The 45,715-nt window shown below is 58.2% G+C and carries 45 protein-coding genes and 1 pseudogene (1 of these 46 running past the window's edge); 22 read left to right on the forward strand and 24 right to left on the reverse strand.

Annotated elements, in window-relative coordinates:
• On the reverse strand, positions 1 to 1,959 hold the 5' portion of the coding sequence (locus tag AC07W5_RS27980) for a DNA cytosine methyltransferase (protein ID WP_495024715.1). It extends 459 nt beyond the left edge of the window; only the first 1,959 of its 2,418 coding nucleotides appear in the window; its start codon is at positions 1,957 to 1,959; its stop codon lies beyond the left edge, outside the window.
• A 368-nt stretch (positions 1,960 to 2,327) separates the two neighbouring features.
• Between AC07W5_RS27980 and AC07W5_RS27985 the strand changes: the two genes are divergently transcribed.
• On the forward strand, positions 2,328 to 2,564 hold the full coding sequence (locus AC07W5_RS27985; protein WP_495024716.1) for a helix-turn-helix domain-containing protein: 237 nt from the start codon (positions 2,328 to 2,330) through the stop codon (positions 2,562 to 2,564).
• Between the two features lie 531 nt (positions 2,565 to 3,095).
• Entirely contained in the window at positions 3,096 to 3,605 is a 510-nt protein-coding gene (locus tag AC07W5_RS27990) for a BRO-N domain-containing protein (RefSeq protein WP_495024717.1), read from the forward strand.
• Between the two features lie 198 nt (positions 3,606 to 3,803).
• Here AC07W5_RS27990 and AC07W5_RS27995 read toward each other — a convergent pair whose 3' ends face one another.
• Positions 3,804 to 7,322: an alkaline phosphatase family protein gene (locus AC07W5_RS27995; protein WP_495024718.1), complete on the reverse strand. Its 3,519-nt coding sequence runs from the start codon at positions 7,320 to 7,322 to the stop codon at positions 3,804 to 3,806.
• A gap of 445 nt (positions 7,323 to 7,767) precedes the next feature.
• Between AC07W5_RS27995 and AC07W5_RS28000 the strand changes: the two genes are divergently transcribed.
• Positions 7,768 to 8,730: a hypothetical protein gene (locus AC07W5_RS28000; RefSeq protein WP_495024719.1), complete on the forward strand. Its 963-nt coding sequence runs from the start codon at positions 7,768 to 7,770 to the stop codon at positions 8,728 to 8,730.
• 177 nt (positions 8,731 to 8,907) lie between these two features.
• Here the strand turns inward: AC07W5_RS28000 and bglX are convergent, their stop codons facing one another.
• Positions 8,908 to 11,172 (reverse strand): beta-glucosidase BglX, encoded by a 2,265-nt coding sequence (gene bglX, locus AC07W5_RS28005; protein WP_495024738.1) that lies wholly within the window; start codon positions 11,170 to 11,172, stop codon positions 8,908 to 8,910.
• Positions 11,173 to 11,587: 415 nt separating this feature from the next.
• On the opposite strand from bglX, the gene AC07W5_RS28010 reads away from it, so the two are divergent.
• On the forward strand, positions 11,588 to 11,905 hold the full coding sequence (locus tag AC07W5_RS28010; protein WP_494992715.1) for a helix-turn-helix domain-containing protein: 318 nt from the start codon (positions 11,588 to 11,590) through the stop codon (positions 11,903 to 11,905).
• A gap of 56 nt (positions 11,906 to 11,961) precedes the next feature.
• On the opposite strand, the gene AC07W5_RS28015 is transcribed toward AC07W5_RS28010, so the two are convergent.
• Together AC07W5_RS28015 and AC07W5_RS28020 are read right to left on the reverse strand one after the other, a co-directional pair.
• The gene (locus AC07W5_RS28015; RefSeq protein ID WP_495024720.1) at positions 11,962 to 12,192 is read right to left on the reverse strand and encodes a hypothetical protein; all 231 of its coding nucleotides are present in this window, start codon (positions 12,190 to 12,192) and stop codon (positions 11,962 to 11,964) included.
• Positions 12,193 to 12,382: 190 nt separating this feature from the next.
• Positions 12,383 to 13,441, reverse strand: coding sequence for an MBL fold metallo-hydrolase (locus AC07W5_RS28020; protein ID WP_495013521.1), 1,059 nt, complete (start codon positions 13,439 to 13,441; stop codon positions 12,383 to 12,385).
• A 202-nt stretch (positions 13,442 to 13,643) separates the two neighbouring features.
• On the opposite strand from AC07W5_RS28020, the gene AC07W5_RS28025 reads away from it, so the two are divergent.
• The 3 genes from AC07W5_RS28025 to AC07W5_RS28035 all read left to right on the forward strand — a co-directional run bounded on the left by AC07W5_RS28025 (position 13,644) and on the right by AC07W5_RS28035 (position 15,475).
• On the forward strand, positions 13,644 to 14,252 hold the full coding sequence (locus tag AC07W5_RS28025; protein ID WP_494992713.1) for a TetR/AcrR family transcriptional regulator: 609 nt from the start codon (positions 13,644 to 13,646) through the stop codon (positions 14,250 to 14,252).
• Between the two features lie 337 nt (positions 14,253 to 14,589).
• Positions 14,590 to 14,901, forward strand: coding sequence for a diguanylate cyclase domain-containing protein (locus AC07W5_RS28030; protein ID WP_495024721.1), 312 nt, complete (start codon positions 14,590 to 14,592; stop codon positions 14,899 to 14,901).
• 34 nt (positions 14,902 to 14,935) lie between these two features.
• Positions 14,936 to 15,475, forward strand: coding sequence for a DUF1003 domain-containing protein (locus AC07W5_RS28035; RefSeq protein ID WP_494992712.1), 540 nt, complete (start codon positions 14,936 to 14,938; stop codon positions 15,473 to 15,475).
• Positions 15,476 to 15,499: 24 nt separating this feature from the next.
• Here the strand turns inward: AC07W5_RS28035 and AC07W5_RS28040 are convergent, their stop codons facing one another.
• Positions 15,500 to 16,444 (reverse strand): LysR family transcriptional regulator, encoded by a 945-nt coding sequence (locus tag AC07W5_RS28040; RefSeq protein WP_495024739.1) that lies wholly within the window; start codon positions 16,442 to 16,444, stop codon positions 15,500 to 15,502.
• Positions 16,445 to 16,469: 25 nt separating this feature from the next.
• Between AC07W5_RS28040 and AC07W5_RS28045 the strand changes: the two genes are divergently transcribed.
• The 4 genes from AC07W5_RS28045 (at position 16,470) to AC07W5_RS28060 (ending at position 19,273) form a co-directional block, all read left to right on the forward strand.
• Positions 16,470 to 17,189 (forward strand): CTP synthase C-terminal region-related (seleno)protein, encoded by a 720-nt coding sequence (locus AC07W5_RS28045; protein WP_495024722.1) that lies wholly within the window; start codon positions 16,470 to 16,472, stop codon positions 17,187 to 17,189.
• Positions 17,186 to 17,509 carry an antibiotic biosynthesis monooxygenase family protein gene (locus AC07W5_RS28050; RefSeq protein WP_494992710.1) on the forward strand — a complete coding sequence of 108 codons (324 nt, stop codon included), beginning with the start codon at positions 17,186 to 17,188 and terminating at the stop codon, positions 17,507 to 17,509. Before AC07W5_RS28045 ends, AC07W5_RS28050 begins: the two co-directional genes overlap by 4 nt.
• A gap of 172 nt (positions 17,510 to 17,681) precedes the next feature.
• Positions 17,682 to 18,809, forward strand: coding sequence for a glycerophosphodiester phosphodiesterase (locus tag AC07W5_RS28055; RefSeq protein WP_495024723.1), 1,128 nt, complete (start codon positions 17,682 to 17,684; stop codon positions 18,807 to 18,809).
• 149 nt (positions 18,810 to 18,958) lie between these two features.
• Positions 18,959 to 19,273, forward strand: coding sequence for a PepSY domain-containing protein (locus AC07W5_RS28060; protein WP_495024724.1), 315 nt, complete (start codon positions 18,959 to 18,961; stop codon positions 19,271 to 19,273).
• Between the two features lie 108 nt (positions 19,274 to 19,381).
• On the opposite strand, the gene AC07W5_RS28065 is transcribed toward AC07W5_RS28060, so the two are convergent.
• Both AC07W5_RS28065 and AC07W5_RS28070 read right to left on the reverse strand, forming a co-directional pair.
• On the reverse strand, positions 19,382 to 19,609 hold the full coding sequence (locus AC07W5_RS28065) for a hypothetical protein (protein ID WP_495024725.1): 228 nt from the start codon (positions 19,607 to 19,609) through the stop codon (positions 19,382 to 19,384).
• Positions 19,610 to 19,733: 124 nt separating this feature from the next.
• Positions 19,734 to 21,359 (reverse strand): methyl-accepting chemotaxis protein, encoded by a 1,626-nt coding sequence (locus AC07W5_RS28070; RefSeq protein ID WP_495024726.1) that lies wholly within the window; start codon positions 21,357 to 21,359, stop codon positions 19,734 to 19,736.
• 279 nt (positions 21,360 to 21,638) lie between these two features.
• Here AC07W5_RS28070 and AC07W5_RS28075 point away from each other — a divergent pair, with 279 nt between their 5' ends.
• From AC07W5_RS28075 to AC07W5_RS28085, 3 genes are all read left to right on the forward strand, one after another.
• The gene (locus AC07W5_RS28075) at positions 21,639 to 22,661 is read left to right on the forward strand and encodes a transporter (RefSeq protein WP_494992707.1); all 1,023 of its coding nucleotides are present in this window, start codon (positions 21,639 to 21,641) and stop codon (positions 22,659 to 22,661) included.
• Between the two features lie 310 nt (positions 22,662 to 22,971).
• Positions 22,972 to 23,835, forward strand: coding sequence for a 2OG-Fe(II) oxygenase family protein (locus AC07W5_RS28080; RefSeq protein ID WP_495024727.1), 864 nt, complete (start codon positions 22,972 to 22,974; stop codon positions 23,833 to 23,835).
• On the forward strand, positions 23,835 to 24,557 hold the full coding sequence (locus AC07W5_RS28085; RefSeq protein WP_494992705.1) for a TylF/MycF/NovP-related O-methyltransferase: 723 nt from the start codon (positions 23,835 to 23,837) through the stop codon (positions 24,555 to 24,557). Before AC07W5_RS28080 ends, AC07W5_RS28085 begins: the two co-directional genes overlap by 1 nt.
• 198 nt (positions 24,558 to 24,755) lie before the next feature.
• On the opposite strand, the gene AC07W5_RS28090 is transcribed toward AC07W5_RS28085, so the two are convergent.
• On the reverse strand, positions 24,756 to 25,196 hold the full coding sequence (locus tag AC07W5_RS28090) for a multidrug/biocide efflux PACE transporter (protein ID WP_495024728.1): 441 nt from the start codon (positions 25,194 to 25,196) through the stop codon (positions 24,756 to 24,758).
• 89 nt (positions 25,197 to 25,285) lie between these two features.
• Here AC07W5_RS28090 and AC07W5_RS28095 point away from each other — a divergent pair, with 89 nt between their 5' ends.
• On the forward strand, positions 25,286 to 26,140 hold the full coding sequence (locus AC07W5_RS28095; RefSeq protein ID WP_495024729.1) for a LysR family transcriptional regulator: 855 nt from the start codon (positions 25,286 to 25,288) through the stop codon (positions 26,138 to 26,140).
• A gap of 160 nt (positions 26,141 to 26,300) precedes the next feature.
• Here AC07W5_RS28095 and AC07W5_RS28100 read toward each other — a convergent pair whose 3' ends face one another.
• From AC07W5_RS28100 to AC07W5_RS28115, 4 genes are all read right to left on the reverse strand, one after another.
• Positions 26,301 to 27,557, reverse strand: coding sequence for an RNA polymerase sigma factor (locus AC07W5_RS28100; protein WP_495024730.1), 1,257 nt, complete (start codon positions 27,555 to 27,557; stop codon positions 26,301 to 26,303).
• Positions 27,557 to 28,048: an SRPBCC family protein gene (locus AC07W5_RS28105; protein WP_495013531.1), complete on the reverse strand. Its 492-nt coding sequence runs from the start codon at positions 28,046 to 28,048 to the stop codon at positions 27,557 to 27,559. Before AC07W5_RS28105 ends, AC07W5_RS28100 begins: the two co-directional genes overlap by 1 nt.
• Before the next feature lie 22 nt (positions 28,049 to 28,070).
• Complete coding sequence (locus AC07W5_RS28110; protein WP_494992700.1) at positions 28,071 to 28,418, reverse strand: YciI family protein; 348 nt, start codon at positions 28,416 to 28,418, stop codon at positions 28,071 to 28,073.
• 67 nt (positions 28,419 to 28,485) lie between these two features.
• On the reverse strand, positions 28,486 to 28,920 hold the full coding sequence (locus AC07W5_RS28115; protein ID WP_494992699.1) for a YybH family protein: 435 nt from the start codon (positions 28,918 to 28,920) through the stop codon (positions 28,486 to 28,488).
• 189 nt (positions 28,921 to 29,109) lie between these two features.
• Here AC07W5_RS28115 and AC07W5_RS28120 point away from each other — a divergent pair, with 189 nt between their 5' ends.
• Positions 29,110 to 29,595: a GNAT family N-acetyltransferase gene (locus AC07W5_RS28120; protein ID WP_495013533.1), complete on the forward strand. Its 486-nt coding sequence runs from the start codon at positions 29,110 to 29,112 to the stop codon at positions 29,593 to 29,595.
• A 198-nt stretch (positions 29,596 to 29,793) separates the two neighbouring features.
• Here the strand turns inward: AC07W5_RS28120 and AC07W5_RS28125 are convergent, their stop codons facing one another.
• The 3 genes from AC07W5_RS28125 to AC07W5_RS28135 all read right to left on the reverse strand — a co-directional run bounded on the left by AC07W5_RS28125 (position 29,794) and on the right by AC07W5_RS28135 (position 31,603).
• Positions 29,794 to 30,309, reverse strand: a complete 516-nt coding sequence (locus tag AC07W5_RS28125; protein WP_495024731.1) for a GNAT family N-acetyltransferase — start codon at positions 30,307 to 30,309, stop codon at positions 29,794 to 29,796.
• An 84-nt stretch (positions 30,310 to 30,393) separates the two neighbouring features.
• The gene (locus AC07W5_RS28130; protein ID WP_495013535.1) at positions 30,394 to 30,882 is read right to left on the reverse strand and encodes a GyrI-like domain-containing protein; all 489 of its coding nucleotides are present in this window, start codon (positions 30,880 to 30,882) and stop codon (positions 30,394 to 30,396) included.
• A 58-nt stretch (positions 30,883 to 30,940) separates the two neighbouring features.
• Positions 30,941 to 31,603 carry a LysE family translocator gene (locus AC07W5_RS28135; protein ID WP_495024732.1) on the reverse strand — a complete coding sequence of 221 codons (663 nt, stop codon included), beginning with the start codon at positions 31,601 to 31,603 and terminating at the stop codon, positions 30,941 to 30,943.
• 277 nt (positions 31,604 to 31,880) lie between these two features.
• Here AC07W5_RS28135 and alaC point away from each other — a divergent pair, with 277 nt between their 5' ends.
• Positions 31,881 to 33,101, forward strand: a complete 1,221-nt coding sequence (gene alaC, locus AC07W5_RS28140; RefSeq protein ID WP_494992694.1) for an alanine transaminase — start codon at positions 31,881 to 31,883, stop codon at positions 33,099 to 33,101.
• Positions 33,102 to 33,202: 101 nt separating this feature from the next.
• Here alaC and AC07W5_RS28145 read toward each other — a convergent pair whose 3' ends face one another.
• The 3 genes from AC07W5_RS28145 to AC07W5_RS28155 form a co-directional block, all read right to left on the reverse strand.
• Positions 33,203 to 34,465, reverse strand: coding sequence for an OprD family porin (locus tag AC07W5_RS28145; protein WP_495024733.1), 1,263 nt, complete (start codon positions 34,463 to 34,465; stop codon positions 33,203 to 33,205).
• A 333-nt stretch (positions 34,466 to 34,798) separates the two neighbouring features.
• Entirely contained in the window at positions 34,799 to 36,151 is a 1,353-nt protein-coding gene (locus AC07W5_RS28150) for a GntP family permease (RefSeq protein ID WP_495010367.1), read from the reverse strand.
• Between the two features lie 84 nt (positions 36,152 to 36,235).
• Entirely contained in the window at positions 36,236 to 36,769 is a 534-nt protein-coding gene (locus AC07W5_RS28155) for a gluconokinase (protein ID WP_494992692.1), read from the reverse strand.
• 213 nt (positions 36,770 to 36,982) lie between these two features.
• Between AC07W5_RS28155 and gntR the strand changes: the two genes are divergently transcribed.
• From gntR to AC07W5_RS28175, 4 genes are all read left to right on the forward strand, one after another.
• Positions 36,983 to 38,014, forward strand: coding sequence for an HTH-type transcriptional regulator GntR (gene gntR / locus AC07W5_RS28160; protein WP_494992691.1), 1,032 nt, complete (start codon positions 36,983 to 36,985; stop codon positions 38,012 to 38,014).
• 140 nt (positions 38,015 to 38,154) lie between these two features.
• Positions 38,155 to 38,787 carry a glutathione S-transferase family protein gene (locus AC07W5_RS28165; protein WP_495010366.1) on the forward strand — a complete coding sequence of 211 codons (633 nt, stop codon included), beginning with the start codon at positions 38,155 to 38,157 and terminating at the stop codon, positions 38,785 to 38,787.
• A 47-nt stretch (positions 38,788 to 38,834) separates the two neighbouring features.
• A complete protein-coding gene (locus tag AC07W5_RS28170) occupies positions 38,835 to 39,572 on the forward strand; it encodes an NAD-dependent epimerase/dehydratase family protein (RefSeq protein WP_495024734.1) in 738 nt (245 codons plus the stop codon).
• A gap of 207 nt (positions 39,573 to 39,779) precedes the next feature.
• A complete protein-coding gene (locus tag AC07W5_RS28175) occupies positions 39,780 to 40,289 on the forward strand; it encodes a hypothetical protein (protein WP_495010364.1) in 510 nt (169 codons plus the stop codon).
• Positions 40,290 to 40,364: 75 nt separating this feature from the next.
• On the opposite strand, the gene AC07W5_RS28180 is transcribed toward AC07W5_RS28175, so the two are convergent.
• The 3 genes and pseudogenes from AC07W5_RS28180 to AC07W5_RS28190 form a co-directional block, all read right to left on the reverse strand.
• A complete protein-coding gene (locus AC07W5_RS28180) occupies positions 40,365 to 40,904 on the reverse strand; it encodes a methyl-accepting chemotaxis protein (protein WP_495024740.1) in 540 nt (179 codons plus the stop codon).
• Between the two features lie 12 nt (positions 40,905 to 40,916).
• Positions 40,917 to 41,684 (reverse strand): annotated as a pseudogene (locus tag AC07W5_RS28185) (PAS domain-containing protein); the annotation flags it as partial.
• A 435-nt stretch (positions 41,685 to 42,119) separates the two neighbouring features.
• The gene (locus AC07W5_RS28190; RefSeq protein ID WP_494992687.1) at positions 42,120 to 42,986 is read right to left on the reverse strand and encodes a LysR family transcriptional regulator; all 867 of its coding nucleotides are present in this window, start codon (positions 42,984 to 42,986) and stop codon (positions 42,120 to 42,122) included.
• A 99-nt stretch (positions 42,987 to 43,085) separates the two neighbouring features.
• On the opposite strand from AC07W5_RS28190, the gene gstA reads away from it, so the two are divergent.
• Positions 43,086 to 43,688: a glutathione transferase GstA gene (gene gstA, locus AC07W5_RS28195; RefSeq protein WP_495024735.1), complete on the forward strand. Its 603-nt coding sequence runs from the start codon at positions 43,086 to 43,088 to the stop codon at positions 43,686 to 43,688.
• A gap of 260 nt (positions 43,689 to 43,948) precedes the next feature.
• Here the strand turns inward: gstA and AC07W5_RS28200 are convergent, their stop codons facing one another.
• Both AC07W5_RS28200 and AC07W5_RS28205 read right to left on the reverse strand, forming a co-directional pair.
• Positions 43,949 to 44,962 carry an ABC transporter substrate-binding protein gene (locus AC07W5_RS28200; protein WP_495024736.1) on the reverse strand — a complete coding sequence of 338 codons (1,014 nt, stop codon included), beginning with the start codon at positions 44,960 to 44,962 and terminating at the stop codon, positions 43,949 to 43,951.
• The gene (locus tag AC07W5_RS28205; RefSeq protein WP_494992684.1) at positions 44,959 to 45,522 is read right to left on the reverse strand and encodes a sigma-70 family RNA polymerase sigma factor; all 564 of its coding nucleotides are present in this window, start codon (positions 45,520 to 45,522) and stop codon (positions 44,959 to 44,961) included. The genes AC07W5_RS28200 and AC07W5_RS28205 overlap by 4 nt, the downstream gene beginning before the upstream one ends.
• Positions 45,523 to 45,715 lie beyond the last annotated feature (193 nt).

Consider the following 45,715-nt stretch of genomic DNA (forward strand, 5'->3'; position numbering starts at 1 on the left):
TACTAGATCGCTGACCTCATCATTAGAGATGCCAAGGCGCCCCCCTAAGTCCGGGGAGGCCTTGAGTTCCTCGTTGAGCTTTGTCAGCATCGTTGCAATTCGCTGAAGAGTTGGTGATTCATCGCAACGATAGTCCATCCAGCGCTTACCGGGCCCCATAAGCGAGAAGAACGCTTCATCGTCGCGCCGTGGTGGACGGGCAAGGTGCGCATCGACCACTGTTCCGCGAAATGCCCAGGCTCGGTAGATATCACTAGGGTGATCGGACGCAGCGATTTCATTACGTCGCGGGCGGTGAGGCTTTTCGAGTATGGCCTCTTGCTGCTCCTGATTACTGAAGTTGGGGTCAGGCAGTTCTTCCAAAGCAACTTGCAAAGGAACCGGTCTACGTCGTTGTAGTGATAGGCACCAAGAAGCCGCGTCCGAGCTTGAAAGAATTTTGCTCAGTTCTTTTCTTACTCCAGCCATAACAAAGCGCTCGCGCGCCTGGGGTACTGCATGCTGTGAGGCGACAACAATTTTTCGCGACACAGCATAACCAAGCCCTCGTTCTGATACCGATTCGATTGCCTCAGCCAATATATCGGCGGCATCAAATTCGATGCCTTCAGCTTTGACTACCGCCTGGAAGTGACGCACATTCTCGAACAGAAAGATCTTGGGGGCGAGTGCAGCGACAAAGAGAACGTATTGATGCATCAGCTGGTTTCGGCTATCGACAGAGTCCTCGTCTTCATGAACATGGACACTCTGTTCTTTGAGGCTGCGAATTTTTCCTCGGCCAATCCTGCTGAATCCCTGGCAGGGAGGGCCTCCCAGTAACACAGTCACCTGACGCCCATCTTCGTAGATTGACTTGAGTCTTGCCTGCGTAGAAGAGGCTTCAAAGAAGGACCTCCTTACAGCTTCACGTGTTGCACGCCACTCTATCCATAAAGCTTTCACGACCAGCATTGCAGGGCTTTCTAGGAAGTCTAGGAATTTGTCGATTCGCTCTGCGGCGGATGCAAGCTGCCCGCGCCCGGCGCCACTGGCACGAGTAGTGAGCTTTCCGGCCTCGTTGTCCCAGAGCTTGCGCATACCTGAGCGACAAGAACGTAATAGCTTATCGTCTAGCTGTGGATCGAAGGGCTGTACTGTGTCCGGGATATCCCCATCATGGTGCCAAATAAGTGGACCAACCTTGGGGTAGGAACCTCCGCTCGAAGGCAATTTCGTAGCGTTGTGAAAACCTGAAACAGAAGTTTGACCCAGTGTTGCGGAGCCAAGCTTTTTGATTGCCGAGATGTAGTCTGTACGAATTCTTTGAACGTACAGGTTTTCTAGAAAGTCTTGGTCGAGTTCTCTAAGCCTTTTTCTAAGGCCTGGAATGCCACTAGTGCCGAGGTTAGTAAGCTCTTTAGCTAGCGCGGTATCGCCGCTAGATCGGGCAAGGTGGTCTAGGTAATAACCCTGAATCTCAGCTTCGCTCATGAAATCCGTTATGTCGCTCTGCCTGGCTATAGGCAGGTCTCCCGAGGGCGATGGATGATTATCATTGAAGACCCGGACCATTGGAGCTTCAATATCCAATGCCATTGCCACACGATATACACGGCCACCGTCAAAGCGCTCGAAGCCTAGCGACATCCCGCCGCAGCCACAAAAGAGATCAACCACATTCAAGGGCTTTTGAGGCGCTATTGACAGGGTATCCATACCATCAATAGGAGGTAGCGGTGGCAAGAAGGCCTCCCCTATGTCGTGGCGCTGTTTCGTAATGGGTTGCGAGTTGTTTTGGGGCTGTACCCCCTCCAGCCAGAGTCGATATTTGGCCATCGAGTCGCTACGAACGTACTCGCCTGAAAGATGTCGCTCCAGAGCTGAAGTACCGATACCAATAGCCGCTGCTGCTTCTTGCAGGGTCAGATTCTGTGCCTGGATCTTCTGGCGGATCTTGATGAGAGTGGGATTGATCATAGAGCTCAACATAAGAATTCAAAGGCATGGGGCAAGACATGCGGACTGGTGCAGAATGATACAGGAAGGTCTCAGCAGGTGCTCCGTACCTGTTTTGGTTTGGCGATGGATGACGAGGTTTGATAGCTTCCTACCATTGCTCAGCGTGAGGGCAGAGATCGTCCGACATCTAAGGTTTTAAGGCGAACCGGCGAGCAGTGTGGCCGACTTTGAGCCTTCCTCTTGCGGTCGGATCGCGCTGATGGTCACGTACGGCGTGTCAATGGTGATCTGCATTTTGTTAACCTCTCTGTCATACACAGGGAGATAAGTTCCTATTTAGGAACCAATTGTGTACCCCATATAGGAACCTGTCAAGAGGATAAAACATGGATTTGGCGATTAAGCTGAAGGCGATCCGGCGTCAGGAGGGGGTGACCCAATCTGAGTTTTGCGAATTGGTGGGCATCAGCATTAGCACTTACAAAAAGTACGAATCCTCGATGTTTGAGATGGGGTACGGGGCACTTTGCAAGGTGGCGAACCATCCTCGGTTCACGAAGTACACCCTTTGGCTGATGACCGATCACGCCGCTCCGGACTGTGGTCAAGTCAGTCCGAAGTAGCTATGACTATTAACAGCTCGCAGTTGGTCCTTACAAACTAGACTGTCGCCAGGAAGGTAGTGAAGGCTGGCGGATCCGTAAGGAAGACGTTGCCATTCAAGCCCTTCTACGAAGTTATCACCAAGCAAACAGCGGAACTCGGCCTGTAGGAAGTTGTGCTGGCCGGACGGTTACCGATTTGTAGGGTTGACCGCATTCAATTGTGTCTCTAGGCTTTCGATTCGGCGCCTAAGAAACGCCTTAACCAGAGCGGTCCTCCGCACCCGACAGCCATGCGGTTTTTTTTCGCCAGCGGTTTCTCTACGCCTGCGAGAAAATCCCCGTTATGTCGGGAGTGGGCGAATACAAGACCCGAAAGGGGAATATGTCCGGCCCGTCTCTGGTGGGTTTCTTAGCTCCCGGCACCCATAACGAATGCCCTAAGAAAGCAGCCAGAGGTAAAGGAAATGCCTAAAAATCTGACCTTCGCGATGAAGGTGATCCGCCGTACCCGCACAGCAATTCCAGTGCTTCCATCCCAGGAGGCCCGTCATGTCTGAACCACTCATATCTACCCTTTTCATCCGTCATAACATTCACCTCCATGCCCTTCTGCTGGAAAACCAGGTCTGGTTTTGTGCTCATGATCTGGGGCGTTTGATGGGCAAGTACCTCGACGAGCGCATGTCGCGCAAGCTCGATGCAGACCAGCGGCAAATGATGCTGGTAGATGCTCACGGCGCTGCGGAAGAACGCTTGATGCTGAGCGAGTCAGGTGTGTATGCGTTATTGGTTTATCACTATTGCCCGGAGTATCGGCTGTTGCGCGAGTGGCTGACGCACCAGGTGGTGCCGGCATTGCGTGATGCGCGGCCGTTGCGGGCAGTAGAGCGGCCAATATTGAGTGTGCTGGACTGGCCGAAGATGTCGCTCTGCATGCTGCATTGGCAGGATGAGCCGTGGATTCGGTTGCGGGATATGCCTTGTGTGCTGGTGGATGATCCGTTCAATCAACGTGAATCCTGGTGGAGAAAGGCGTCACGGGTTCTGCGAGGGTTTTGATTGTTTGTTGCTGAAATAACAAAATCCGCTGCCTGAAATTCAGGTGGCGGACCTTGTTTATGCGGCATATTCACCGACGCCATCGCGAGCAAGCTCGCTCCTACAGGGGATCTGCGTCGGATTTGGAAATCCCGGTGTTATCAGGGCCGCAGGAATATCCTGCGGCCCTTTTCTTTGGCTACAACAAAGGCTACGAGGTCACCTCCCCAACCCACTAATCCGCCAAGGACACAGCGCTTCCCTCACCCCGCTCGGCCCGACGATCTCCGGTGTCTGCCCCAACGACCGTGCACTCAGGACGCTGGTGACTCGGTCGATCAGTTGATCAAACCCCAGACTCGCGTCTTCTTGATGAAGTCTGCGCAGTTGTTCCACCAAGGCGTAGGTGAAGGCGCCATAGCTGTTGGCGCCGACCTGGTATTCGCTGGCTTTTTCGTTTTCCCGGGCGGCGTAGAGCATCAGGGGCATGTAGGGGCCATGGTGGCCGTAGAGTTTGCCCTGGCGCAGCAGTTGGTTTTTTTTCTCGGGGCGCAGGCCGGTAGCGGCGCCTTGGGTGCTGCGGGTGCGGGTGAGTACGCTGGATTTGCTGTCGGCGGTATGTGCGCCGAAGTCGCGGCCGTCGCTGTCGGCCGCATACACCCGACGGTCCCAGTCGCCGGCGTAGGGGTCCCAGCGCAGCATGCGGTGGCGAATGTCGCTGGGTGGGGTGATGCCGCGTACGCGGCCGGTGCCGCGGGTCATGCCGCCGGCGTAGCAGCAGTCGAACATGACGGTGAGTTTGGCGCCGTGGCCGTTCGGGTCAAAGGGCAGATGGCTGTAGAACTGGCGGAACAGTTTGTCGGTGAAATGTGTGCTCTCGTCATCCCAATCGAAGTCGTAGAGCACCAGGGTTTCGTCCATGCGGTCGGCTTCGCCGCTGCTGCTGTAGGCCGGCAGTTGGGTGCCGTGGCCGGAATAGAACAGCACCCGCTCGTCTCCAGCGCGGGCGCCTTCCACCAGCCATTCCAGGCGTTCGACAAAGTTCGCCTGGGTGGCTCGGGCGTCATGCAGCAAACGAATGTCGCCGGCGTCGTAGCCGCTTTCCTGGAGCATGCGGCTGATCAGGTAGGTGTCGTTGATGCAGCCGTCGAGGCGTGCGCTCGGGTCGGGGTAATCGTCGATGCCGACCACCAGGGCGCGGCGTTTACGTTGGCCGCTGCGAGAGAGGAACGCCGGTACTTCCAGGATGCGCGCCGCCACCACGTCGCGGGCCAGTTGCGGCCAGAGGCTGGTCTGGCTGGCGGGTGCCGACAAGTAGGCTTGCGCGGCGTGATTGAGGTCGAGCAGGTCATCACGCAGCGGCACGCTGAACTCGGTTTGCAGGTCGATGCGCGCCGAGTCCGGCGAAGTGATCGGCCGGGTCAGCAAGCCGTCGTTGGGGTTATAAAGGTGGAACCAGCGGCGGATGCCTCGACCGTTATCGCTCAAGCGCATGACCCGCCCGCCCCACACTTCGCGCATCACCAGCGGCAGCGCGATGGGTGAGCCGAAGCTGACGAACACCCGGCCATCGATGCGCTTGAGCGCCGAGCCTTTTTTGGCCACCGAACGGCGCAAGGCGTCGTATCCGATCAGGCTGCCCAGCCCTTGGGCGAAGATGATCTGCGGGTCGAACGCGTCGATCTTCGCCAGCAGGTGCTGGGTCAGTGCGGTGCGCAAATCGGCGTCTTCGATCCATTGCACGATGGCGCCGACGGTGCTGCGCAGCATCTGATTGACCGGCAGGCCCCAACTGCCGAAGGTCTCGTCGGCCTTGCCACTGGCGTCTGCCCGCAACATCGCCAGGCCTCGGGTGATCTGGGCGAAATCCGGCCCCTCCTTGAGTTGGTCATCGAAGGGTAGAAAGTCGATGTCCTGATCATCGATCACGCGACCGTTCTGTGCCAGTTGGCTGCGGATCAGCGTACGCCATTGTGCCTGCCAGTTCGCGTCGGTGCCGCCCTGCCCGCTGGCTGTCTGGGTAAATCCCACACCGGGCAGGCACAGGACTCGCAGTCGCGAGGGCGCAACACCCGGCCCCGGCTCTGCCTGCAAGGCTTTGCTGACGGGCTGCGCAGCGGCTGGAGCCGGGGCGGGTTGGCTGTACGCGGTGACCATCAGGTCCTGCAGGCGACGCAGCTTCGCCTCCAGGTTGTTCGCACTCGGCACGGCGGACGTGAGGGCGGCTTGTCCGGGATCAACCAGTGCCCGGGTGCGGTTGTCGAGAAAACTGCTGACGCCTTGGGCGCTGTTCTTCCAGACTTGCTCCGGATCAAGACCGTCGAGGTACCCCGTGGCGCTGTCCACCACCTGCCGGCTGAGGGTCGCAAGTGTAGACTCGATCAATGGCAGACCGGCGCGGCTTGGCAGCGCGGTGGGTGCCAGTTGCAGCGCTGCAGTCACGCTCGCGGCGCTGCGCCAGATCGGCGCATCACCGAAGTGCTGGGCCGCCACCACCCGTGGACCAAGGGCGCTGCGCGGTAATTTGAAATGATCGCAAAGAAAGGCCAGCAGGCTGGTGTGATCGTAATGCTGCGCCTGGAGTGTGCCCGTCCAGGGAATCAAACCCGGTTTCAGCCACGGCGATGCGAGGATCGCCGGCACACGAATGCCGAGTCGGGTGAAGGGATTGGGCCAGTCGACATCGGATGTTGCGCTGGGCGAAACACAGGTCGGCGGCACCACATGGTCATGGAAGCCGCCGTGCTCGTCGTACAGCAGCACGAACAACGTCTTGTTCCACAGGTCTGTGTTGGCCGACAACGCGTTGAACACATCACCGACAAACTGATCGCCGAAGCGCAGGTCTTCCGGTGGATGATGCGACACGTTGGGGCCGAGCTTGCCGTTGAGCAGGCCATAGCTCGGCTCGATCCAGGACAGTTCGGGGAGTTTGTTAGCGGCGACATCCGATTTGAAGTCGTCGATGCCCAGATGCTGCAAACCACCCTTGACCAACGCCGCCAGCGGGATCGCGCCGTCGGAGTAGATGCGCACATCGTGGCCCTTGTCCCGCAGCAACGAAAAAATACTGTCACCACCAAATTGCGCTATCAGGCTTTTGATACCGGCCAGCACCGTGCCCGTGGACGGCATCAGCACGCGGCCGTTGCTACTGCCAAGCATGGCGAAAAAACGGTTCGGCCAGGTCGGACCCGGCACCGACGCAAACCAACGGTCGCACACCGTAAAATGACGCGCCAGTCCCTGGATCGCTGGCAGCGGATCGGCCGCCGGCGTGGCACCGAACGGGATGTAGTTCATCGCCCGCTGAGCCATGGATTGGGACCAGGTTTTGTAAATTTTAAGGTCGGTGCGGGCCTTGTCATAGGCGTCCTGCGCAAAGCCATTGAGCTTGGGTGCGCTCAGGCTGGTCTTGAGTGACACATCCAGTTGCTTCACTACATCGACGAACTCATGGCCAAGGTCGAAACCTTCGCTGTCTTTCGCAGGCGTTGCCGGTGGTGAAGGCGCGGGCGGTGCCCACAGACTGAAGTAATCCGGCAATTCCGGCGTTTGAGTGATCACGATCGAACTGCCACTGGCCAACGTCAGCGGGTTGGTGCTTGGGGCGTTGCGGTCGATGCCATCGCACGCAGGATTGATGCTTTTGTAATCACCCAGTAAATGATCGAAGGAACGGTTTTCCATCATCAGCACGACGACGTGCTCAATCTCGGCGGGCCAGTTGTTCGGCATGTTGCGCTCCCTGAAATGAAGTCCCTGATTTCGATGTCTCTGGTTTCAAAGCGCTCAAGGCTTGGGCTGCGGATCGGCTTTGCTAGCTGATCGAGCGTAGCTGGCGAGTTGTCTTTCACGAGATTGCTGGCCATCTGCATACCCGCTGCAAGCAAGGTGTCATTGCGCACCAGGCCTTAGCATCCCGAGAATCGCGTCCAGCACGACCGATCCAGACACCCCCGACCTCCTTGTTGGCACGGCTAACGACGGACAGTGCGCAACTACACACCTCATGACAAGGAAGGGAGCGCGGCCACCCGTGCACAACGCTAGTTAAGGTATTGGCCCTTGTCCATTGGCGAGTTCATCCCATCCGGCACTGGCAACGAACGTGAAAGAGTTGGTGCACCCCACAGCCCCACCCGCTATTAATAGGCCATCCCCTCTCAGGATCAGCAAGCGAATGAAATTCGACAAAGCCTACTGCCTCAGCCTCGATGAAAAGCTGTCGATCTATGACGTGCGGGATTTGAATTTCGACGAGACGATGGCATTCGATTCGGCCAGGGAAAGCTTTCAATGCCCTAACGATGCATGCCGGGCGGCGTTCGATGCACAGAATGTGTTGGGTACGTTCAATGCGAAGAACGTCAACTATATAAGGACGCCGCACTTCAAGAATGTGCCCAGCACCCGGCACGTTGATGGCTGCCCTTACCTCAGTCCTAAAGCTTTGGCCTCGGGGCTGGATGCCGAGGGCGATAACGATCGGGAGGAACATTTCCCGTCGGAGTTGCTGCTCACCCGTCGCCAATATGTGCGCAAGCCATCCAGTCCGGCGACAGATGTTGCCTCTCCACAGGATGAGCTGAAGACGCCGTCTGCGAACACCACCACGGAGCACGCGCCCCGTGAAACAGCGCCGGACAAGACCAGCGTATTTGCCCATCCGGTGGAATGCTTTGTGTCGAACATCGATGACAAGGAGCGGCTCAAAAGCATGCCGCTCAAGATCGGTGAACAGACAGCGTCCTACTGGTCGTTCTTCAAGAAGATTGAATACCTGCAAGACAACAAAGGGCTGATTTACTGGGGCAAGATCAAAGAGATCAAAGACTACAAAACCAGCTTCCGGATCGATTTCGAGAAGAAGGTCTGGGTCGAGAAGAAGCCTTACTCAGTGAACGTTTACCTGAGCAAACACCTGATTGAGAACTACCGCAAACGCAAAGCCTTCCTGGAGGAGATCAAGAACGCCATTGGCAGCGAGCGGGACCTGTATTGCTTCTTCTATGGCGTGACGCCGGAGTTGAAGCAAGTACCGAGCAAGAAAAACCCCGAGCAGACCTTCGGAGTGTTCAGCGGCGACATTGAGAACCTCGACCACTTCATCATTCGTGAAGCGCCGGGGTTGGAGGCGAAGTAGTCAGCCCAAAAAGAGAGGCCACTGCCGCTACACCCCCTGTAGGAGCCGAGCTTGCTCGCGATGGACGTTAACGATAACGCGTATTTTCTGAATGAATGCGCTGCCCTTGAGTCCATCGTCGGAACGCCGCCCGGAGCAAGCTCGGCTCCTACAGGGGGTGTAGCGTTTGCCTCAAGCCTACAGCAGCTCAAAACTCTGCTCTTTCACATCCTGAGAATCCAGACCGATTTGCACCCGGAACTCGCCCGGCTCGGCGGCGTATTTCAACTGTGTGTTGAAGAACTTCAAATCGCTCTCATCAATGGTGAAGTGGACAGCTTTCTCCTCCCCGGCCTTCAGCATGATTTTTTGAAAGTTTTTAAGTTCTTTGACGGGACGACTGACGGATGCAACGACCTCTCGGATATACAGTTGAACGACCGTTTCGCCGTCGCGCTTGCCGATGTTTCGCACCGTGATGCTGGCATCGACGTTGCCATTGCTCTTGAGTGTTGGAGCCGACAGGGTTACTTCGGACAGGCTGAAATCGGTGTAGCTCAGTCCATAGCCGAAGGGATAAAGCGGACCATAGGATTGATCGAAATATTGAGAAGTGTAGTTGCGAGGCCCACCCGGTATGTAGGGGCGACCGGTGTTCAAGTGGCTGTAGTAACTCGGGATCTGCCCCACGGAACGCGGAAAGGTGATGGGTAGCTTGCCGGACGGGTTGTAGTCACCGAACACTACATCGGCAATGGCGTTACCCCCCTCAGAGCCGCTGTACCAGGTTTCCAGAACCGCATCGGCCTGGTCCTGCTCCTTGCCGATGGACAGTGGACGGCCGTTCATCAATACCAGTATCAGCGGTTTGCCGGTAGTTTTCAGGGCGGCGATCAATTCACTCTGGCGCCCTGGCAGATCCAGGCTGGTTCGGCTTGCCGCTTCATGAGACATACTACGAGGCTCACCCACCACGGCAATCACAACATCGGCTCGCTGTGCGGCCTTGACTGCTTCATCAATCATTTCTGCTGCCGGACGAGAGTCGTTCTCGACTTCGGACACTCCCAGGTATTTAACAACCTCCTGATCCTCCGTGAGATTGGCTCCTCGGGCATAGATCAGCGAGCCCTTGTTCATCGCGCTTTTCAGCCCGTCGTAGATCGTCACGGATTGCGAGGCCATGCCGCTTGCAGACCAACTGCCCATGATGTCGACGGTACTTTTTGCCAGCGGGCCAATAAGTGCGATCGTTCCCTCTTTTTTTAGCGGCAAGAGCCCATTTTCATTCTTCAGCAGCACCAACGTCTTGCGTGCCACTTCACGGGCTTGCGTTCTGTGCAGACGGTTTTCGGCGTTGATATCAACGGGGTCGTCACTGGCAACGCCGATGCGCCGGTAAGGGTCTTCGAACAGCCCCATGTCGTACTTGGCCCCCAGTACTTCCCGCACTGCGTTATCAATATCGCTCTGAGAAATAGCGCCAGACCTAAGCAGTCCTGGTAGCTCCTGACCATAGGAGGAATCGTTCATGCTCATATCAATGCCAGCCCTGATTGCGAGTCTGGCAGCGTCGCGGTCATCCTTCGCAACACCATGCTGAACCAACTCGGTTATCGCACTATGGTCGCTGATGACCAGGCCCTTGAAGCCCCAGGCTTTGCGAAGCAGGTCTTGCATCAACCATGTATTGGAAGCTGCTGGCACACCATTTATCGAGTTAAGCGCCACCATGACCGCTCCCGCGCCACCATCAATCGCCGAACGATAAGGTGGCAGGTAGTCCTGGTACATCCTGGCCAGGCCCATGTCGACGCTGTTGTAGTCGCGTCCCCCCTCGACAGCACCATACAACGCAAAATGTTTAGCGCTGGCCATGATGCTGTCGGGTGCATTCGGGCTTTTGCCCTGATAGGCCTGAACCATCACTTTGGCAATGCGGGAAACCAGATAGGTGTCTTCACCGAAGCCTTCGGATGTGCGCCCCCAACGAGGATCACGGGCGATATCTATCGTCGGTGCAAAGGTCAAATCGACACCGTCCGCACTGGCTTCTTTCGCCGCCGTGCGACCGCTCAACTCGATAGCGTCCATATCCCAGCTGGAGGCCAATGCCAGGCCAATGGGAAAAATGGTTCGATGACCGTGTATCACGTCCCAGCCGAAAAACACTGGTATTTTCAGGCGGCTACGTTGAGCCGCGTCCTGCATGGGGCGGTTTTTGTAACGGGTCACAGAACCGAACATACCACCGACTCGCCCGGCAGTGATCTCTTGGCGCATCCTTTCGGGAGTCATGATGTCATCAATAGCGATCAGCCGTAGTTGGCCGACCTTTTCTTCCAGGGTCATCTGCTCTATCAGGTTAGCCACGAAGGCATCTTTGTTTGACGATGCCATATCGGCCAGGACCGGCAAACTGATAAAACCGATCAGGGTACACAGCAGACGTAGTCTCTTCATGATGCCATTCCCTGGAAAAAACGTTGTGGTGCACACCGCCTGCTTGCCTTTAAAACGCAACCTTTGCGCGTATTGAAATCAGGAAGCTGACGTCCAATTGTTGCTTTTATTGTTAAACGTCAATTGAGCTTTTAGGGTCTTACATAAAATATCGTAGTCGACTGTCAGCTCTTACGGCGAGGCAGCGCTGAAAATTGGCGAAGCAGAGGTAACCGGGCGAATTTTCCGACCTCTGATGCCCAATCAAACTCACTTCACCCACAGACCGACCATCACCACCAGCAAACCGATGTAAACCCTGCCTGAGCGAGAAAAAATAGAATCGATCAAAAAATGAGTTTGATCCGGGCATAAAACAACTGTACAAAAACACAGTATTTTATTGAATCGCCACTCTCGAACCCCGGAGAAAACCATGGCCTCTCTTGCGATGAAAATCACCCTCGAACGTATCGCCCTTCATCAATTCACCCCCGAACACTGCGCACAGGCCCGCGAGCTATTGGGCTGGAGCCTGGAGCAGTTATCTCAGGAATCAGGGGTTTCAATAGCCGCCATCCAGCGGTTTGAAGCCCAAGGGGAGTTGCTGGACGTCACTCGCCTGGCCCTGGCCTATCGGCTGGAAGCGCAAGGTCTGGTGTTTTTCCCGGGCTTTGCGCCGGGCAGAGGCATGAACATCAAAGGCACGACACCTGATCCGGTCGGGCGGGCTGATTACGCGATGATTGAGTGAACACCGATACGAACAGAAGCCGGCTCCGCGGTTGGCGGCAGGCTTCGATCGACGAACTATTGCTGCTTGAAGGCCGGGGCCTGCCATGCCAGAGAGGCTTGCTCATAGCTATAGGCAAGTGCCAGGAGCCTGGCGTCGATCCAGCGCTCACCATAAAAGAAAACCGAGGTTGGCAAACCGTCAGCGTCTATGCCTGAAGGCACTGTGATGCCCGGGTAACCGGACAAGGGCGCGACGAAAATCGCAGGTGATGCAACATCAGCAATCAATGCGTCCAGGTAACGCATTTAGCGCAGTCATCCGGATGAGTGCGGTGAAGTGATATTTCAGAGTTCCATTCATGAATAGACGTCCCGTAAATGCTGAAGGATGAGGGATTATTTCACTCTCTCGGTCAGCCTAGGGCAGGGCTCGGGATAGCCCCCCGAGCCCCTTTCCTCTTCACGTGTATGACTATTCAACCAGACGCGCAGCCTGTCAGGTCAGCGCGTTGTGCTCCGAGCACGGCACACTCTCCACCTCCAGCCACCACGCCCGTCCACGCTGGGGTTGTGTCAGGTTGAACGCTTCACCCATTTGCGGTGTGGTGATGGCGATATTTCGCTCCCAGGCCAGGGCCAGGATGCGGTCGAAGGGTTCGTGCCAGGCGTGCATCGACAGATCGAACGTGCCGTTGTGGATCGGCAGTAACCAGCGACCTTTGAGGTCGATATGCGCCTGGAGGGTTTGCTCTGGCTGCATATGAATATGCGGCCATTCGACGTTGTAGGCGCCGGTTTCCATCAGCGTCAAATCAAACGGGCCGTACTGCTCGCCGATGCGTTTGAAACCATCGAAATAGCCGGTGTCGCCGCTGAAGAAGATCCGTGTATCGCCATCGATCATGACCCAGGACGCCCACAGTGTACTGTTGCCATCGAACAGGCCGCGTCCGGAAAAATGCTGGGATGGTGTGGCGATGAAGCGAATGCCATCCACTTCAGTGCCCTGCCACCAATCCAGTTGGCGCACCTTGCTGGCGTCGATCCCCCATTTGATCAAGGTATCGCCCACACCCAGCGGCGCGAGGAAGTATCTGGTTTTGTCGGCCAGTTTGAGAATGGACTGATGATCGAGGTGGTCGTAATGATCGTGGGACAGGATCACCGCCTCAATCGGTGGCAGTTCTTCCAGGCTGATGGGTGGCTGATGGAAGCGCCGTGGGCCGGCCCACTGCACCGGCGATGCGCGCTCGGCGAAGACCGGGTCGGTCAGCCAGAACTTGTCGTGCAATTTGAGCAGCACGGTCGAATGGCCGAGACGGAACACGCTGTGATTTGGCGCAGCCAACAGTGCTTCGCGGGTCAAGGCTTGTACAGGGATAACCCCGGCCGGGCGAGTGTTGCGCGGTTTGTGGAACAGCATGTTCCAGAAAATCCGCAAGGTTTTGCGAAAGCCTTCGCGCGGCACTGCTACAGGGTTGCGGTAATGACCTTCGTCCCGCAAAGAGCCTTTGAGGCTGGGGGCGCTGTCAGCGCGAGATGAGAGAGTGGCCATGATTGAGGTGACTCCAAGGAAACCGGTGAGGTTCCGGTGCTCCGTTGTTGGACGATAACTGGCCAACGCATGCACGCATTAGCCGCAAACTCTATTTTTTACCGCGCAATTACACTGCACAGTGTAGTTTCAAGATTGCAACAAACGAGAGAATAAGTAAACTGCGAAGTGTAATTTTCATTTCACCCGCCGAAGCCTATTTATGACAGCTGCACTGCGCCTCACCGACCGAAAACGCGAAGCCATCGTCCAGGCGGCCATTGTCGAATTCCGGACCAACGGTTTCGACATCACCAGCATGGACAAGATAGCCGCCACGGCCGGCGTTTCGAAGCGCACGGTGTACAACCACTTCCCCAGCAAGGAAGAGCTGTTCGCCGAGATCCTGAATAAATTATGGACCAGCATCAGCACCCAGCAGGACACGATCTACCGCAGTGATCTGCCGCTACGCGAGCAGCTGGAAGTGTTGTTGCGGGCCAAACTGCACATGCTGGCGGACAACAACCTCCTCGACCTGGCGCGTGTGGCAATTGCCGCCACGATCCACTCCCCCGAACGGGCCCAGGATATGGTCGCCAGGCTGGGAGAGCGTGAAGAGAGCCTCACCGTGTGGATTCGCGCGGCCCAGGCCGACGGCAGGTTGAAACCCGTCGACCCGTGTTTCGCCGCGCAACAGGTGCAGGGGCTGATCAAGGCATTCGCCTTCTGGCCACAAATCTCCATGAACCAGCCAGTGCTGTCACCCGAGATGCAGACCACCGTTGTAGCGTCTGCAATGGATATGTTCCTGGCCTGCTATCAGCTGTAGTCCCGTCCACCCGGGGAGGATTCCCTGGGGCCCTTCCTCGCCTGCTCTGCTGGGGGCGGCCTTCGCCCCTGACAACCAGTACGCTTCAGGTCTATGCCTGCCTGCCGATGCTGACGCTCTACCCGCTGGCGGTAGGCACGGTGTGTTACCAGCTGGCAATCAAGTCAGTTAAGCGAACGCTGCCCCTTGTAGGAGCAGCCGGTCGACGCTCGATTGCTCGCGATGACGTTAACGATAACGCGTGTTTGCTGGATAAACGCGTCGCCCTCAGGTCCATCGTCGGAGCGCCGCCCGGAGCAATCGAGCGTCGACCGGCTGCTCCTACATTTTGCCGGACATGCCTCTGGAGCAAGCCAGGGAGTTCGTGGAACGCTTGCGTGAAGTCTTCAGCAACTACCGCAGCCAGGAGATCCCTGAGCTTGAGGTGAGCTTGAGCATTGGTCTTGCCGCTTACCAGTTACAGTTCGAGGATGCCGCGATATGGCTCAACGAGGCGGACAAAGCGCTGTACGCCGCGAAAATCACCGGGCGCAACAAAATCAACGTTGCCACGAGCGACCCGGTCAGAGAACCCGCGATTGCCCGTCTGGCACAAGCCCACTGGATGCCCTTAGAGGATTTCCTCAATCGTGGGTACTCGGGGCTATAGTAGACCCCAGTCCCACGGCATTGCAGAGAGCACTATGAACTCAGTCAAACCCGAAGCAGAGCCTGGCTCTGAAGTCGATCACCTGCGCTTTCACCGCCCTCACGCCCATCTGGCGCCGACCTTCGGCACTGACAGTTTTGCCTTGAAGGCTGAAGCCTTTGCCCGTTTTTTCGGGACGCCGACCTTCCTCGGCGCGCAAACACTGATTGTCGCACTCTGGATTGGCGTCAACCTGGCTGGACTGACGAATTTCGATGTCTATCCGTTCATCCTGCTGAACCTGGCTTTCAGCCTCCAGGCAGCCTATGCCGCGCCGCTGATTCTGCTCGCTCAAACTCGCCAGGCGGCACGGGACAAAGCCCATTCCGATGCGGATGCCCTGCACCGTGAAACCCTTGCCCTTGCCAACGCCGAACGGCAGGTACAAGCCGCCCAGACCACAGCACAACTACTGGAATTACTTGAGCAAAACACCCGTTTGACCGAGATGACCAAGACCCTGACCGAGCGCATCGAAAACCTGACCTCCGAAATGCATCAGCATTTTGTGCGCAAGGATGAGCCCAAGGTTTGAACCCATCGCGCCGGAGGAGCAGAACTAAGGCAAACGGACGCTGCGCGCCAGTTCATCGAACAGCGTCACCACCGAGCGCAAGGTGCGGCAGTCCGGGCGGGTCAGCAGCCATAGACTGGTGTCGTAACCGTGCAGGGGCTCACTCAAGGCTTGCAGTCCCGATTCACCGATCAGGAAGTCCGGCAGCGCCGCGACGCCCAACCCGGCACGCACCAGTTCGGTGACCGACAGCATGCTGTTGCAGCGGTAATTGGGCAGCACGCCGGGCAACTGCTGACGACGCCAGGCCACGGTTGGATGATCCGGCAGGAAGTCATCCGGGGCGATCCAGGCAAGCCTGGCCAGGTCACTGGGGTCGACCGATTGCAGGTAAGCCGCACTGGCGCAAACCCGGTACGACACCGAGCCCAGGCACCGCCCGACCAGATGCTGCGGCGGTGTGCAGGTCAAGCGCAAAGCGATGTCGGCGTCGCGGCGGCTGAGGTTGGCAAAATCGTTGGACGTACTCAATTCGATGGTCAAGGCCGGATATGCCGGCATGAACTGCGCCAGTGCCGGCAAAAGCAAACCTTGCAGGACCGAATCGGTGCAGGTCAGGCGGACCGTGCCACTGATAACTTCCCCACCTTGCTCCACACCAATGCGCGCCGCGTCCAGCGCTTGCTCGGCACGCTCAGCCTGTTCGGCCAAGGCTTGCGCCATGCTGCTCGGTAGATAGCCTGCGCGGCTTTTCTCGAACAACTCCTGACCCAAGGCGGCTTCCAGTCTGCGCACCGCACGAAATACCGTCGACACATCGACCTTCAACAGCGCTGCTGCACGGGCCAGAGAGCCGCCACGCACCAGCGCCAGGATCAGCGACAGGTCCGGGTAATCGAGTTGATAGTGCGTTGATGCATTGAGCATTTGGGTAAACGCCAATATTGATTGCGTGAGCGCCAATCTATAGTGGGCTCCAGGAATCAACAAGCCTTGGCCGCACCAGGAGAACCACATGCAAACCCCTTCAGATAAGCCCCTCATCCATATCGCTCTGATCGGTGACTACAACCGCGATGTCATCGCTCACCAGGCGATCCCGCTGGCGCTGACCATGGCGGCCGAGAACGCCGATATGAAGGTGCAGTTTGAGTGGCTGCCCACCGATAGCATCACATCGGCCACCCAGCTGAATGTCTTCGACGGTTTCTGGTGTGTGCCGGCCAGCCCTTACCGCGATGTGGACGGCGCACTCCTGGCCATCCGTTATGCCCGCGAACAACAACGACCCTTTCTGGGGACCTGCGGCGGTTTTCAACACGCAGTGCTTGAGTACGCGCGCAACGTGCTCGGCTGGGCCGATGCCGAGCATGGCGAGACTTCACCGGACGCCGCCCGCGCCCTGGTCACGCCGTTGAGTTGCTCGTTGGTCGAGGCCGTGGACGGTATCCGCCTGGTCGAAGGTTCGTTGATCGCCAACGCCTATGGCGCACTGCAAATCCGCGAAGGTTATCACTGCCGGTACGGCGTCAATCCCGAGTTCGAAACGCAGCTGCTGACACAAAGCCTGCACGCCACCGGACACGACTCGGCGGGTGATCTGAGGAGCGTCGAGCTGCGCGGTCATCCGTTCTTCGTCGCCACGTTATTTCAGCCCGAACGCGCCGCACTGGCCGGCACGCCCCCGCCTCTGGTCAGCGCATTTCTCAACGCCTGCGCGGGGAACCCGGCATGATCGCCAAGACACCAGCGACGCCCTACTACGCGGTGATTTTCACGTCCCTGCGAACCGAGGGGGATCAAGGCTATGAGCAAGCCGCCGGGCGCATGCTCGAGCTGGCCCGCGAGCAACCGGGATTTCTCGGTGTTGAGTCAGCCCGCGGTGAAGACGGGCTCGGCATTACTGTTTCCTATTGGGCCAGTGAGGCCGCAATCCTCGCCTGGAAACATCACGCCGAACACACCGAGGTCCGCGAGCAGGGGCGCTCGACCTGGTATGAGGCTTGTCATACACGGGTGTGCAAGGTTGAGCGCGCTTATCGGTTTGAGAAATAGTCGAGCGTCGGGGGGCGTTAACTGCCGGGCCAACGAGTACTGCACAGAGCCGCACAAAAGCACTGAAATACCGGCTCTGACACACGTAATGTCGGTATGGCGATAGCACAAGTGGCGTTCAGTTGTTAAAAGGTAATCCTTGGACATCGCTCTCTATGAAAGGACTTCGAATATGCCCGTCACCTTCCGCAAAAGTGCCCTGTTGCTGAGCCTTATGCTCGGCCTTGGCCAGGCACAGGCCACCAGCCAGCCGAGCCCGACCGCTCTGGCCAGCGCCATAGGTGTTCCACACCCGGCGGTCATTGCCCACCGTGGCGCATCCTTCGATGCGCCGGAATCAACCGCGGCCTCCTACAAACTGGCGCGTGACCTGGGTGCCGACTACCTGGAAATGGACCTGCAACGCAGCAAAGACGGTGTGCTGTTTGCCCTGCATGACAACAACCTGCAACGCACCACTGACGTTGCCAGTAAATTTCCCGAGCGCAAGGACAGTCCGGCCAACGAGTTCACCCTGGCCGAACTGAAAACCCTGGATGCCGGCAGTTGGTTCAACAAGGCGTACCCGGACCGTGCGCGCCCCTCGTATGTGGGCCTGAAGATCCTGACCCTCGACGAAATCATCGATATCGCGCAAGGCAACCCGCAGCACCAACCCGGGCTGTACATCGAAACCAAAGAGCCAAAGCAGTTTCCGGGTATCGAACGTGACCTGAAAGATAAATTGCAGGACCGTGGCTGGTTGAGCCCGACCGGCTCGAAACTGGCGAAAAGCGATTTGGCGGTCGGCCAGGGCAAAGGCAAGGTCGTGCTGCAAACCTTCGAGAAGAGCAGCCTGGAACTGCTGCAAAAGGAAATGCCGCAGGTACCGAAAATCCTTCTGCTGTGGGTCGGTGAAGGCAGTATCGAACCCAAATCCAATGTCAGCTTCGCCGCCAGCGGTGAAAAGGACAAGGCCGCCTGGTACGCCAGACAGGAACCCAGGGACAAAGCCGAATTCGAGAAATGGGTCAACTACGCCAAGGCTCAAGGCGCCATCGGTACAGGACCTTCGGCAGCCCTGACCACAGGTGGCGATCAAAGCTATTCGGACCTGGTGCAGCCGTGGATGAACACCTTCACTCACGACAAAGGTCTGTTGGTGCATGCCTACACCATCGACGAACCGGTGGATTACAAGAAGGTGATGGACGCCGGCGTTGATGGCATCTTCACCAACCGCGCCAGCGAGCTGCTCAAGTACTTCAAACGCCCGGCGCCGGCCAGCGTCGCGCAGTTGCTTGAGGCTAACGGCTATTAAATGATCAATCGGCCGTGAGCCGGGGCGTATAGCGCCCCATGCAGGAATGGGCGAACGGAACCGTCAGCGCTGAGGTGCAATTAAGGGTGAATTAAGTTCGGCGGACTACGCTGGTCCCACTTAAACAGTTCACCCCAAGGAAAGAACTCATGAAAACGTTGACTGCCCTGTTCGCCGCTGCTGCCTTGACCCTGACCGCCGGCCTGGCCCGGGCTGACGTGCGCCCGGATCTGATTCCGGGTCTGCTCAAAGATGGCAGCATCATGGACCTGGAAAAACTCAACCAGGCCGCCCTCGCCCAGCATCCAGGAGCTACGGCAGCCAACATCACCGACACCGGGCTTGAGAAAAAAGGCGCGGATTACGTCTACCAGGTCGAAATACGCGACGCCAAAGGTGTTGAGTGGGACGTGCACCTGGACGCCAGGACCGGTCAGGTGCTGAGCAACAAACAAGACAAGTAACGGGAACACTGTAAAAGCCGCGCGACCTTTGGGTCGCGTGGTTTTTTTTGCGTTTTAGCGCAAAACACAAAGCCCGCGTTCGCGCTCGATCACCGCCGGCTCCCGACGTTATGCCGAGGTACTGACCAACGAGCCCGAGGTGCTGCTGCTCGAGCTCTGCAAGGCTTGCAACAGCGCGGCAGTAGCGGTCTGCAATGAGCCTGAGGTGGCTGAGCTACCTGCTGCCGTTGACGAGGTGCTGTCGGTCTTGCTGGTGTCGGCACTGTCAGTGATCGTGGTTTTGCTGGACGTTGTAGAAAGGCTCTGATTGATCGAAACGGAAGTGACGCTGACCATGGGTGGTTGATCCATGTGAGTCTAGGGATAACCTCCTCATCGACGTAAGCGGTACAAGCTTGAGATTTATCGTGTACCGGCCCGGATACCGAGCCGATACACAATCACGCCTGGAGGTGCCCGGTCATGCACTCAGACGTGCAGTCACCTCGTTCAGTTGCCCCGACAACCCGTGCAGATTCTGGCTCGCCGCTTCGGTGCGCTGCACGTTATCCAGGTTAGTACTGGCGATGCAGGTGATCTCGGTGAGGTTGCGCGAAATATCTTCGGCGACCGAGGTCTGCTGTTCGGCGGCGGTGGCGATTTGGCGGTTCATGTCGCGAATCGCTTCCACCGCCACAGTGATGCGCTCCAGCATCGCACCGGCCTGAGTGACCTGTTCGACGCTTTCTTCACTGCGCGACTGGCCACTCTCGATCGCCTGGGCCGCATCCACTGCGCCGGTTTGAACGGTCTGGATGATTTGATTGATCTCGATGATCGACGCCGCAGTGCGCTGAGCCAGGCTGCGCACTTCATCCGCGACCACGGCAAACCCACGCCCGGCCTCACCGGCACGGGCCGCTTCGATGGCCGCGTTGAGCGCCAGCAGGTTGGTCTGTTCGGCGATCCCGCGAATCACTTCCAGCACCTTGCCGATGCGCCCGCTGTCGGCCTCCAGACGCCGGATAACCGTAGCGGTATTGGCGATTTCACCGCGCATTTGAGTGATGGTGTGAATCGTCCCCTGCATGACCTTTTCGCCCTGCCGAGCAGAGTGATCGGCATCATCGGCAGCCCGCGCCGCGTCGGCGGCGTGGCGGGCGACTTCCTGAACGGTGGCGGACATTTCGTTCATCGCCGTGGCGACTTGATCGGTGCGGTTGAATTGCTCGTTGGTACCGTGGGTCATGAGGCTTGCAATGGAATTCAGCTCACCGCTGGCACTGTCCAGATCCGAGGCACTGCGCTGCAAATGGCTGAAGGTTTCTGCGAGAAAATCCCTCAGTGTATTGGCGGCAACGGCCAGCTTGCCCAACTCATCCTGACGATTGCTCGCCACCCGCTCGGCAAAGCGACCCTGACTGAGTTGCGCCACATACTCGATCAGCTTGCGGATCGGCTCCACCAGATGGCGGTTGACCAGCCACAGGCTGAACAGACCGATCAACAGGCCCGAAGCAAGCATCACCACAATTGCCAGCAGCACCGTGCGATCGGCGCTGGCGCTGATCAATGTCGATTGCTCGGTGCCTTGCTTGCGTAACTCGTTGACCAGCTCGCCCATTTGCTCGCTGGCGGCGCGGTCCACACCTTTGACCGCAGCGTCTCCGGCCGTTGGATCAGCACCTGCCGCCAGATAAGCGTCGCGGCCCTTCTGATAGGCCGTGCCCAAGACCCGGTGTTCCTCACGCAGTCGCTCGATGCGTGTCTTGAGCTGTGCATCGATTCCAGGTTGGCTGGCCAGCTGGCCAAGAATGCCCTGAACATCGCGTTGGCGATCTTCAAACTGCGTCCAGTACTTGTCCAGGTCAGCCGGCTGCTTGCCACGCAGCAGTACGTTTTTCCATTCCTGTACCTGAACTTTGAATTGCAGGTTGGCCTCATCGATCAGTTGTGAGGTGTGCAGCGGGCCTTCGATCAGATTGTGATAGCTCTGAACACCGCTGGAGAGAAAGTGAAAGCACGCCAGAGCAATCAACAGCATCGCAATCAAGCTGCCGCTCAGCATTGCCAGAATTTGAGCTCTCAGGGATTTTTGCAAAAACATCGAGTGGGATCTCATGACAGGGATAAAGCAGGCCATCTAGGGGCATGCATGACGTCTAGACATCCCTGTCACCAACAACCAGGCCTATGGCCAAAACACGAAAGATTACGTGAGCGTGATCGGCGCGCTGTTCGCATTCTTTAAAGGGTTCCGACCACTGGTCATCGCTCACTCGCCCGCGTCGCCAAACTGTCACAAAACCGTCAAACAGCCTTGCCATGATGCGGTTCAAGTGAGCCTGTGAAACGTCCTACAGGCACCTCCCGCCAGCGAGACTCCATGAACCACAGTATCGACCAACGCCATCGCGACTCTGATCTGTTCGGCCTGCTCTACGGTTTCAGTTTTCGCCCCGGCGAACGCGGCCGTGAAATCGATTCGGCCAAGGCTCTGGAATGCTTGAAACAACCCGCTGACACAGACGAGTTTCTCTGGTTGCACCTCAACCTGGCCCACGCCGCCTGCGAGCGCTGGATGAAAACCCATCTGGATTTGCCAGAAGAATTCTTCGAAGCGCTGCATGAAGGTTCACGTTCTACACGCATCGAACACGTCGATACGGCGCTGCTGGCAGTGGTCAACGATGTGGTGTTCAACCTGAGCAGCATGGTGTCTTCGGACATCTCGACCCTGTGGGTCTGCGCCCGCAGCCGCCTGATCATCAGCGCCCGCCTGCAACCCTTGCACTCAGTGGACAAGCTGCGTTCCTCGGTCAAGGCCGGTGAACGCTTTCGCTCGCCACTGGAACTGCTGGTACATCTGCTGCGTGATCAGGGCGAAGTGCTGACCCAGATCGTGCGCAAAACCAGCATCAGCGTCGACCAGATCGAAGACCAGCTATTGTCCTCGCGCCTGTCCACCAACCGCGCCGAACTGGGTACAAACCGCCGGGTGCTGGTGCGCCTGCAACGCTTGTTGGCGCTTGAACCGGGGTCGTTGCTGCGGCTGCTCAACCGCCCACCGCAGTGGCTACAGAAGGAGGACGTCAAGGAGCTGCGCAAGTCCACGGAGGAGTTTGCGCTGATCATCAACGACCTCACGGCCCTGGGCGAACGCATCAAACTGCTGCAAGAAGAAATCGCCGCCAACCTCAACGAACAAAGCAACCGCACCCTGTTCACCCTGACCGTGGTCACTGTGCTGGCGCTGCCGATCAACATCATTGCCGGCTTCTTTGGCATGAACGTCGGTGGCATCCCGCTCTCGGGCGACCCCGAGGGCTTCTGGATTCTGGTGGCACTGGTGGCGACCTTTACCGTGCTGGCCGGGCGTTGGGCATTTCGCAAGCGCCAGGATTATTGAGTCAAGCGGGCTTGCACAATCCCTGTAGCAGCTGCTACGGATCGCGTTGCGGCTGGGGCTATCGGGCAGTTTGTATTGGCTGTTTACGCAGTTGTTCCAAGCCTCGCTCAACAACTGAAAAAATCCCGGACCGGGCAATCGGTTCGGGATTTTTTATCCAGCGAATCAGACTCAGGCAAGCGCAACACGCATTTCGTCGAAAAATCAGCGTATTAACGACCTTTTGCTCCAGCATCCGCTGGATTGCACTTCAGTTTGTTACCTTTGTGCCGACTCTTTAGAGACCCAACGTATTCAGGAGGGGGAAACCGTGAATTTGTATATTAATCAGCTTCAGAACAAAGCTGACTTCAAAAGCGCCATCTACGCTGGCGATATCTTCCTGAACACCCAGCTCAACGCAGCCAAAGAACTGTGCGCATTCGCCCGGCAAAGCATCACCGCGGCGTTTGACGGCGAGACTGATCACCAGTCCCTGCACACGCTGATGCCGGTCGAAGAATTCGTCATCCAGGTAACCCGGCTCAAGGGCCAGTTCACCAACAGTCTGCAGGTCAAGGAGCTGATTCGCGCCTTCACCCTGGAAATTGGCGCCGACCCCAAGGACTACATTTTCGATGTGCCGCGCATCCGCGTGGTGCCGAACTACGACTACCTGCACGCCGGCATCAGTTATGCCTACAAACCGCACCGGGACACCTGGTACGGCGGCGTGGACTGCCAGATCAACACCTGGATGCCGGTTTACACCATCGCCCCGGACCAGACCATGATGATCAATCCGGGCTACTTCGATGTGCCGGTGAAGAACACCTCGGCGCAGTGGAGTTTGTCCGACTGGATCAACGTACAGCGTGAGCGAGCCAAGGACAACGTCAAAGAAGAAGTCCGCGTTCACCCGGTGCCGCTGGAAGAGATCAACACCTCATCGGAAATCCGCGTCGCCGGTAACACTGCCGAGATGCTGATTTTCTCTGGCTCGCACCTGCATGGCACCGTCCCCAACTACACCGAACAGACCCGCTTCAGCGTGGACTTCCGGCTGATGCACCTCGATGACCTCAAGCACAAACGCGGCGCAATCAATGTCGACAGCGAGTGCCCGGATGTCGGGGCCGGCTTCAAAGACTATTTGCACGTCCACGATTTCTCGAATTTTTCAGGAGCCAAATAATGACCAAGCGTCGCCTTACGCCTGCCGAGACCGAATACAACGAAACCCGTGCCAACGTCCTGAAACGGGTCGACGCCGAGTATGTGGCCGATGCGCCATACGTGTTCGCCAACCGCATTGGCGTGACCGCAGCATTGTCGCGCATGGAGTTGTTCAAGAAAGTCGCCGAGATACCGGGCGCGATCATTGAGTGCGGCGTGTACAAGGGCAACTCGCTGATGCTCTACATGCACTTGTCGATGATTCTGGAACCCTACGCGATCAACCGTTCGATCGTCGGTTTCGACACCTTCGAAGGTTTCACCAGCATCAACAAGGACGAAGACCCGACGGACATCAACGAGAACATGTTCTCCGACACCGACCAGTCGCTGATCCAGGACATGATCGACGCCAACGACTTGCTGCGTCCGGTCAACCGCATCCCGCGTTGCGAGCTGGTCAAGGGTGACATCTGCAAAACCGCACCGGAGTACGTCAAGTCCCGGCCGGACCTGGTCGTGGCCATGCTGATCCTCGACACCGACCTCTACGAGCCGACCAAAGTCGCGCTGGAAACCTTCCTGCCGTACATGCCAAAAGGCGCCATCGTGGTGCTGGACGAAGTCGCCTATCGCAACTTCCCGGGCGAAACCAAAGCCCTGCGTGAAGTGTTCGACATGAACAAGATCGAACTCAAACGCCTGCCGTTCGATTCCTGCGTGGGTTACTTCCACATCTGATCGCCCTTTTCAGGCTCGGCACAACCCCTGTAGCAGCTGGCGCAGCCTGCGTTCGGCTGCGCAGCGGTCGTAAATCCTGCCTCCACGGTTAACCTGAAAAACCGCGGTGTCGGATTTTACGACCGCTGCGCAGCCGAACGCAGCCTGCAGCAGCTGCTACGGATCGCGTAGCGGCTTGACTGACTAGCCGCGAAGGCGTCATCCGCGAGATGGCTCTCGGCGTAACATCATCCTCTCGCGCACCACGTCATACGCCCAGTGGTAGACGTAGGTGTACGGCAGGAAAAACAGCAACACGCCGATGTCCAGAATCAGTGCCTGCAACAGGCTGATGTTCAGCCACCAGGCCACCAGCGGCACGCTGACGACCACCAGACCGCCCTCGAACAGTAACGCATGCAACATGCGGGTCCAGCCATTCTGGACCATGGCGAAACGCTCGCGCATGCGGTCGAACATGCCATTGAAGAGCACGTTCCAGCCCAGCGCGATAAAGCAGTTGGCGACGGTCACCACGCCCATGTCGAACAATGGCTTATCCATCAACCAGGCGAACAGTGGGGTGCACATCAGCACCGCGAAGACTTCAAAGCCAATGGCCTGGAAAACCCGTTCAGTCAGGGATTTTTGGGTACTCATGATCAGACTCTCTGGGTAACGATGGTTGCCATCATTGCCCACCAGCCCGATACTTCATAACCAATAACCATCGATCAAGGCGATAGTTCATGGCATCTCATGAAGTGCTGCTGGCCTTTGTCCAGGCCGCGACCCAAGGCTCGTTCTCTGCGGCCGCACGCAAACTGGGCAAGAGCCAGTCGACCATCAGCGCGGCCGTCGCCAGCCTGGAAATCGATCTGGATGTGATTCTGTTCGATCGCAGCAGCCGCAAACCCGGCCTGACACCCGCCGGGCATGTGATGCTGCAACGTGCCGAAGACATCCTGGCTGCGACCAGTCGGCTGGAAATGGCCGCCAGCCAGCTGTCACAAGGCTTCGAACCGAAGCTGACCGTGGCCATTTCCGACACCTGGCAGTCCGACCGTTTCGAGACGTGCTTGAGCGAGTTCGAGCAGCGTTACCCGGACCTGGAACTCGAATGCCTGATCGCCGAATGCGACGATCTGGTGGCGCTGGTCCAGCGTGGCCGGGCGCAGATTGCCTTCGCCGAGATGCAGCCGAGCTATCCGGCGGACCTTGCCAGTTCGACAGTCGACGAACGCACGGAAATCGCCTTGTTTGTCTCTCGTGAGCATCCACTGGCCGCGCTGCAAAGAGTCGACAAGGACACCTTGCAACAACACCGCGAGTTGCGTCTGGCGACCATCGTCAACCCGTATGAAACCCGCGCACAAGGCCGGGTCTGGTCGGCACCGAGTTATTTGATGCTGCTGGAAATGGCTCAAGGCGGTTTTGGCTGGGCACCGTTACCGCGCTGGCTGGTGGGCCGCTTTGGCGCAGGCTCGCTCCATGAACTCACCGTGCGCGGCTGGCCACGGCCGGTGGCGGTGGATGCACTGTGGTCACGCCTGCATCCGCCGGGGCCTGCGGGGAGTTGGTTGCTGGGGAAAATGCTGGAGTGAAACCGTTCGTAGAACCTGTTGTGGTCGCGCAGAGAACACCCGTAGGAGCACGGCTTGCCGGCGATGGCGTCCTTGAGATCACCATCGCGAGCAAACGGAGCACCGCCCGGCTGGCTCCTACAAAAAGCCATTTATTTCATTCAATGCGCTATTTTTAGTTCTAGTAAAAGAACGGTTTCAGCGCTTCAAGCCGCCGCTCGATAAACCGCCGTTCCGGTACTTGCCGAGTCAACTCCAGGGCACGCTGATAAGCCTCTCTGGCCTGCTCGACGCGCCCGAGCTGCCGGCAGAACTCCGCCCGGGCCGAATGTGCCAGGTGGTAATCGAGCAGCTCGCCTCGCGCCAGAATCCCCTCGATCAACTCCAGCCCCGCCAGCGGTCCATCACGCTTGGCCAGGGCCGCCGCGCGATTGAGCTCGATCACCGGCGAAGGCACCGCCCGCAGCAATACGTCATAAAGCCCGACGATCTGTACCCAGTCGGTTTCCTCCGCGGTCGGCGCTTCGGCATGTACCGCGGCGATCGCGGCTTGCAGGCAGTATGGGCCGAAGCGACGGGTGCTCAGCGCCTGCTCCACCAGAGCGCAGCCTTCGGCGATCAGCCCGGCATTCCACAGCGAGCGGTCCTGTTCATCCAGCACAATCAGTTCACCCGAGGCCGAAGTCCGGGCCGGGCGTCGCGACTCGTGCAGCAGCATCAGCGCCAGCAGCCCCATGACCTCGGGCTCCGGCAGCAACTCCATCAGCAAACGAGCAAGGCGTATGGCCTCGGCGGTCAAATCTTCACGCGTCACCTGCTCGCCCATCGAGGCCGAATAACCTTCGTTGAACACCAGATAAATCACCCGCAACACGCTGTCCAGACGCTCGGGCAGTTCGGCCATGGACGGCACTTGATAGGGGATCTTCGCGTCACGAATCTTCGCTTTGGCGCGCACGATGCGCTGGGCAATGGTGGCCGGTGCCGTGAGAAAGGCCCGAGCGATTTCCTCGGTCGTCAGGTCGCAGATTTCCCGAAGCGTCAACGGCACCTGAGCATCCGCCGCCAAGGCCGGGTGGCAGCAGATGAAGATCAATCGCAGGCGATCGTCTTCCACGTCTTCCTCGCTCCAGTCGGTCTCTTCGAGCTCTTGCACCTGGCTGACCAACGCCGCCCCGGATGCGCTGAAACGCGCCCGCCGGCGCAACCCGTCAATGGCCTTGAAGCGCCCGGTAGACACCAGCCAGGCGCGCGGATTAGCCGGCACGCCATCACGCTGCCAACGCTCGACCGCGACGAAGAAAGCTTCATGTAATGCCTCTTCGGCGAGGTCGAAATCGCCGAGCAAGCGAATCAGGGTCGCGAGTATCCGCCGTGACTCGGTGCGATAAACCGTCTCCAGCTGTGCCTTGACCGCCCCGCTCGCCTCGCCCGGCATCAGTCAGTCATGCCTTCGGTCACCAGCGTCACCAACCGGTCCAGGCTTTGTCCCCAGCCTTCATGAAAACCCATCGCCTCGTGGGCCTGGCGATCCTCTTCAGTCCAGTGCATGGCGCGCGCGGTGTAGAGGGTTTTGCCATCAACTTCCTCAAGAGTCACCTCAGCGCTCATGAAGGGTTTGCCCGAAGGAATCCAGCCCGGTTTGAAGGCATCGGTGAAGACAATCCGCTGTGGCGCGACGATCTCCAGGTACACCCCCTGGGTCGGATATTCCTTGCCATCCGGCGCGCGCATCAAGGTGCGAAACAGACCACCGACCCGCAGGTCTATTTCACATTCCGGCGTGGTCATGCCATGGGGCCCCCACCACTGCACAAGCAACTGCGGTTCGGTCCAGGCACGGAAAATCCTGCTGCGGGGCGCATCAATCAAACGGCTGATGGATAACTCGAATTCAGCAGGTTGTGGTTGAGCCAATTGAGCGTTCATCAGGGTCTCCTGCTTATGATTGTTATGAGGGATTCAATTCACGTACGGGGCGCACTTCGACACTGCCGACCCGGGCCGCCGGAATGTTGCCGGCGACCTGGATAGCCTCGTTGAGGTCTTTGGCATCAATCAGATAGAAGCCGGCCAATTGCTCTTTGGTTTCAGCGAATGGCCCGTCGGTGATCGACAGCTTGCCGTTGCGCATGCGCACGGTGGTCGCGGTCTGCACTGACTCCAGCGCCTCGGCGGCGAGCATCCGGCCACTGCCCTGAACGGACTCGGCGTAGGCCATGCACTCAGCGTCTTTCGGGCTGTCAGGCAGGCTGTGCAACAGATGCTCGTCGCTGTAGACCAGGCATAGGTATTTCATGAAGTTCTCCGTCATCAAGCTGATCAACTATGGCTGCTGATTCGAGGTTTGGCGAAAATCCCGACGATCAGGGTTGCAGATCGAACAACGCCGTACCACTCATCATGTCGAACGGTGCCGACCAGTGCTCATGCACCACCAACCATTGGCCATTGATGCGTTGATAACCGGCGGTGACCCGCATCCAGCAGGCTTTGGTTTCACCTTTTTCGTCCGTCCCGCCGCAATGGGCCAGCCAATGGGCAAAAGCGATGTCGGCGGCCGGCACGACGTGCAACTGGTGAAACTCGAAAATGCCGGGACCGGGGCAGACTTTCATGCACTCTTGCCAGTGCGCACGGTAGGCCGCTTTGCCCTTGAATTGCAGCGCGGTCACGGCGTCGAACGAAGTGATGTCGTCGGAGTAATAGCTGACGATTTTGTCGATATCCTTGGCGATGACGGCTTGCTGCCAGGTCTCGATCAAGGCGCGGATTTCAATTTCAGTGTTGTGAGTGTTCACGAGGGTTCTCCTTGCGATTGGTTTGCACAGGCTCATCGGGCGGCCTGATTAGTGGCACTTGAATCGTGAAGGCACCCCTAGTCGTATGGCGCACACCGAAATCGACAAGTTCGACGTGTTGCCACAAAAATATTTTTGCCCGCCGCAAACTCGTTAGAATCCCGGGTCTCACATTTGTCGGTACCACTCGTGACTACTCAGCTTGTGCCCTACGACAGCCTGACCCCGGTTCAGCGCCAACAAGTCGAAGCCATCGAAATCCTCCCACAGCAAAAGGAATTCTCCGGCGATATCGACGGCGCCTTGCACGCCCTGCGGTCCAACGCCAACCCCGGCGTCAAAGGCTTTGCCCTGCTTTCACAAGAGGTTCCGGTGGCCTTCCTGCTGCTCAAACGCCCGCCGTGCCTTCCCCATTGGGCCGATGAAGACACCGCCACACTGCACGCCCTGCAAGTCGACCACCGCGCCCAGGGCAAAGGCTTCGCAAAAGCCTGCCTGCAAGCCCTGCCGCAAGTCGCTCGCCAGACCTGGCCGCAAATCAACGGGTTGATGCTCTCGGTGGACACCCACAATGAAGCGGCGCTCAACCTGTACCTCAAGCAAGGTTGGGTCGATACCGGCGAAGCGTACAAGGGCCGGATCGGTTATGAACGCAGGCTGTCGCTGGCCTTCTGAACATGCGACATGATCGACTTCAGCCACGATAAACCCCTGCGGCCAGGTGGCAATGCGCGTGGCGATTTTCTCGCGGGTGGCCGCTTCGTTGATCGTTCCCACGCTCTGCGTGGGAATGCAGCCCGTGACGCTCTGCGTCACATTCAAAGCGGACGCGGAGCGTCCGGTGAGGCATTCCCACGCAGAGCGTGGGAACGATCAATCATCGGTTCTCCCCTCCAGTTTCAACACCATTTCATGCCAGGCCATCCCGCCGTGGTCAGAGGCTGAAGCCTTGAGGTAGGCGAAGCCGAAGCCGGCATAAAGCGCAATATGCCGCTCCTTGCACATCAGGTTGATGCTCGCCTTGTGCATTGCGCGCATGCGCTCGATGAATTCGCTCATCAAACGTTTCGCCAAGCCCTGCCCTTGATAATCCGGGTGCACCACCACCGACATGATCACCACATGCGGGCCGTCCGGGTCATGGCCGATCAGCTCCTTGAAGGCTTCATCGGCCATTTCCACCTGGTAGGCGGCGCCGGAGTTGATGAAGCCTGCGACCAGGCCATCGACTTCAGCCACGATAAACCCCTGTGGCCAGGTGGCAATGCGCGTGGCGATTTTCTCGCGGGTGGCCGCTTCGTCGCCTTCGTAGGCAATCGATTCGATGGCGAAACAGCGGTCCAGGTCAGCGGGCGTGACCAGGCGAACAACAGTGTTTGACGATTTCATAGGAGACAACAGCTACCTTGTAAGGTGACGACGACAGGCGCAACGGCAGGCGATTCTAACAACAGCCTTCGCTCGTGACATTGATCAGTCGGACTTGAGCGGCAGCCAGATCTCCAGAACACCTTCCCCTGTTTGCGGATTGAAGTCCGCGCTGTAACGTTCGAACTCCGGCGCATCTGCGGCTTCACTACCGGACTGCGGCAGCCAGGTATTCCAGATGTATCGAAAGGTCTGGGGCAAGGTAGCCAGTGAGCCTTTATGCTCGAACACCGCATAGTGTTGTGGTTGTACTTCGATCCAGCGGTATTGCTCAGGCAAGTCATCGAGCTTGCTGATTTCAACTCCGGCGATGTATTCAAAACCGCCCTTGCCATCCGGGTTGCAACAAATGCCGTAGGTCGCGTCGTTTTTTTGGCCCGGGATTTTGCCGATATGCGGAATGAATTTTTCCCAAAGCTGTGGGATGCCTTGGGTGGTTTTGGCAGTAAACCGCCCGCCCAGTCCCGCAATCAGTAGGAAATGTCCATGTTCAAAGCGCGGTTGCGCAAGATCGGAATTTTTTTGTTCGTCCATGAAAGCGACCTCAATAGTGAAAGATGGGTTCGGCTGGGAGTATAGAAGCCAAACCCAGTCAAAGGCCCGGAAGCTCAGCCACGCCCGCCGAACCGACAAACTCCCGATAGCCAGATACGATCACGTAGACCGCGAAATAGCAGAAGATCGCTGCAGATGCCATGTATGAATAGCGCAACAGTTTGTCGCCCAACAACTTGCCGCCCTGGGTTGCGGCCAGGCACAAGCCGCCACACCAGAGCAGCCCGGCAAAGAAGAATCCCGCCAGAAACAACCCTGAGCTGAGCAGGCTCCCGCCACCGGAACGGGCAATGAGCGTACCGCCCACCGCAGCGAACCAGAGGATGGCGCTCGGCGAGGACATGGCGAGGAAAATGCCGCGAAAAAACTCCCGTCGATGGGAGCCGTTGCTGACTTCGACCGCCTCGGCCAGGGTCGCCTGATGGTAGATCGCCGAATGAATCATCTTCGCCGCGAAGTACAGTAGCAGCGCCGAACCGCCGACCCACAGCACCCAGCGCACGGTCGAATACTGCAACAGCACACTCATGCCGGCCAACGCCAGCACTGCGTAGATCAAATCACCCACGCAGGTCCCGAGCCCAAGGGCAAAACCCTGAAAATAACCGCGTTGCATGGCAAGGGTGATCATCGCGATATTCGCCACGCCGATATCCAGACACAGCGAAAGGCTCAGCAAGAAGCCACTGGTAAATTCCATGTTCATTCCATCGAAAGCGCTAAGTGGTGGGCAGATTTTGAACGCAGCTTTTCAACCGTTTTTTAACTCGGTTTTTCAGCCAAAAAACAGCCCGCTGTTGTATCGCAGAAAATGCCTGCGCCGCAAATGGGCCGAATGTCGCCACGAACGACCATCGAAATATTTGACTGCGCGCGCTGGACAATCCGCTATCACTGCCCTTATCTTCCGCCACAGGCCACCGCAGTGGCCAACGTCGCTCGGACGGTTCCGGGCGCTCACGTTACCCGAGGCAACAATGGCAGACCAAGGTTCGCCGCGCCGCTTTGCGCGCATTGATCGACTCCCCCCTTACGTATTCAACATCACTGCCGAATTGAAGATGGCCGCCCGTCGTCGTGGCGAAGACATCATCGATTTGAGCATGGGCAACCCCGATGGCCCGACACCGCCGCACATTGTCGAAAAACTGGTCACCGTCGCCCAGCGCGAAGACACTCACGGTTACTCCACGTCCAAGGGCATTCCACGCCTGCGGCGGGCGATTTCCCGTTGGTACAAAGATCGCTACGAGGTCGACATCGATCCGGAAAGCGAAGCCATTGTCACCATCGGTTCCAAGGAAGGCCTGGCGCACTTGATGCTCGCCACCCTCGACCAGGGCGATACGGTGCTGGTGCCCAATCCCAGCTATCCGATCCACATCTACGGCGCGGTGATTGCCGGCGCCCAGGTGCGTTCAGTGCCGCTGGTGCCTGGCGTGGACTTCTTCGCTGAACTGGAACGGGCGATTCGCGGCTCGATCCCCAAACCGAAGATGATGATTCTCGGCTTCCCGTCCAACCCGACCGCGCAGTGTGTGGAGCTGGATTTCTTCGAGCGGGTTATCGCTCTGGCCAAGCAATACGACGTGCTGGTGGTCCACGACCTGGCCTACGCCGACATCGTCTACGACGGCTGGAAAGCCCCGTCGATCATGCAAGTGCCGGGCGCCAAGGACATCGCGGTGGAATTTTTCACCTTGTCCAAGAGCTACAACATGGCTGGCTGGCGCATTGGTTTCATGGTCGGCAACGCAGAATTGGTCAACGCCCTGGCGCGGATCAAGAGTTACCACGACTACGGCACCTTCACTCCGCTGCAGGTCGCGGCCATCGCCGCGCTGGAAGGTGATCAGCAGTGCGTCAAAGACATCGCCGAGCAATACCGGCAGCGCCGCAACGTGCTGGTCAAAGGCCTGCATGAGTTGGGCTGGATGGTCGAGAATCCGAAGGCATCGATGTACGTCTGGGCCAAGATCCCCGACGCCTATGCGCACCTTGGCTCGCTGGAATTCGCCAAGAAAATGCTGGCTGAAGCCAAGGTCTGTGTATCGCCGGGGGTTGGTTTCGGTGAATACGGTGATGACCATGTGCGCTTTGCACTGATCGAGAACCAGGATCGGATTCGCCAGGCCGTGCGCGGAATTCGCGGGATGTTCAGGGCCGATGGGCTGGTGCAGAAGACCAGCAACAGTTAAGCCGAAACACACCCGTAGGACCTGCCGCAGGCCGCGATCTTTTAGCGATCCTGAAATCGCGAAGATCAAAAGATCGCAGCCTGCGATGGCGTTTTTGGGTCTTACAGCAGACTGATCGGGTAGCTGACGATCACTCGGTTCTCGTCGAACTCGTTGTTACTGAAATCGCGACGGATGGTCGAGTTGCGCCATTTGAGGTTAAGGCTTTTCAGGGCTCCACTTTGCACGGTATAGCCCAGTTCGGTCTCGCGACCCCATTCCTTGCCATCGGTGATGGTCCCGGTATGCACATTGTCGCCGCTGATGTAGCGGTTCATCAGGGTCAGGCCGGGCACGCCGAGGGCGGCGAAGTTGTAGTCGTGGCGCAGCTGCCAGGACTTTTCCTTGGCGTTGTCGTAGCTTGAGTTGTAGCTGTCGTTGGCCAGGGTGCCGCCGCTGGTACCGTTGACCCGCATCCAGGCGTTGTCGCCGGTGACTTTCTGCAGGCCGACATAGAAGGTGTTGCCGCCGTACTTGGCCGAGAACAGTCCGGACCAGGTCTTGTTGTCCAGATCGCCAGCCCGGGCGCTGCCGTCCTCCTTGCCGTAGAAGAAGCCCAGGTTGGCCCCCAGGGTCCAGTCGCCCAAGGGCTGAGTGTGCACCAGGTTGAGGTATTGCTGGCTGTAAATGTCCTTGAGTTCGGCGTTCCACAGACCGATCTGGGTGCGTTTTTCATTGAAGGCGTATTCGGCGCCCTCAAAGTTGAAGCGGTCGGAAGTGAACGCGGCTTTGCCGGTCATCGACATGTTGCTCATGCTGCTGTCGTCACGCGGACTGTTGGCGCGGAACTGGCCGCCGTAGAGGGTCAGGCCGTCGATTTCCTTCGAGGTGATCTGGCCACCACGGAACGTCTGGGGCAACGAACGACCATCGTCCGAACGCAGGATCGGCAAGACCGGCATCCATTCGCCGACTTTCAGTTCGGTCTGGGAAAGCTTCGCCTTGAAGGCCACGCCCAGGCGACCGAAGTTATCGGCCGGTTCACCATCGTGGTCGAGCGGCAGCAGCTGCGTACCGCCGGTGCCGCGGCCGCCGTCGAGTTTCAGCGAGTACAGGCCGAGCACGTCCATGCCGAAACCGACGGTGCCTCGGGTGAACCCGGACTTGGCATCGAGGATGAAGCTCTGAGTCCACTCTTGGGCCATGCCCTGAGTCTTGGTCGGGTTGGTGAAGTTGCGATTGATGTAGAAATTGCGCAGGTTCAGGTTGACCTTGGCGTCTTCGAGAAAGCCGGATTCCTCGGCCATGGCCGGCAATGCCGCGCTCGCCAGCGCTATGGCCAGCAGAGCGTGAGGGGTGGCTGGGAAAGAGGTGAATGGCTTCATGTGATCGGATTCTCTAATTGTTAGGGATGAAGCGGGGCGCTGCCGCAACGTCGGGTTGCGGACAAAAGTGTCGAACTGAAGGAACGAGCGGGCTGGATCAGCCGGAGTTGGCAGGGCGCTGGGTCATGGGGTCGAACCTGTTGTTATTGGTTTATGTCGGTGCGGTGGATGAAATGCCGGCAGGTGAAGGCGATGGTTCGTCGCCTGGATGACCTTCAGGAAATGCTGCAGATGGAGCGTAATCGTCTCGCCGTGTCCGACGTCGGGCCAACCATTTGACCCGAAACTTGCGCTTGCCCGGTGAGGGTTAAGACGGTATCTACGGGTGTTCGGTCAGACTACCAACGACAGCAGCATGATGAAGATCAGCGCCACGATGGACAGGATGGTCTCCATCGCCGTCCAGGTCTTGAAGGTTTCGGCGACGGTCATGTTGAAGTACTGCTTCACCAGCCAGAAACCCGCATCGTTGACGTGAGACAGAATCAACGAGCCCGCCCCCGTTGCCAGCACCAGCAATTCACGATTGACGCCCGGAATCATCCCCACCACCGGCACCACAATTCCTGCACCGGTAATGGTCGCGACGGTGGCTGAACCTGTAGCGACGCGAATCACCGCAGCCACCAGCCACGCCAGCAAAATCGGCGAGATCTGCGCATTCACCGCCATATGGCCGATCACATCGCCCACACCGCTGGTCACCAGCATCTGCTTGAAGCCACCGCCAGCACCAATGATCAGAATGATCGCTGCGGTCGGCGCGAGGCTGGCGTCGAGCAGTTTGAGTATTCTCTTCGAATCGAAACCGCGCTTGTAGCCGAAGGTATACAGCGACAGCAGCAAGGCCAGCAGCAAGGCAGCGATCGGGTGGCCGATCATGTCCATCCAGTTGCGCACGCCGTGACCTTCGGGCAGCGCCACATCGGCAAAGGTCTTGAGCAACATCAGGAACACCGGCAGCAGCACGGTGATCAGGGTGATGCCGAAGCTTGGCAGCGTGGAGGCTTCCGGCTCATGGGCCAGTTGATCCACCAGCTGCTGATTCGGGTGGCCCGGGATGTATTTGGAGATAAAGGAGCCGTACAGGGGGCCGGCAATGATGGCGGTCGGCAGAGCGACGATCAGGCCGTAGAGAATGGTTTTGCCAATGTCTGCGCCAAACACGCCGATGGCCAGCAACGGCCCCGGGTGCGGCGGTACCAGACCGTGAACCACGGACAGCCCCGCCAGCAGCGGGATACCAATCTTGATCATCGACACGCCGGTACGCCGGGCAACGATGAACACCAGCGGAATCAGCAGCACAAAGCCGATTTCGAAGAACAACGGAATACCGACCAGAAAGGCCGCGCACATCATTGCCCATTGCACGCGTTCCTTGCCGAATGCCTGAATCAGGGTACGGGCGATCTGATCCGCCCCACCCGACTCGGCCATCATTTTGCCGAGCATGGTGCCCAGCGCCAGGATGATGCCGACGAAACCGAGAACGCCGCCGAAGCCGTCCTGGAATGCCTTGATGATTTTGTCCACCGGCATGCCCGAGGTCAGCCCGAGGAAGCCGGCAGCAATGATCAGCGCAATGAACGGATGCAGCTTGAACCGGGTGATCAATACGATCAGACCGATGATGGTGACCACTGCATCGAGCAGCAGATAGGTCTCGTGGGACATGCCAAACATGGGGTAACTCCTGTTTGTTGTTTTTATTAAAACGGTTTTTAAACGACTGCCGACTAGGACAGCGCTATCTTTTCGAGCCAGGCATCAGTCGATGGATTCCAGGCCACGCTGGAGCCACCAGGCATAGGCATGCTCGGCCAGGTAATCGACATTTTGCGTGGAGGCATCCAGGGCCAGGGTCAACGGTTCGCCGACAGGCGATTCGAGGGTGGCGAACTGGCTGTCGATCAGGGTCGAGGGCATGAAATGACCGGGGCGATGGGAGACCCGTTGCTCTGCGACCTCAGGGGTCAGCTCGAGAAAAACGAAACCCAGGCCCGGCACGGCGCTACGCAACCGTTCGCGATAACGCAATTTAAGGGCCGAGCAGGTCAGTACCGGACGCTGACCTGCAGCGACGGCGCGGCGCAGCTCATCGCACAGACTGTCGAGCCAGCCGGCACGGTCTTCGTCTGTCAGGGGAATGCCTGCGCTCATTTTTTCGATGTTGGCGGCAGGGTGGAAACTGTCACCTTCAATGGCCGTAGCGCCGCTGAGTCGGCACAAGGCCTCGCTGACGCACGTTTTGCCGCAGCCGGCGACGCCCATGATGACCAGGGCGGTGATGGGTTGACTCATGTAACACCTCAGCGCGCAGACAGCGCTACCTTTGCAAGTAAAACTCTAGTGCAAAAATAGATTCTACCGACGCCTTCTTGTATTTTTATGGGTTGCAGCATGTGCTGTATCGACGCTGGGAGAGTGGGATCAGGCAAGCCACACTCAAGCATTTGCAGCGGCATCGAGACAGCGCTACCTTAGTGCCTTGAATTTTGTTTGGCAAGCCGTCCGATGACCTCCTCCAAAAACGATAAAAATACCCGCACCACGGGACGCCCGACCCTCAACGAAGTCGCGCGCCTGGCCGGCGTCAGTCCGATCACTGCTTCCAGAGCGTTGCGCGGCGTCAGCAGCGTGGCCACCGAACTGGTGGAAAAGGTCCAGCAGGCCGCGCTCGAGCTGAACTACGTGGTCAACCCTGCCGCCCGCGCCCTGGCCTCGGCCCAGAGCCATTCGGTGGTCGTTTTGGTGCCGTCGCTGTCCAACCTGCTGTTCATCGAAACTCTGGAAGCCATTCACACCGTCTTGCGGCCCAAAGGCTTCGAAGTGTTGATCGGCAACTATCACTACTCGCGCGACGAAGAAGAAAACCTGCTGCGCAATTACATGGCCTACCAACCGCGCGGCCTTTTGCTGACCGGGTTTGATCGCACCGAAAGCGCCCGGCGGATGATCGAGGCGAGCAACGTTCCCTGTGTCTACATGATGGACCTGGACCCCGGTGCCGGGCTCAACTGCGTCGGTTTCTCGCAACTGAGCGCCGGCGAGACCGCGGCCGAGCATTTGATTTCACGCGGTCGCAGACGGCTGGCCTACATCGGCGCGCAACTCGACCAACGCACCCTGCTGCGTGGCGAAGGCTTCCGCCGTGCGCTGCAAAAAGCCGGTTTGTATGACCCCGACCTGGAAATCCTGACCCCGCGCCCGTCGTCGGTCGGTCTGGGTGGCGAGTTATTTCTGCAATTGATGGCCAGCCATCCGCAGGTCGACGCGATCTTCTTCGGCAACGATGACCTGGCCCACGGCGCCCTGCTCGAAGCCATGCGCTGCGGCATCAAAATCCCGCAGCAAGTGGCGGTCCTCGGCTTCAACGACCTGCCCGCCTCGGCTCACATGGTGCCGCGCCTGAGTAGCATCAGCACCCCGCGAGAAGCCATTGGCCGCCGCGCCGCCGAGCAGATGCTGACCCTGATGGCTGGCAATACCGTGGCCAAACCGGTGCAGGACATGGGGTTTGAGTTGATGGTACGCGAGAGTACTTAGCGGCACGGTCGGCGACACGGTTCAAGAAATTTGCCGGGCCTGCCGTTTCAGCATCAGAACCCAGGTGAATATCTACGGTTACCCCCTTCCCGAAAACTGCTAGATTCCCTAGGCTAAATCACCACAGGCAGGGAAGCTCAATGGGAACCGCACTCAGAATTCTAGGTAAAGCCTCTTCGATCAACGTCCGAAAAGTCTTGTGGACCTGCCATGAGCTGGGCTTGACCTACGAACGCGAAGACTGGGGCAGCGGCTTTGCCTCGACCCACACGCCGGAGTTTCTCCAGCTCAATCCCAATGCCCAGGTGCCGGTCATCGTCGACGAGGCAGGCGTGCTTTGGGAGTCCAACACCATCTGCCGATACCTCGTCGGCAAACAACGGAACACCGACCTGTTGCCAATCGAACCCGCTGCGCGGGCGCGCGTCGAACAATGGATGGATTGGCAAGCCACCGAGCTCAATCCATCCTGGAGCTATGCCTTCGTCGCTCTAGTGCGACAAAACCCGGACTTCCAGGATCCGCAGCGAATCGCCGCCGGCGTTCGCGGCTGGAACGAGAAAATGGGCATTCTCGAGCAACGGCTGACCGTGACCGGCGCCTATGTGGCCGGTCCTGAGTTTACGCTGGCTGATATCGGCATCGGCTTGTCGGTCAACCGCTGGTTGATGACGCCAATGGAGCGTGCGAACTATCCGGCGGTGATCGACTACTACGAAAAACTCAGTGCGCGCTCAGGTTTCCGCGAGCACGGCCGTAATGGCCTGCCTTGAGCACAAAGCCGTTCAACCACGCCGATAACTCATACAAGGTGGCATCCATGAAAGGACTCAACGTACTGCTGACAGGCGCCTGCGGCAGGATCGGCAAGACATTTTTCGAAGCTTCGCAGGACCGTTATAACTTCACCCTCACAGATCGCGTTGCTCCAGACTTCGCAATCGGTGCCCATCGATTCGTGAGCCTGGAGCTGACAGACAAAGAAGCCCTCAATTCGGTGCTCGAAGGCATCGATGTGATCGTTCACCTGGCCGGCATTCCCCACGCCAGGGCATCCTTCGATGAACTGCTGCCCAACAATATCCTGGCCACCACCTACCTGTTTGAAGCCGCCGTGGCGGCGGGCTGCAAGCGCCTGATCTTCGCCAGCAGCGCGCAGACCATCGAAGGCTACCCGGTGGACCGACAGATCACGCCGGGCATGCAAGTCATGCCGGCCAACCTGTATGGCGTGAGCAAATGTTATGGCGAAGCCTTGTGCGCCTTTTATGCCGCCAAACACGACCTTTCGACCATCGCCCTGCGCATCGGTGCTTTTGAGTTCCCGGATCGCCACGAACTGACCAACGCCCGTGACCTGAGCGCCTGGCTCAGCCCAAGAGACGCCGTGCAATTGTTGCAACGCTCGGTAGACGTCGAAGGGGTAAGGCACCTGATCGCCCACGGTATTTCCAACAACCGCTTCAAGCGTCTGGACCTGAGCGAAACCACCCGGGTATTGGGCTATCAGCCGGTGGACGACGCGTTCCAGATGTTTGATTTGCCGATTGAGTATTAAATGTTCTGCCCTTAGGCCGCTTCGCCGCCCGAGTTGCCAGCTCTAGTCGTCAGTCTGAAAAAGCGGTCGAAAGCGGCAAGATTTGGCCGCCCATCGGCGCTTCCTGATGAACGCGATGCTGCCATGCCCCGCAAAACCTGGGCATGCGGGTACCGGCACGCAAATTGCTCTCTACCTGTCGATAGCAATCATTCAGGTGCTCGAATCATGTTGGTCAACGCACAAAAAGCTTCGATCGTTCAGCCTACCCACCGGTCCGATATGGACCCGACCACGGCTGCCGCCAGCGCGCTCTACAGCGGTTTGATGCAGAACGCACAAAATGCCACGAACAGTCAGACGTCCAGCGCAACGCAACAAACCAGCAACACGGTGAGCGACAATGTCGACGCTGCGTTCGCCAAAACCCGCGTACTGCTGCAAAGCACTGCGCCGGCCACCAGCACACCGAATGCGACGACCGCCACGGACAGTACGGCGAGTACCGATTTCAAGAATTACATGAGCAAAACCCCTGAGCAGCAGATGCGCGACAGCATTCTGAAAGAAATGGGGATTACCGAGAACGACTTGAAAAACATGTCGCCTGAAAAACAATTGGCGATCGGCAAGGAAATTGCCCAACGCGTCGAAGACAAGATGAAGGTGGCACAGGTCGAGAAAGGCAACAGCACCACGGACAAACAAGTGGCCGACACGTTTCTGGCTGCGCTTTAAGTCGTCTCGAACTGAAAAGGGTTCCCTTTCAGGCGGCGACGCCTGGAAGGGAACCCTTTTCAATGGCTGAACGGTTTAACTGATCTGCAGTGTCGAGTTGAACTGACTGATCGCATCCACCACGTGCCGCGAGCCTTGCTGGATTTCCAGAATCGCTTCGCCAGCCTCATTGGCCAGTTCCACGCCGAGCCCGGTACGGCTCAAACTCGATTGCATGCTCGAGACCGCGTTCAGTGACAGGTCATGGTTCTTGCGCACCACCTCGACGATCTCCAGGGTCGCCTGACTGGTGCGTGCAGCCAGGCTGCGCACCTCATCGGCGACCACCGCGAAACCTCGTCCATGTTCCCCTGCCCGCGCCGCCTCGATGGCCGCGTTCAGGGCCAGCAGGTTGGTCTGATCGGCAATCCCGCGAATGGTCTGAACGATGCTGCCGATGATCTCGGATTGTTTACTCACCGCGTCGATACTGAGGGCGGCTTCGTTGAGGTCCCTGGAGATTTCTTCGATGATCTGAACCGTCTGCTGCACCACCTGCGAGCCCTTCCGGGCACAGGCATCGTTCTGAACGGAGGTGCTATGAGCGGATTCGGCAGCGGTCTGCAAAGTGGTCATCTGCCCGGTAATATCACTGGCGAACTTGACCACTTTGCACAAGCGACCCTTGGCGTCGAAAATCGGGTTGTACGAGGCTTCGAGAAATACCGTGTGGCCATACTTGTCGACCCGTTCGAAGCGATGGGAGTGATACTCGCCGCGATTGAGCGAGGCCCAGAATGCTCTGTAGTTCTGTGACTCACTTTCGGCCCGCTGACAGAACAGACTGTGATGCTGGCCGACCACCTCGCCGAGCGAGTAGTGCATGGTTTTCAGGAAGTTCTCGTTTGCATGAATGACCCGGCCTTCCGGGGTGAATTCAATCACCGCCATGGAGCGGCCAATGGCATCGATCAGGTTCTGATTTTCGTGCTCCCTTTGGGCCCGCGCGCAAATATCCGACGCCACTTTGATCACACTTTTCACTTGCCGGTCGGGGCCCAGGATCGGCAGGTAACTGGCCTCGAGCCAGATCTCTTTACCGCTCTTGTTCAGCCGTAAAAAAGTGCCAGTGATCGGCTCACCACGGCCCAGGTCGCGCCAGAGCCTGGCGTAGGCTTCGCTGCGATAGAACTCTTCTTCGCAGAAGATCCGGTGATGTTTGCCGCGAACTTCCTCGACGGTATAACCCATGACGTTACAGAAGTTTTCGTTGGCATTGAGCACGATACCGTCAGGAGCGAACTCGATCATTGCCATCGAACGACTGACCGCTGCCAACTTGGCATTCGCCTCGTTCAGCGCGCAGGTAAATCGTTCAATTTCAAGCAGGTCAGCCTTGCGATGTAAATTAAACATGGTGGTATCACCTTCAGCGCTGTCTTTTGATTGACGGAAGTTCCAAGTCTTTCACTGAACCCACTACAACTTTCCACAGAACACGCAAACGTATCCCTGAAGGAGGGATAAGTGTCAGGTGATAAATGATGTTTAATCGGAGTGTCCGTACGGCAACGCTCTTATCAAGCCATCCTTTTCTTGACAGCCCGGTGTCGGGCCCAACCTAACGTTGACAAGTAATTCCATTTAAAAAACATTCCTTTTAACAAGGGTGCCTCGAGTTGCGCACTCTTGACGCTAGATCACGGTTGCAGCCTGAGGAACCCTTCACATAGCGGTCGACATGATTTGTCACGGCTGAGCATAGACAGCTACTGAACGGATGCAAGGCCACTAATGTGCCATCATTCAAATTATTTCCGACATCGAAGTCGCTGACTGAATTCATGACCGCTAGTGCAGCATCTCCAACAACGCTTGCACCGCCGCTGACGGTGCCCTGTCCTGCGACACCGCCAGCGCGAACTCTCGATAAACCGGTAGGGTCAACGGGACGACGCGCAGCCCCTTGCGATCATCTGGCAGGGTCATTTCCGGCACCAGCGTCACACCGACATTTTCCCGCACCAGCGTGAACGCACTGCTCCACTCGCGCACTTCAACCCGTACGTCGAGCAGCTCCAGACCGGCATCCGCCGCCAGGCTGCGAGCGTTGACCGAACAGCCACCGGTGGCGAGCACGAAGGGCTGCGCGGTCAACTCTGCCAACGATACGCCGGCCTCATGCGGGCGCCGCGCCAGGGGATGGCTGATGGGCAATACGGCAACCCAGCTATCGCGTCCCAACAACCCGGCGTTACGTTCAGCAGGCGGATTCAACACCACCCCTACGTCCACCAGCCCGGTACTGAGCAGGGCTTCGACCTCGTCATCACTGACCTCCAGCGCCACCACCTGAATACCGGGATAAAGCTGATTGAACTGGCGAAGCAGCGGCGGCAGGAAGGTGGCCAGAACCATGGGAAAACTTGCCAGGCGGATCGTGCCGCGCTGGATGTCTTTCGCGGCATCAACAGTGGTACGAATGGTCTCCAGCGCCGAGAGCATCAACCGCGCTTGCTCGATCACTTGCAGACCAATCGCAGTCGGCCGGGCCTGGCGGTTTTCCCGGGTGAACAACTGCACCCCGAGCATGTCTTCGAGCAACGCCAGTGCCTGGCTGGCGCCGGACTGGGTCATACCGACGCGCTCGGCGGCGCGGGTGATATTGCCGGCATCCGCCACCGCCACCAGCATGCGCCAATGCATCAGATTCATCATGGCAGTAGCTGTCCTTATGGCTGCGTTCTGAAAGAGTCATTTTACGGATGATGGCAACGACTATGACACTGATCAAAACCGTCCAGAAGAGTGCTCTCCATGAAGTTGTATTTCTCACCCCAGGCCTGCTCGTTGGCGCCACACATTGTCCTGCGTGAACTGGATCAACCGTTCGAACTGATCCGCGTCGACAACACCACCAAGAAGACCGTCGACGGTGCCGACTTTCTCGCCATCAACCCCAAAGGTTATGTCGCGGCGTTACAGCTGGATAACGCACAGGTACTGACCGAAGGCCCGGCCATCCTGCAATACCTCGCCGACCTCAAGCCACAGACCGGCCTGGCACCCGCTAACGGAACGTGGGAAAGAGTGCGCTTGCAGGAATGGTTGAACTTCGTCTCCAGCGAGATCCATGGCGGGTTGGGCCTGTTGTTCAACAACTCGATTCCCGATCAAGTGAAGGCGATCTTGCGGGAGAAACTGTTCAAGCGTTTCGCCGTGCTGACCCAAGCGCTGGCACAACAGGATTACCTGCTCGGCGAGCAGTTCAGCGTCGCCGATGCGTACCTGTTCAGCGTGCTGCGCTGGACGCGGCTCTTTGCCATCGACCTGGGGCAATGGCCGGCGCTGGAGCGCTTCCAGGCGCGGATCGATTCGCGTCCGACAGTTAAAGCGGCGTTGGCCGCGGAGATGGCGTAAGCCTTTAGATTGATCGCGGGCAAGCCCTAATGTTGTTCAGTTAAGCGAATGTGGTCCACTGTAGGAGCGAGCTTGCTCGCGATGGTCGTTAACGATAACGCGTGTTTACTGGCTAAACGCGGCGCACTTAAGTCCATCGTCGGAACGCCGCCCGGAGCAAGCTCGCTCCTACAACTTCCTTAACTGAACAACATTAGGGCTTGCCCGCGAATGCGATGTCTCAGGCACCCTTGAAACATCAGGCAAATAATCGAATCCCTTTACAAACTCCCACTCACCCGTGTCGCCACCTCTGCAGGCACCCAGCCCTGCCACACGTGCGGTTGCTCCTTCAGAAACGCCTCGGCAACCTGGCGCGGCTGTTGGCGTTTCTCGCTCATCTGGCCGAGGGTCTGGTTCAGCAGATCGATCGGCAGGTCGACTTTCTCGAAAAACGACACCAGGTCCGGGTATTGGGCTTTGAACGGCGCGGACACACCAATGGCCAGGTTGGCGGGCATCGAGCGAGTGCCCTTGGGGTGCGGGTTGTTGGCATCGGCCAGGGTTTTCCAGGCCTGGGCATCGAACGCCGGTTCTTCGAGTTTCACCAGTTTGAAGCGACCCAGCAGCGGCGTCGGCGACCAGTAGTAGAACAATACCGGTTTGCCGCGACGGATCGATGAGGCGACCTCGGCGTCCAGCGCCGCGCCGGAGCCGGTGCGGAAGTTGACGAAGCTATCGCTCAGCTCGTAGGCCTTGAGTTTCTGGCTGTTGACGATCTCCGAGGTCCAGCCGGTCGGGCTGTTGAGGAAGCGCCCGCGGGTTGGGTCCTCGGGGTCGCGGAACACATCTTTATAGCGCGCCAGATCGGCAACGGATTTCAGCTCCGGAGCCAAAGGTTTGATGCCCCGTTCCGGGTCGCCCTTGATCACGTATTCCGGGACCCACCAGCCCTCTGTGGCACCTTTGACGGTATCTCCGAGGCCGAACACCTTGCCCTCCGATTGCGCCTTGATCCAGGCCGGACTGCGCCCGGCCCATTCTTCACCGATAACCTGAATATCGTTCCTGGCCAGCGCCGCTTCCAGGCTGACGGTACTGCCCGGCAGCGTGTCGGTCGGGTAGCCATAGCCCTTCTCGACGATCAAACGCAGGATCTCGGTGATCAGGCTGCCGCTTTCCCAAGTGATATCACCGAAATGGATCGGCACGGGTTTCTCGGCGGCAGGCGCCTGTTGCGCCAGCAGGCTCAGCGCCAGCAGCGAGCTGCCAAGCAGGGTTTTGATCGATCTCATGCGGACCTCTGTAGGGATGGTTGTCGAAGTAATGGCTGGTTGGCGCTAAGGTCGTTCGCGACATCCCAAGGCGCACAGGCGGCGCTTGAGCGGGTCATGTAATCACTCACCGAACGCTGGGAAATCCCGAGTTGCGCAGCGACCTGGGGATAAGTCAGTCCATTGACCCGCGCCAGCAAGAAAGCGGCACGGACCTTGGCCGGCAAGCGCTTGAGCTGATGGTCAATGCCGTGCAAGGCTTCGAGTACCTGCGCCAGATCCTGAGGCGACACCCCTTGGGACTGTTCATCCTGCAAGGCATCGAGGTGATTGCGCTCCAGGTCGCGACGACGCCAGAACTGGTACATCAAGCGCTGGGCAATGGTGGTCAGCAGCGCCCGCGGCTGATGAATCGGGATCAGCCCCGGTGTGCTCAGGAGTTGGACGAAGGTGTCGGCGGCAATGTCTTCGGCATTGGCGCTGGAACCCAGATGGCGGCGCAATCGTGCGCACAGCCATTGGTAATGATTGCGGAACAATCCGCCCACGTATTCGCGGTGAGAAGTGTCGGTGCCGGACATGAAGGCTCCAATAGAAATGGTTGCGCTGTATGTCCGGTGTTCCGGTGACGCGATCCTATCAAGGAGTTTTATTCTTTAATAATACTTAAAAACTATTTTTATATATCTTTTTAGAATTTAAGGACGTGAGATGTTTATCGCCTGATCCATCGTCATCGCGGGCAAGTCGGATCGCCGCCCGCTCGCTCCTACA

The organism is Pseudomonas sp. GW821-FHT01E05, assembly GCF_059422425.1.

Excerpts from the sequence above, each read along its gene's own strand:
- AC07W5_RS28000 (WP_495024719.1), top strand. The coding sequence starts at position 7,768 with ATGAAATTCGACAAAGCCTACTGCCTCAGCCTCGATGAAAAGCTGTCG.
- AC07W5_RS28170 (WP_495024734.1), top strand. The coding sequence starts at position 38,835 with ATGAAAGGACTCAACGTACTGCTGACAGGCGCCTGCGGCAGGATCGGC.
- AC07W5_RS28090 (WP_495024728.1), bottom strand. The coding sequence starts at position 25,196 with ATGAGTACCCAAAAATCCCTGACTGAACGGGTTTTCCAGGCCATTGGC.
- AC07W5_RS28190 (WP_494992687.1), bottom strand. The coding sequence starts at position 42,986 with ATGATGAATCTGATGCATTGGCGCATGCTGGTGGCGGTGGCGGATGCC.
- AC07W5_RS28150 (WP_495010367.1), bottom strand. The coding sequence starts at position 36,151 with ATGTTTGGCATGTCCCACGAGACCTATCTGCTGCTCGATGCAGTGGTC.
- AC07W5_RS28055 (WP_495024723.1), top strand. The coding sequence starts at position 17,682 with ATGCCCGTCACCTTCCGCAAAAGTGCCCTGTTGCTGAGCCTTATGCTC.
- AC07W5_RS28085 (WP_494992705.1), top strand. The coding sequence starts at position 23,835 with ATGACCAAGCGTCGCCTTACGCCTGCCGAGACCGAATACAACGAAACC.
- AC07W5_RS28030 (WP_495024721.1), top strand. The coding sequence starts at position 14,590 with ATGCCTCTGGAGCAAGCCAGGGAGTTCGTGGAACGCTTGCGTGAAGTC.
- AC07W5_RS28130 (WP_495013535.1), bottom strand. The coding sequence starts at position 30,882 with ATGGACGAACAAAAAAATTCCGATCTTGCGCAACCGCGCTTTGAACAT.
- AC07W5_RS28175 (WP_495010364.1), top strand. The coding sequence starts at position 39,780 with ATGTTGGTCAACGCACAAAAAGCTTCGATCGTTCAGCCTACCCACCGG.
- AC07W5_RS28155 (WP_494992692.1), bottom strand. The coding sequence starts at position 36,769 with ATGAGTCAACCCATCACCGCCCTGGTCATCATGGGCGTCGCCGGCTGC.
- AC07W5_RS28045 (WP_495024722.1), top strand. The coding sequence starts at position 16,470 with ATGCAAACCCCTTCAGATAAGCCCCTCATCCATATCGCTCTGATCGGT.
- alaC (WP_494992694.1), top strand. The coding sequence starts at position 31,881 with ATGGCAGACCAAGGTTCGCCGCGCCGCTTTGCGCGCATTGATCGACTC.
- bglX (WP_495024738.1), bottom strand. The coding sequence starts at position 11,172 with ATGAAGAGACTACGTCTGCTGTGTACCCTGATCGGTTTTATCAGTTTG.
- AC07W5_RS28075 (WP_494992707.1), top strand. The coding sequence starts at position 21,639 with ATGAACCACAGTATCGACCAACGCCATCGCGACTCTGATCTGTTCGGC.
- AC07W5_RS27995 (WP_495024718.1), bottom strand. The coding sequence starts at position 7,322 with ATGCCGAACAACTGGCCCGCCGAGATTGAGCACGTCGTCGTGCTGATG.
- AC07W5_RS28110 (WP_494992700.1), bottom strand. The coding sequence starts at position 28,418 with ATGAAATACCTATGCCTGGTCTACAGCGACGAGCATCTGTTGCACAGC.
- AC07W5_RS28070 (WP_495024726.1), bottom strand. The coding sequence starts at position 21,359 with ATGTTTTTGCAAAAATCCCTGAGAGCTCAAATTCTGGCAATGCTGAGC.
- AC07W5_RS28095 (WP_495024729.1), top strand. The coding sequence starts at position 25,286 with ATGGCATCTCATGAAGTGCTGCTGGCCTTTGTCCAGGCCGCGACCCAA.
- AC07W5_RS28145 (WP_495024733.1), bottom strand. The coding sequence starts at position 34,465 with ATGAAGCCATTCACCTCTTTCCCAGCCACCCCTCACGCTCTGCTGGCC.
- AC07W5_RS28065 (WP_495024725.1), bottom strand. The coding sequence starts at position 19,609 with ATGGTCAGCGTCACTTCCGTTTCGATCAATCAGAGCCTTTCTACAACG.
- AC07W5_RS28135 (WP_495024732.1), bottom strand. The coding sequence starts at position 31,603 with ATGGAATTTACCAGTGGCTTCTTGCTGAGCCTTTCGCTGTGTCTGGAT.
- AC07W5_RS28125 (WP_495024731.1), bottom strand. The coding sequence starts at position 30,309 with ATGAAATCGTCAAACACTGTTGTTCGCCTGGTCACGCCCGCTGACCTG.
- AC07W5_RS28205 (WP_494992684.1), bottom strand. The coding sequence starts at position 45,522 with ATGTCCGGCACCGACACTTCTCACCGCGAATACGTGGGCGGATTGTTC.
- AC07W5_RS28060 (WP_495024724.1), top strand. The coding sequence starts at position 18,959 with ATGAAAACGTTGACTGCCCTGTTCGCCGCTGCTGCCTTGACCCTGACC.
- AC07W5_RS28035 (WP_494992712.1), top strand. The coding sequence starts at position 14,936 with ATGAACTCAGTCAAACCCGAAGCAGAGCCTGGCTCTGAAGTCGATCAC.
- AC07W5_RS28200 (WP_495024736.1), bottom strand. The coding sequence starts at position 44,962 with ATGAGATCGATCAAAACCCTGCTTGGCAGCTCGCTGCTGGCGCTGAGC.
- AC07W5_RS28050 (WP_494992710.1), top strand. The coding sequence starts at position 17,186 with ATGATCGCCAAGACACCAGCGACGCCCTACTACGCGGTGATTTTCACG.
- AC07W5_RS27990 (WP_495024717.1), top strand. The coding sequence starts at position 3,096 with ATGTCTGAACCACTCATATCTACCCTTTTCATCCGTCATAACATTCAC.
- AC07W5_RS28025 (WP_494992713.1), top strand. The coding sequence starts at position 13,644 with ATGACAGCTGCACTGCGCCTCACCGACCGAAAACGCGAAGCCATCGTC.
- AC07W5_RS28100 (WP_495024730.1), bottom strand. The coding sequence starts at position 27,557 with ATGCCGGGCGAGGCGAGCGGGGCGGTCAAGGCACAGCTGGAGACGGTT.
- AC07W5_RS28165 (WP_495010366.1), top strand. The coding sequence starts at position 38,155 with ATGGGAACCGCACTCAGAATTCTAGGTAAAGCCTCTTCGATCAACGTC.
- AC07W5_RS28020 (WP_495013521.1), bottom strand. The coding sequence starts at position 13,441 with ATGGCCACTCTCTCATCTCGCGCTGACAGCGCCCCCAGCCTCAAAGGC.
- AC07W5_RS28180 (WP_495024740.1), bottom strand. The coding sequence starts at position 40,904 with ATGACCACTTTGCAGACCGCTGCCGAATCCGCTCATAGCACCTCCGTT.
- AC07W5_RS28105 (WP_495013531.1), bottom strand. The coding sequence starts at position 28,048 with ATGAACGCTCAATTGGCTCAACCACAACCTGCTGAATTCGAGTTATCC.
- AC07W5_RS28015 (WP_495024720.1), bottom strand. The coding sequence starts at position 12,192 with ATGCGTTACCTGGACGCATTGATTGCTGATGTTGCATCACCTGCGATT.
- AC07W5_RS28010 (WP_494992715.1), top strand. The coding sequence starts at position 11,588 with ATGGCCTCTCTTGCGATGAAAATCACCCTCGAACGTATCGCCCTTCAT.
- gstA (WP_495024735.1), top strand. The coding sequence starts at position 43,086 with ATGAAGTTGTATTTCTCACCCCAGGCCTGCTCGTTGGCGCCACACATT.
- AC07W5_RS27985 (WP_495024716.1), top strand. The coding sequence starts at position 2,328 with ATGGATTTGGCGATTAAGCTGAAGGCGATCCGGCGTCAGGAGGGGGTG.
- gntR (WP_494992691.1), top strand. The coding sequence starts at position 36,983 with ATGACCTCCTCCAAAAACGATAAAAATACCCGCACCACGGGACGCCCG.